This window comes from Nocardia sp. CA-084685 (assembly GCF_050955785.1).
Classification (GTDB): Bacteria; Actinomycetota; Actinomycetes; order Mycobacteriales; family Mycobacteriaceae; genus Nocardia.
In genome coordinates this window covers 1,152,377-1,208,188 of record NZ_CP192094.1, presented here as the reverse complement: position 1 = coordinate 1,208,188, position 55,812 = coordinate 1,152,377, and the positions used below count along the sequence as shown (strand labels likewise).

At 65.5% G+C, this 55,812-nt stretch carries 55 protein-coding genes and 1 riboswitch (1 of these 56 running past the window's edge); of the genes, 23 read left to right on the top strand and 32 right to left on the bottom strand.

Going from position 1 to position 55,812, the window contains the following annotated elements:
- Positions 1 to 42 precede the first annotated feature (42 nt).
- Positions 43 to 894, top strand: a complete 852-nt coding sequence (locus ACQP2U_RS05195; RefSeq protein WP_433713637.1) for an alpha/beta fold hydrolase — start codon at positions 43 to 45, stop codon at positions 892 to 894.
- A gap of 58 nt (positions 895 to 952) precedes the next feature.
- On the opposite strand, the gene ACQP2U_RS05190 is transcribed toward ACQP2U_RS05195, so the two are convergent.
- From ACQP2U_RS05190 to ACQP2U_RS05165, 6 genes are all read right to left on the bottom strand, one after another.
- Positions 953 to 2,215 (bottom strand): acyl-CoA dehydrogenase family protein, encoded by a 1,263-nt coding sequence (locus tag ACQP2U_RS05190; protein WP_433713636.1) that lies wholly within the window; start codon positions 2,213 to 2,215, stop codon positions 953 to 955.
- 27 nt (positions 2,216 to 2,242) lie between these two features.
- Positions 2,243 to 3,121 (bottom strand): SDR family oxidoreductase, encoded by an 879-nt coding sequence (locus ACQP2U_RS05185; RefSeq protein ID WP_433713635.1) that lies wholly within the window; start codon positions 3,119 to 3,121, stop codon positions 2,243 to 2,245.
- A gap of 12 nt (positions 3,122 to 3,133) precedes the next feature.
- Positions 3,134 to 4,018, bottom strand: a complete 885-nt coding sequence (locus tag ACQP2U_RS05180) for a MaoC/PaaZ C-terminal domain-containing protein (protein ID WP_433713634.1) — start codon at positions 4,016 to 4,018, stop codon at positions 3,134 to 3,136.
- A gap of 13 nt (positions 4,019 to 4,031) precedes the next feature.
- Entirely contained in the window at positions 4,032 to 4,469 is a 438-nt protein-coding gene (locus ACQP2U_RS05175) for a type II toxin-antitoxin system Rv0910 family toxin (protein ID WP_397031691.1), read from the bottom strand.
- A 57-nt stretch (positions 4,470 to 4,526) separates the two neighbouring features.
- Positions 4,527 to 5,732: a lipid-transfer protein gene (locus tag ACQP2U_RS05170; protein WP_433713633.1), complete on the bottom strand. Its 1,206-nt coding sequence runs from the start codon at positions 5,730 to 5,732 to the stop codon at positions 4,527 to 4,529.
- Positions 5,733 to 6,273: 541 nt separating this feature from the next.
- Positions 6,274 to 6,927 (bottom strand): TetR/AcrR family transcriptional regulator, encoded by a 654-nt coding sequence (locus ACQP2U_RS05165; RefSeq protein WP_397031687.1) that lies wholly within the window; start codon positions 6,925 to 6,927, stop codon positions 6,274 to 6,276.
- 64 nt (positions 6,928 to 6,991) lie between these two features.
- Here ACQP2U_RS05165 and ACQP2U_RS05160 point away from each other — a divergent pair, with 64 nt between their 5' ends.
- Complete coding sequence (locus ACQP2U_RS05160; protein WP_433713632.1) at positions 6,992 to 7,411, top strand: hypothetical protein; 420 nt, start codon at positions 6,992 to 6,994, stop codon at positions 7,409 to 7,411.
- Between the two features lie 31 nt (positions 7,412 to 7,442).
- Positions 7,443 to 8,339, top strand: a complete 897-nt coding sequence (locus tag ACQP2U_RS05155; protein ID WP_433713631.1) for a LysR family transcriptional regulator — start codon at positions 7,443 to 7,445, stop codon at positions 8,337 to 8,339.
- A gap of 114 nt (positions 8,340 to 8,453) precedes the next feature.
- Here the strand turns inward: ACQP2U_RS05155 and ACQP2U_RS05150 are convergent, their stop codons facing one another.
- On the bottom strand, positions 8,454 to 9,008 hold the full coding sequence (locus ACQP2U_RS05150) for a TIGR03086 family metal-binding protein (RefSeq protein WP_433713630.1): 555 nt from the start codon (positions 9,006 to 9,008) through the stop codon (positions 8,454 to 8,456).
- Positions 9,009 to 9,043: 35 nt separating this feature from the next.
- Positions 9,044 to 9,373 carry a hypothetical protein gene (locus ACQP2U_RS05145; protein ID WP_433713629.1) on the bottom strand — a complete coding sequence of 110 codons (330 nt, stop codon included), beginning with the start codon at positions 9,371 to 9,373 and terminating at the stop codon, positions 9,044 to 9,046.
- A 92-nt stretch (positions 9,374 to 9,465) separates the two neighbouring features.
- Between ACQP2U_RS05145 and ACQP2U_RS05140 the strand changes: the two genes are divergently transcribed.
- From ACQP2U_RS05140 to ACQP2U_RS05130, 3 genes are read left to right on the top strand one after another with little or no spacing between them, the layout of a single operon-like run.
- Positions 9,466 to 10,056 (top strand): TetR/AcrR family transcriptional regulator, encoded by a 591-nt coding sequence (locus ACQP2U_RS05140; protein WP_433713628.1) that lies wholly within the window; start codon positions 9,466 to 9,468, stop codon positions 10,054 to 10,056.
- Between the two features lie 58 nt (positions 10,057 to 10,114).
- Complete coding sequence (locus ACQP2U_RS05135) at positions 10,115 to 11,266, top strand: epoxide hydrolase family protein (RefSeq protein WP_433713627.1); 1,152 nt, start codon at positions 10,115 to 10,117, stop codon at positions 11,264 to 11,266.
- Between the two features lie 58 nt (positions 11,267 to 11,324).
- A complete protein-coding gene (locus tag ACQP2U_RS05130; RefSeq protein WP_433713626.1) occupies positions 11,325 to 11,738 on the top strand; it encodes a nitroreductase family deazaflavin-dependent oxidoreductase in 414 nt (137 codons plus the stop codon).
- Here ACQP2U_RS05130 and ACQP2U_RS05125 read toward each other — a convergent pair.
- From ACQP2U_RS05125 to ACQP2U_RS05115, 3 genes are all read right to left on the bottom strand, one after another.
- A complete protein-coding gene (locus ACQP2U_RS05125; RefSeq protein ID WP_433716371.1) occupies positions 11,735 to 12,874 on the bottom strand; it encodes an MFS transporter in 1,140 nt (379 codons plus the stop codon). The genes ACQP2U_RS05130 and ACQP2U_RS05125 overlap by 4 nt on opposite strands.
- Before the next feature lie 449 nt (positions 12,875 to 13,323).
- A complete protein-coding gene (locus ACQP2U_RS05120; protein WP_387293878.1) occupies positions 13,324 to 14,541 on the bottom strand; it encodes an NADP-dependent isocitrate dehydrogenase in 1,218 nt (405 codons plus the stop codon).
- Between the two features lie 289 nt (positions 14,542 to 14,830).
- Positions 14,831 to 16,324, bottom strand: a complete 1,494-nt coding sequence (locus tag ACQP2U_RS05115) for an MFS transporter (protein WP_433713625.1) — start codon at positions 16,322 to 16,324, stop codon at positions 14,831 to 14,833.
- A gap of 132 nt (positions 16,325 to 16,456) precedes the next feature.
- Here ACQP2U_RS05115 and ACQP2U_RS05110 point away from each other — a divergent pair, with 132 nt between their 5' ends.
- Positions 16,457 to 17,197, top strand: a complete 741-nt coding sequence (locus ACQP2U_RS05110) for a TetR family transcriptional regulator (protein ID WP_433713624.1) — start codon at positions 16,457 to 16,459, stop codon at positions 17,195 to 17,197.
- A 43-nt stretch (positions 17,198 to 17,240) separates the two neighbouring features.
- A riboswitch (SAM riboswitch) is annotated at positions 17,241 to 17,351 on the top strand.
- A gap of 326 nt (positions 17,352 to 17,677) precedes the next feature.
- On the top strand, positions 17,678 to 18,829 hold the full coding sequence (gene metX, locus ACQP2U_RS05105) for a homoserine O-acetyltransferase MetX (protein WP_433713623.1): 1,152 nt from the start codon (positions 17,678 to 17,680) through the stop codon (positions 18,827 to 18,829).
- Positions 18,830 to 18,922: 93 nt separating this feature from the next.
- Here metX and ACQP2U_RS05100 read toward each other — a convergent pair whose 3' ends face one another.
- Both ACQP2U_RS05100 and ACQP2U_RS05095 read right to left on the bottom strand, forming a co-directional pair.
- Positions 18,923 to 19,075: a hypothetical protein gene (locus ACQP2U_RS05100; RefSeq protein WP_433713622.1), complete on the bottom strand. Its 153-nt coding sequence runs from the start codon at positions 19,073 to 19,075 to the stop codon at positions 18,923 to 18,925.
- Positions 19,072 to 19,656, bottom strand: a complete 585-nt coding sequence (locus ACQP2U_RS05095) for a TetR/AcrR family transcriptional regulator (RefSeq protein WP_433713621.1) — start codon at positions 19,654 to 19,656, stop codon at positions 19,072 to 19,074. The genes ACQP2U_RS05100 and ACQP2U_RS05095 overlap by 4 nt, the downstream gene beginning before the upstream one ends.
- Positions 19,657 to 19,767: 111 nt before the next feature.
- Here ACQP2U_RS05095 and ACQP2U_RS05090 point away from each other — a divergent pair, with 111 nt between their 5' ends.
- Positions 19,768 to 20,676: an SDR family oxidoreductase gene (locus ACQP2U_RS05090; RefSeq protein ID WP_433713620.1), complete on the top strand. Its 909-nt coding sequence runs from the start codon at positions 19,768 to 19,770 to the stop codon at positions 20,674 to 20,676.
- Here the strand turns inward: ACQP2U_RS05090 and ACQP2U_RS05085 are convergent.
- On the bottom strand, positions 20,663 to 21,214 hold the full coding sequence (locus ACQP2U_RS05085; protein ID WP_433713619.1) for a carboxymuconolactone decarboxylase family protein: 552 nt from the start codon (positions 21,212 to 21,214) through the stop codon (positions 20,663 to 20,665). The genes ACQP2U_RS05090 and ACQP2U_RS05085 overlap by 14 nt on opposite strands.
- Before the next feature lie 275 nt (positions 21,215 to 21,489).
- Here ACQP2U_RS05085 and ACQP2U_RS05080 point away from each other — a divergent pair, with 275 nt between their 5' ends.
- Positions 21,490 to 21,735, top strand: coding sequence for a DUF3017 domain-containing protein (locus ACQP2U_RS05080; RefSeq protein WP_397031995.1), 246 nt, complete (start codon positions 21,490 to 21,492; stop codon positions 21,733 to 21,735).
- A gap of 18 nt (positions 21,736 to 21,753) precedes the next feature.
- Here ACQP2U_RS05080 and ACQP2U_RS05075 read toward each other — a convergent pair whose 3' ends face one another.
- Positions 21,754 to 22,317 (bottom strand): hypothetical protein, encoded by a 564-nt coding sequence (locus tag ACQP2U_RS05075; RefSeq protein WP_433713618.1) that lies wholly within the window; start codon positions 22,315 to 22,317, stop codon positions 21,754 to 21,756.
- A 238-nt stretch (positions 22,318 to 22,555) separates the two neighbouring features.
- Positions 22,556 to 23,200, bottom strand: a complete 645-nt coding sequence (locus tag ACQP2U_RS05070; RefSeq protein WP_433713617.1) for a nitroreductase family protein — start codon at positions 23,198 to 23,200, stop codon at positions 22,556 to 22,558.
- A 69-nt stretch (positions 23,201 to 23,269) separates the two neighbouring features.
- On the opposite strand from ACQP2U_RS05070, the gene ACQP2U_RS05065 reads away from it, so the two are divergent.
- Positions 23,270 to 23,644, top strand: coding sequence for a winged helix-turn-helix transcriptional regulator (locus ACQP2U_RS05065; protein WP_433713616.1), 375 nt, complete (start codon positions 23,270 to 23,272; stop codon positions 23,642 to 23,644).
- Here ACQP2U_RS05065 and ACQP2U_RS05060 read toward each other — a convergent pair.
- Positions 23,641 to 23,808: a hypothetical protein gene (locus ACQP2U_RS05060; RefSeq protein WP_433713615.1), complete on the bottom strand. Its 168-nt coding sequence runs from the start codon at positions 23,806 to 23,808 to the stop codon at positions 23,641 to 23,643. The two genes, ACQP2U_RS05065 and ACQP2U_RS05060, sit on opposite strands and share 4 nt — an antisense overlap.
- 112 nt (positions 23,809 to 23,920) lie before the next feature.
- On the opposite strand from ACQP2U_RS05060, the gene ACQP2U_RS05055 reads away from it, so the two are divergent.
- Complete coding sequence (locus tag ACQP2U_RS05055) at positions 23,921 to 24,385, top strand: tRNA (cytidine(34)-2'-O)-methyltransferase (protein ID WP_433713614.1); 465 nt, start codon at positions 23,921 to 23,923, stop codon at positions 24,383 to 24,385.
- 65 nt (positions 24,386 to 24,450) lie between these two features.
- Here the strand turns inward: ACQP2U_RS05055 and ACQP2U_RS05050 are convergent, their stop codons facing one another.
- Genes ACQP2U_RS05050 through ACQP2U_RS05040 form a run of 3 tightly spaced genes read right to left on the bottom strand, consistent with a single transcriptional unit; the run spans position 24,451 to position 26,318 of the window.
- A complete protein-coding gene (locus ACQP2U_RS05050; RefSeq protein WP_433713613.1) occupies positions 24,451 to 24,681 on the bottom strand; it encodes a DUF167 domain-containing protein in 231 nt (76 codons plus the stop codon).
- On the bottom strand, positions 24,638 to 25,648 hold the full coding sequence (locus ACQP2U_RS05045; RefSeq protein ID WP_433713612.1) for a DUF4349 domain-containing protein: 1,011 nt from the start codon (positions 25,646 to 25,648) through the stop codon (positions 24,638 to 24,640). The genes ACQP2U_RS05050 and ACQP2U_RS05045 overlap by 44 nt, the downstream gene beginning before the upstream one ends.
- A gap of 31 nt (positions 25,649 to 25,679) precedes the next feature.
- Positions 25,680 to 26,318 carry a TetR/AcrR family transcriptional regulator gene (locus ACQP2U_RS05040; RefSeq protein ID WP_433713611.1) on the bottom strand — a complete coding sequence of 213 codons (639 nt, stop codon included), beginning with the start codon at positions 26,316 to 26,318 and terminating at the stop codon, positions 25,680 to 25,682.
- A gap of 105 nt (positions 26,319 to 26,423) precedes the next feature.
- Here ACQP2U_RS05040 and ACQP2U_RS05035 point away from each other — a divergent pair, with 105 nt between their 5' ends.
- Positions 26,424 to 26,822, top strand: coding sequence for a nuclear transport factor 2 family protein (locus tag ACQP2U_RS05035; protein WP_433713610.1), 399 nt, complete (start codon positions 26,424 to 26,426; stop codon positions 26,820 to 26,822).
- Positions 26,823 to 26,825: 3 nt separating this feature from the next.
- On the opposite strand, the gene ACQP2U_RS05030 is transcribed toward ACQP2U_RS05035, so the two are convergent.
- Positions 26,826 to 30,176, bottom strand: coding sequence for an error-prone DNA polymerase (locus ACQP2U_RS05030; protein WP_433713609.1), 3,351 nt, complete (start codon positions 30,174 to 30,176; stop codon positions 26,826 to 26,828).
- A 66-nt stretch (positions 30,177 to 30,242) separates the two neighbouring features.
- On the bottom strand, positions 30,243 to 30,698 hold the full coding sequence (locus ACQP2U_RS05025) for a hypothetical protein (RefSeq protein ID WP_433713608.1): 456 nt from the start codon (positions 30,696 to 30,698) through the stop codon (positions 30,243 to 30,245).
- A 232-nt stretch (positions 30,699 to 30,930) separates the two neighbouring features.
- Here ACQP2U_RS05025 and ACQP2U_RS05020 point away from each other — a divergent pair, with 232 nt between their 5' ends.
- A complete protein-coding gene (locus ACQP2U_RS05020) occupies positions 30,931 to 31,914 on the top strand; it encodes an SDR family NAD(P)-dependent oxidoreductase (protein WP_433713607.1) in 984 nt (327 codons plus the stop codon).
- Between the two features lie 216 nt (positions 31,915 to 32,130).
- Here ACQP2U_RS05020 and ACQP2U_RS05015 read toward each other — a convergent pair whose 3' ends face one another.
- Genes ACQP2U_RS05015 through ACQP2U_RS05005 form a run of 3 tightly spaced genes read right to left on the bottom strand, consistent with a single transcriptional unit; the run spans position 32,131 to position 34,208 of the window.
- The gene (locus tag ACQP2U_RS05015) at positions 32,131 to 33,039 is read right to left on the bottom strand and encodes a sucrase ferredoxin (RefSeq protein WP_433713606.1); all 909 of its coding nucleotides are present in this window, start codon (positions 33,037 to 33,039) and stop codon (positions 32,131 to 32,133) included.
- Entirely contained in the window at positions 33,039 to 33,431 is a 393-nt protein-coding gene (locus tag ACQP2U_RS05010; protein ID WP_433713605.1) for a YdeI/OmpD-associated family protein, read from the bottom strand. The genes ACQP2U_RS05015 and ACQP2U_RS05010 overlap by 1 nt, the downstream gene beginning before the upstream one ends.
- Positions 33,432 to 33,440: 9 nt before the next feature.
- On the bottom strand, positions 33,441 to 34,208 hold the full coding sequence (locus ACQP2U_RS05005; protein ID WP_433713604.1) for an alpha/beta fold hydrolase: 768 nt from the start codon (positions 34,206 to 34,208) through the stop codon (positions 33,441 to 33,443).
- Between the two features lie 521 nt (positions 34,209 to 34,729).
- On the opposite strand from ACQP2U_RS05005, the gene ACQP2U_RS05000 reads away from it, so the two are divergent.
- A complete protein-coding gene (locus ACQP2U_RS05000; RefSeq protein WP_433713603.1) occupies positions 34,730 to 35,458 on the top strand; it encodes a class I SAM-dependent DNA methyltransferase in 729 nt (242 codons plus the stop codon).
- On the opposite strand, the gene ACQP2U_RS04995 is transcribed toward ACQP2U_RS05000, so the two are convergent.
- Together ACQP2U_RS04995 and ACQP2U_RS04990 are read right to left on the bottom strand one after the other, a co-directional pair.
- Positions 35,459 to 37,054, bottom strand: coding sequence for a DNA polymerase Y family protein (locus tag ACQP2U_RS04995; RefSeq protein ID WP_433713602.1), 1,596 nt, complete (start codon positions 37,052 to 37,054; stop codon positions 35,459 to 35,461).
- Positions 37,055 to 37,550: 496 nt separating this feature from the next.
- A complete protein-coding gene (locus tag ACQP2U_RS04990) occupies positions 37,551 to 38,285 on the bottom strand; it encodes a hypothetical protein (RefSeq protein WP_433713601.1) in 735 nt (244 codons plus the stop codon).
- Between the two features lie 338 nt (positions 38,286 to 38,623).
- Between ACQP2U_RS04990 and ACQP2U_RS04985 the strand changes: the two genes are divergently transcribed.
- Genes ACQP2U_RS04985 through ACQP2U_RS04975 form a run of 3 tightly spaced genes read left to right on the top strand, consistent with a single transcriptional unit; the run spans position 38,624 to position 41,252 of the window.
- On the top strand, positions 38,624 to 39,223 hold the full coding sequence (locus ACQP2U_RS04985) for a TetR/AcrR family transcriptional regulator (protein WP_397031644.1): 600 nt from the start codon (positions 38,624 to 38,626) through the stop codon (positions 39,221 to 39,223).
- Positions 39,220 to 40,071: a phytanoyl-CoA dioxygenase family protein gene (locus ACQP2U_RS04980; protein WP_433713600.1), complete on the top strand. Its 852-nt coding sequence runs from the start codon at positions 39,220 to 39,222 to the stop codon at positions 40,069 to 40,071. Before ACQP2U_RS04985 ends, ACQP2U_RS04980 begins: the two co-directional genes overlap by 4 nt.
- Positions 40,072 to 40,124: 53 nt before the next feature.
- The gene (locus tag ACQP2U_RS04975) at positions 40,125 to 41,252 is read left to right on the top strand and encodes a serine/threonine-protein kinase (RefSeq protein WP_433713599.1); all 1,128 of its coding nucleotides are present in this window, start codon (positions 40,125 to 40,127) and stop codon (positions 41,250 to 41,252) included.
- Between the two features lie 595 nt (positions 41,253 to 41,847).
- On the opposite strand, the gene ACQP2U_RS04970 is transcribed toward ACQP2U_RS04975, so the two are convergent.
- Positions 41,848 to 42,483 carry a response regulator transcription factor gene (locus ACQP2U_RS04970; protein WP_364391084.1) on the bottom strand — a complete coding sequence of 212 codons (636 nt, stop codon included), beginning with the start codon at positions 42,481 to 42,483 and terminating at the stop codon, positions 41,848 to 41,850.
- Between the two features lie 271 nt (positions 42,484 to 42,754).
- Complete coding sequence (locus ACQP2U_RS04965) at positions 42,755 to 44,011, bottom strand: ATP-binding protein (RefSeq protein ID WP_433716370.1); 1,257 nt, start codon at positions 44,009 to 44,011, stop codon at positions 42,755 to 42,757.
- 541 nt (positions 44,012 to 44,552) lie between these two features.
- Here ACQP2U_RS04965 and ACQP2U_RS04960 point away from each other — a divergent pair.
- On the top strand, positions 44,553 to 45,668 hold the full coding sequence (locus ACQP2U_RS04960) for a hypothetical protein (RefSeq protein ID WP_433713598.1): 1,116 nt from the start codon (positions 44,553 to 44,555) through the stop codon (positions 45,666 to 45,668).
- A 228-nt stretch (positions 45,669 to 45,896) separates the two neighbouring features.
- Here the strand turns inward: ACQP2U_RS04960 and ACQP2U_RS04955 are convergent, their stop codons facing one another.
- Positions 45,897 to 47,036 carry an FG-GAP repeat domain-containing protein gene (locus ACQP2U_RS04955; RefSeq protein ID WP_433713597.1) on the bottom strand — a complete coding sequence of 380 codons (1,140 nt, stop codon included), beginning with the start codon at positions 47,034 to 47,036 and terminating at the stop codon, positions 45,897 to 45,899.
- A 377-nt stretch (positions 47,037 to 47,413) separates the two neighbouring features.
- Here ACQP2U_RS04955 and ACQP2U_RS04950 point away from each other — a divergent pair, with 377 nt between their 5' ends.
- From ACQP2U_RS04950 to ACQP2U_RS04935, 4 genes are all read left to right on the top strand, one after another.
- Positions 47,414 to 48,058, top strand: coding sequence for an MspA family porin (locus ACQP2U_RS04950; RefSeq protein ID WP_433713596.1), 645 nt, complete (start codon positions 47,414 to 47,416; stop codon positions 48,056 to 48,058).
- Positions 48,059 to 48,166: 108 nt separating this feature from the next.
- Positions 48,167 to 52,201, top strand: coding sequence for an AAA family ATPase (locus ACQP2U_RS04945; protein WP_433713595.1), 4,035 nt, complete (start codon positions 48,167 to 48,169; stop codon positions 52,199 to 52,201).
- A 94-nt stretch (positions 52,202 to 52,295) separates the two neighbouring features.
- Positions 52,296 to 54,086, top strand: a complete 1,791-nt coding sequence (locus ACQP2U_RS04940) for a PspC domain-containing protein (RefSeq protein WP_433713594.1) — start codon at positions 52,296 to 52,298, stop codon at positions 54,084 to 54,086.
- Positions 54,079 to 54,291, top strand: a complete 213-nt coding sequence (locus ACQP2U_RS04935; RefSeq protein ID WP_433713593.1) for a hypothetical protein — start codon at positions 54,079 to 54,081, stop codon at positions 54,289 to 54,291. The genes ACQP2U_RS04940 and ACQP2U_RS04935 overlap by 8 nt, the downstream gene beginning before the upstream one ends.
- 205 nt (positions 54,292 to 54,496) lie before the next feature.
- Here ACQP2U_RS04935 and ACQP2U_RS04930 read toward each other — a convergent pair whose 3' ends face one another.
- Positions 54,497 to 54,952, bottom strand: a complete 456-nt coding sequence (locus ACQP2U_RS04930) for a hypothetical protein (RefSeq protein WP_433713592.1) — start codon at positions 54,950 to 54,952, stop codon at positions 54,497 to 54,499.
- Between the two features lie 74 nt (positions 54,953 to 55,026).
- Positions 55,027 to 55,812, bottom strand: the 3' portion of a protein-coding gene (gene guaA / locus ACQP2U_RS04925; RefSeq protein WP_433713591.1) for a glutamine-hydrolyzing GMP synthase. The gene runs 783 nt beyond the window's last position; only the last 786 of its 1,569 coding nucleotides appear in the window; the start codon falls outside the window, past its right edge; it ends in the stop codon at positions 55,027 to 55,029.

Here is a 55,812-nt window from a genome sequence, read left to right as displayed (position 1 = left end):
CAGACGAACTCCCCCGGGACATCGCAGTCCAGGAAGGGGTGAATGACGATGAAGTCAGGCACCACCAACTCTCCCGCCCCCATCAAAGCGCTGCATATCGGATCCGGTGATCCGGTTCTGCTGCTGCACGGGTTCATGCTTTCGCCGCACTGTTGGGAACAGGTTGCGCTGCGGCTTTCCGCGCATTGCGAGGTATTCGCCCCCGCCTTTGCCGGCCACTGGGGTGGTGAACCTATCGACGGCTGGTCGACCGATGTCCATACCCTCGCCGACCGGATCGAGGATCAACTCGATGAACTCGGTTGGCGTACCTGCCATATCGCGGGCAATTCGCTCGGCGCCTGGGTCGGCTTCGAACTGGCCCGACGCGGCCGGGCCCGCACCCTGACCGCGATCGCACCGGCGGGCGGTTGGCAGTCGCCCTCGCTCATCCAGTTCCGCGTCGGCGCGAAATTCCTCTCGCTGGTGCCGATCGTCCAGGTCGGTAAGCGGCTCGGCGGATTCGCGATCAACAATCCGGTCGCGCAACGCTTCGCCCTCATGCTGCTGAGCAAGAACGCGGCGGCCGTCTCGCGCCGCGATATCGCCGCCGTGATCAACGCGGCACTGCACTGCCAGGTCATGCTCCCGTTGATCCTGGGCACCGTGCGCGCTCCCGCGCTGGAAGACCTGTCGAACCTTCCGACCCCGGTGCGCCTGCTGATGGCCGAATACGACCGGATCATCCCCAACCGCGTATACGCCCGCCGCTTCCTGCGGGAACTGCCCGACTCCGCCGACCGCATCCTGGTCAACGGCGTCGGGCACGTCCCCATGCTCGAAGCTCCGGACCGCATCGCGACTCTGATAGCCGAACATATCTACGCCAGCCGCACTCACTTGCGCGCGGTGTGAAAACCCGGCACATGCCGTGCGCCGTCACCTTTGTGCTGTGCCGACGGCGAAGTTCGCGCTAGTGGGCGAGCAGGCCCTTGGCTATGTGGGTCACCTGGATTTCATTGCTGCCCGCATAGATCATCAAGGACTTGGCGTCACGGGCGAGTTGCTCGACTCGGTACTCGGTCATGTAACCGTTGCCGCCGAACAGTTGGACCGCGTCCATGGCCACCTCGGTGGCAGCCTCGGAGGCGTAGAGTTTCATGGCCGATGCCTCGGCGAGCGTCGGCGGCTTACCCGCCTTACCGCGCTCGAGGGTGTTGAAGACCATGTTCTGCACATTGATCCGGGCAATCTCCATCTTGGCCAGCTTGAGCTGCACCAACTGGAAGCGGCCGATCTCCTGACCCCACAGCTTGCGGCTCTTGGCATAGTCCAGGCAGAGCCGGTGACATTCGTTGATGATGCCCAACGCCATGAAACCGACACCGATGCGTTCGGCGGTGAAGCTGGAGCGGGCGCTTTCCCGGCCGTCGCCGCCCTTGTGCTCCTCGGTCTCACCGAGCAACCGGTCGCGGCCCAGGCGCACATTGTCGAAGAACAATTCACCGGTCGGCGAGGCGTGCAGGCCCATCTTCTTGAACGGCTTGCCCTGGGTGAGGCCATCCATCCCCTTGTCGAGCACGAAGGTGAGCACCTTGCGCTCGCGCTTATCGCCGCCGTCACCCTCGTCGAGCTTCGCGTAGACGATCATCACGTCGGCGAACGGACCATTCGTGATGAAGGTCTTCTGACCGTTGAGGATGTAGTCCTCGCCGTCGCGCTTGACATAGGTCTTCATGCCGCCGAACGCGTCCGAACCGGAGTCGGGCTCGGTAATCGCCCATGCCGCAACCTTTTTCATGGTGACGATATCGGTAAGCCAGCGCTGCTTCTGCGCGAGCGTGCCGCGCGAGGCGATGGTGGTGGCGCCGAGACCGATGCTGACACCCATCGCGGTGACCAGCCCCATGCAGACGCCGGACAACTCCCCGATCAGCACCGCCATCAGCGACTCCTGACCGGCGAATGGGCTACCGCCGGATGGCTTTTCGGACTTCTCCGGCAGCGGCTCGCCTGCGGCCAGCGCCTCCGCCTTCTTGCGCTCCTTGGCGAGCAGCCGCCGCACCGCCTCCCCACCCATCGCATCTATTCCGAAGTCGCTGAACAACTTCCGAATGACCGGGTAGGGGGTGAGCTCACCGCTCTCCAGTGCGTCGAGGTGCGGGCGGACCTCCTTATCGATGAAGTTGCGCACCGCTTCGCGGATCATCTCGTCGGTCTCGGACCATTCGAACATCGTCGTTTTCCTAACGTTCCCGCGAGATCAAGGCAGCCGAGCGGCGATATCGTCGATGAGCCACGGACCGTCGGTCTCGATCGTCTTCACGTCATGCCAGCCTGCCAGCTCGGAGATGGCCCCGCCCTGGACCGCGAAAACCTTGCCGGTGATCGGGCACTTTTCCGATGCCAGGTAGGCGACCAGCGGAGAAATATTGGCCGGGCTGAAGGCGTCGAAACCGCCGTCCTCGATCGCCTCTGCCTCGGCGGCCAGCATCTCACCCATGCCCGGTGTGGCCAGGGTGAGCCGGGTGCGCGCGATCGGCGCGATGGCATTGACACGGACGCCGTAGCGCGCGAGCTCGTCGGCCGCGACGAGGGTCAGCGCGGCGATTGCCGCCTTGGCCGCACCATAGTTGGCCTGGCCCGCATTCGGGATGGTCGTTCCGGAGGCCGAAGCGGTATTGATCACCGCGGCATTCGGCTGATTGCCCGCCTTGCTCTGCGTCTTCCAGTACGCGGCCGCGTGATGCAGGACCGCGGCGTGGCCCTTGAGATGTACGGCGATCACCGCATCCCACTGCGCCTCATCCATGCCCGCGATGAAGGCGTCGCGCAGAATTCCGGCGTTGTTCACCACGATGTCGAGGCCACCCAGCTCCGAAACCGCGTGGGCGACAACGCTACCCGCGCCCGCCCAGCTCGCGATGTTGTCGGTGTTGGCGACCGCCTTACCGCCCGCGGCGATGATCTCGTTCACGACCTCCTGGGCCGGACCGACATCGGAACCCTCACCGGCATTGCTGCCGCCGAGGTCGTTCACGACGACAGCGGCGCCTTCGCGGGCGAACAGCAGCGCGTGCTCACGCCCGATGCCGCGACCCGCGCCGGTGATGACGGCGACCCGTCCTTCCAATGCACCCATCTACATGGCTCCTCAGTGTGGTAGTTGGTCGGCGACTTCGGCGAGACCGTCGCTCAGGACGACGTCCTCGCCGCGAACGGTCTCGAAGGCGTATGTGGTGACACCATTTTCGGAGCCCACCCGCCAGATTCGGGTCTCCAGGTCGTCACCAGGGAGGACCATCTTGGCGAAGCGCACCGCGAATCGCTTCAGCCGGTGGACATCCGAGCCCGCGACCTCGGTGAGCACGGCCCACGATGCGAAGGCCATGGTGCACAGACCATGCGCGATGATCCCAGGCAGACCGGCATCCTTGGCGACCTGCTCGTCCAGATGCAGCGGCACTGGATCACCGGACGCGGGCGAATAGCGGTAGGTCTGATCGAGATCGACATGCTGCGGCACAACCGCGATCGGATCCTGTGACCGAAGGTTCTCGTCGAACTTGTGCGCCGGAGCGGCGACACCGACCGTCTTACCCGCTTCGATATTGCGGAAGAAGGCCGTCAGATACTGCTCGTTCACCAATTCCCCTGCCTTGGTGCGGCATTCGACGAGAATGGTGATGGTGCTGCCGTTGGAACGGCTGGCGTAGCCGATCGCCTTGGCCCGCGAGACCAGTTCGTCCCCCGGCAGGATCGCGCGGTGGAAGTGGAAATCCTGCTCCCCGTGCACGACTCGGCCGAATATATCCATCGGCGCGACATCGATCACCGGCATCATCATGGCCTCGAAGACCGGGACGATGCCGAAGATCGGTGCGGCCACCTCGCCCGACAGATGCGCCTCGATCGGATCATTGGTCGCGGCGGCGTATTCGGCGATCCGCTCCCTGGTCACTTCGAAACGCTCATTGTCACACCAGGTTTCGAGTCCACTGTCGTCGAACTCCACCGGCCGCGCCGCAGCAGCTGTCATTACCGACCCCTTTTCAGGCCGAGGCCAGCGCGTCGAGCTGTTCGAGCGATCGGTCCAACTGCTTCAGACCGTCCTTCTCGACCGCCTTGCCGAGTGCGCCCTTGATCAGCGCGCCCTCGAAGTCACCCGAGACCAGGATGGTGCTGCCACCATCGCCCTTGGGCTGGATATCGAAGGTGAACTCGGTCTTCACCCCGGCCATTCCGGTGCCGCCGAGGGTGAGCTTGTTCGGCTGCTCGACCGCGACGACGGTCCATTCCAACTTGTTCGCCATGCCGAGCATGACGATCTTCGCGACTAGTTTGGCCCCCTCGGCCAAGGTAGCGGGCGGCTCCTCCATGAAGCGCTCGTGGATGGTGAACCACTTGTCCCAGGTCTGCGGATCGGAGACGACCGCCCAGAGCGCGTCCGGGGTAGCGTTGACGTCCTTAGTGGCTTCGATATGGCCCATGAGTACTCCTCGTCGAGTGAATATTGTTGCTGCATCGCAGCTTTCGCCGAGCAGAGATCAGCGGTCGGCTCGCTGGTAGGCCGTGACGACCGCGGCGCCGCCGAGGCCGATATTGTGCTGCAGCGCGGCGGTGACGTTGTCGACCTGGCGCTTGTCGGCCGTTCCGCGCAGCTGCCAGGTGAGTTCGGCGCACTGCGCCAAACCCGTTGCGCCCAAAGGATGTCCCTTGGAAATCAACCCGCCGGACGGATTCACCACCCACTTACCGCCGTAGGTGGTCTGGTTGTCGTCGATGAGCTTTCCTGCCTCGCCCTCGCCGCAGAGCCCGAGGGCCTCGTAGAGCAGCAGTTCGTTGGCGGAGAAGCAATCGTGCAGTTCGATGACCTGGAAGTCCTCCGGACCGAGGCCCGCCTGCTGGTAAACGTTCTGTGCGGCATGAACATTCATGTCGTAGCCGATGAGATTCTTGGCGGTGTTGTCGAAGGTGGAGGCGAAGTCGGTGGTCATCGCCTGGCCGACGATCTCCACCGCCTGTGCGGCGAGGTCGTGCGAGTTCACGAATTCCTCGCTGGCCAGCACGACCGCACCCGAACCGTCCGAGGTCGGCGAACACTGCAGCTTGGTGAGCGGGTCGTAGATCATCCGCGAGCCCAGGATGTCATCGAGCGAATACGCGTCCTGGAACTGCGAATACGGGTTGTTCACCGAATGCTTGTGATTCTTGTAGCCGATCTTCGCGAAATGCTGCGCGGTGGTGCCGTATTGCTTCATATGCTCGCGCCCGGCCGCACCGAACATCCACGGCGCCACCGGAAAAAGCACCTCGGAGATCTCCGCGAGCGCCATGACGTGTTTGGCCATCGGCTGTTCGCGATCGTCCCAGGTGGAACCGAGCGAGCCCGGCTGCATCTTCTCGAAACCCAACGCCAGCGTGCAATCGGCCAGGCCGCCCCGAATGACCTGCGCCGCAAGGAAAAGCGCCGTGGAGCCGGTCGAGCAGTTGTTATTGACATTGACCACCGGAATGCCGGTCATCCCCAGTTCGTAGACCGCGCGCTGTCCGGAGGTGGATTCGCCGTAAACATAACCGACATAGGCCTGTTCGACTTCGCGATAGTCGATCCCGGCATCAGCCAAGGCCTTGGTGCCCGATTCCCGCGCCATATCCGGGTAGTCCCAAGCGCTGCCGTCCTCGTTCTTGCGGCGGCCCGGCTTTTCGAACTTCGTCATGCCGACGCCAACGACGTAGACCTTGTTCGCCATCGAACTCCTCACGTAGTACCTGACCCGGTGTGACCATGCGCCGGGCCGAAGACGCGGCCCGCGTGGGCGATCCTTTCCGGATCGAACAGAAACAAACATACAGAGCTGTATGTAAGCCTGCAAGAGCTCGAGGCGATTCGGCTCATAAAACGTGAGAACTCCCTGCTCAGGGCGAGCATCAGCACCATTCGGCGCGCGGTGAATATTGTGCCAAGGGTCAACGGCGAGTTGTCCAGGCGCGCAGAGGCATGGGCCGCTCACCAGCCCCGGCCGATGCTCGGCCCGAAGAGCACCGCGCGGCCGTCGCCAGCGACGATCCCGCGGTGCGCGCCCACATCGGCTGCTGGGCGCTCTTCGGCGCGATCACGCAGGTCCTCAGCCTTGTCTCTGCCCAGCGCGCGCGGCATTACCGACCAACATCGTCGGCTTCTACGCCGCTTGCGCAATCGCGTGGATCGTCACCGTCGCAATAGATATCGCGGTCGACAAGTATCTGCCGACGATCTCGCCAACGCGTCCGCCGTTCCGGCGCGCCAACGCTCTATTCGGCGGGCCGCGACAATGGATGCGCGGCCAATGCGGCCGTGGCGATCTCTCGCAGATGCACCGAAGCTCGCCGCCAACGTCGGTGCGCCCGTTCGGAATCCGGATCTATGAAGTTGGAAACCAGGATTCCGCGCAATGCGTCCATCGCGGTGTAGACGAAATCGCGAGCTTCCTTGCGCCGCATCTCATCCGGGACGAATCGAGCGACCGCCATCAGCACGGCATTATTGACGAACGGCTCGACCTTCTCCATCGCCGAGGCGAGAACCGGATCAGTTCGACCCGCCACCCACAGCTCAGCGGTGGCGATGAACAGTGGCCCCTGATGTAGCTCCCACAGGAAGTCCAAGGCCGCCCCGACCGGATCGCCGCCGCCCTGCACCCTGGACATCTCCCGCATCGCGGTCTCCGCGCGCAACTGCGCCAGATGGCTGATCGCCGCGACCACCAGATCGGTCTTGGACCCGAAGTGATGCACTTGGGCACCGCGGGTGACCCCGGCCCGCTCGGCGACCCGCGGCGTCGTGGTCCCGGCGTATCCGTATTCGACCAGGCAGTCGATGGTGGCATCGAGCAGACGCGTGCGCATCTCACTACTGCGCTGCTCCTGCGTGCGGCGCTGCTGCTTGGGCGCTTCGGACCTGGTCATTCCGGCGATTCTACACTTACATACAGATCTGTATGTTCATCGCCGCGTGGACCGATAAGCAAAAGTGATCACGGGCCGCCGGATTCGGCTCATCGCCCGGACCGACGCCGATACGCTGGTCGATCCGGACTGGGGCGAGGTCATCAGAGGTCACATCATCGCGCATCCCGATACGGCCGCGCTCACCGGCATCACCACCTACCACGACTCACCCGTCGGCTTCCTCCTGAAACTCGGTATCTACCTGCAGGATCGGCGCGGCAAGTTCGGCGGCCGGGTCGGCAATCTGCAGGGTGCGAATATGGCCATCCGGCGCACGGCCTGGCGGGTCCGCCATCGCGCCTTCATCGTCGGCGCGTGGCTCACGCACACGGTGCAGTGGCCGATCTACCGCTGTTGGGACTTCGAGCGGCGACGCTTCACGGTGCCGCGCGGCCGTGGGCGACTGAGCAAAATGAGCGCGTTCCGTCGAAAAATGGTCTGATTGGCTGGCGTAACCGATCAGGAGCACCACGATGGAACTGAGAGATATCGAGATCTTTCTGGCGCTGGCCGAGGAGTTGCACTTCGGGCGGACCGCGGAACGGATGTATCTTTCCCAGGCTCGGATCAGCCAGTCGATCAAGAATCAGGAACGTCGTATCGGGGGGCGTCTCATCGACCGCGGCAACCCGCGCAATATCCAACTGACCGCGCTCGGCAAGCAGCTGCTCACCGACCTGCGCCCCGCCTACCACGGTCTGACCCAGGCGATCGAGAACGCGCGCGCGACCGCGCAGGGCGCGGCTCGGGTGCTTCGCATCGCGATGATCGGCTTCAATTCATATGACTACCGGCCATTTTGGGAACTCTTCCGAACCCGGCACCCACAGTGGGAACTACAGATCCGCAATATCGAATTCGTCGAACAGTTCGACCCGTTGCGACGCGGCGAGGCCGACATCGTCATCGCGTGGTTACCGGTCGAGGAACCCGATTTGACCGTCGGGCCGATCATCTCGACCGAACCCATGGTGGCCATGATGGGCGACGACCACGAGCTCGCGGACGAAAAGCACCTATCTTTGGAAGTTTTCGGCGATCGCGGCGTGCTGGCGCCGAGCAAACCGATGCCCGACTACTGGGAAGATGCCATCAGCCCCTTCTACACACCCGGGGGCCGCTCTATCGAACGCGTTTCCACCGTCTCGACGGTGGAAGACATCCTGACGGTCGCCAGCACCCGCAGCGCCTTCACCATGGGCATGAGCCACGTCGCCCGCTACTACAACCGCCCCGGTATTCGCTACGTGCCGATCAGCGATTCACACCTGGTCCGGTGGGCGCTGGTCTGGCGCAGCGGCGGTGAAACCGAGCAGATTCGCGCGCTGGCGAGCGTTGTTCGTGAGCTGGGGCCACTGGAGCAGAACTGACGCCGCGGTTCGGACGCGTCCGAGCTGATGGCGGCGCGGTCGAAGACAGGCTGACGCGACGAAGGCAGACGGCACGGCAAAGGCCCGCCGCAACGATGCGACGGGCCACGGGGCTCAGGCTCGGCCAACGTAGGCGAGCAGCCGCCGGTGCGCGGGAGCATCGCGGGGCGCCGCAACCTCCGGACCGAACATCCCTGGTACGCGGAAGTTTTCGATGCCCATTTCACCCATGATCGCCAGCAGCTCCGCGCACAGCTGCTCGTCGACCGAGTGCACCTGTCCGGTGGCGACCGCCAGATCGACACCGTGCACGACTAGTTCGGTCAGGTGGATCACCGCCGCCATCGGGCCGGGCACCTCGCCGAAGCCGAGACGCACCTTCTGCTCGAGTGCGTCGGGGCGATGCCAGGCCGTGCGGTCGAGCTCGGCCGCCTCGGCGTAGGCGCCCTGCGGATCGGCGCCGAGCCAGTCGTCGTGGTGGTCGCGGACCGGGGTCAGGCCCTGCAGTTGCGCGGCAAAGATATTCATGCCGCCCACCAGGTGATTGAGCAGCTCGCGCAGGTCCCATTCCCGGCACGGCGTCGGCGCCTTCAGCTGTTCTGCGGCGATGCCTTCGACGATGCCGCCGGTCATATCGATGGCTCGGTCGATGCGGTCGATCGTGTCCATGTCAGGTCTCCTGGAAAGTATCGAGCAGCAAAGGGTTAGGCCCGGTCGAAGGTGTCGTCGAGCCAGTCGTAGATGCGAGCGAATGCGAAACGTTGTGCGCCGGACTGGCAATGGGCATCGGCGCCCTGCTCGACGGTGAACTCGAGCAGCGTCTTCGGGCAGGTCAGATGCGCGAAAAGGCGTTCGGGCTGACCTTTGAAGAACCCGTCGTCGGCACCAGCGCACACCAACGTGGGGCAGGCGATCTTCTCCGCGATGCCCTCGCGGACGTGGTAGTCGAGGTAGCTGGCGGAAGAGATGTGACCGAAGGTGCGCAGCGTCTCGTACCAGAACGAGTGGTTGTCGGGAAAGAAGATCGGTTCCATGTCGGCTCCTAAACGCAGTTTGTAGCGGCGTTAAGACCAAGATAGCGAGCGGCAACCACAAACGCAAGTCGCTACTGCGTTAAGATGGGAGCATGGACGAACAAGCCCGCGCCCGCCGTCCCGGAGGTCGCAGCGCTCGCGTGCGCGCGGCGGTACACCAGGCGGTCACCGAACTGGTCGCCGAACGCGGCTACGGCAACTTCACCGTCGCCGATGTCGCGGCGCGCGCCGGCGTCGCCGATACCAGCATCTACCGGCGCTGGGGCAATCTCGAGGCGCTGGCCATGGAGGTGACCGTCGATCGGCTCGGCACCGAGTCGGCGATGCCGAATACCGGTTCGCTCGAGGGCGATCTACGCGCCTATGCCGCCAAGGCGGCCCGCGATGTCAGCGGGACGGACGGATTGGCGCTGCTGCGCACGATTCTCGCGCTGCTCGACACCGGCACGGCGGGCGAACAGACGCGCGATCGATTCCTCACCGAACGGGCGGACCAGGTGCAGGCCATGCTGGATCGGGCCACCGCGCGCGGTGAAGCGGCCCCCGAGGTGCTGGAGGTGGTCGACATCATCCTGGCCCCTCTCTACACCCGCACCCTTTTCGGCACCGGCCCGCTCACCGACGATTACGTCGATACGCTGGTAGACCGGCTGCTGCACATGGCAGCCGATAAGCGAAAGTGATCGAAAGACAGTCGGATTCGGCGTTGTTCCGGCCCCGCGACTCTCGCAGGCTGAGTCGGTGTCCGAGATCAAGCCCTTCCACATCGCGATCCCGCAGGCCGACCTGGATGACCTGGCATACCGTCTGACGCACACCAGGTACGTCGCGGAACTGCCCGCCCGGGAGATCGCGGGCCGGGTATACCCGGGCGTGCCGGTGCGGCCCGGCTGGGAGTACGGCGTTCCGCTGTCGTTCGTCCGCCCGCTGCACGAATATTGGCGCGACAGTTTCGACTGGCGCGCACAAGAGCGGCGGCTCAATGCATTTCCGCAATACACGACCGAAATCGACGGGCAAACCATACATTTCGTGCACGTCACTTCGCCGGAGCTCGACGCGATGCCACTGCTACTCGCGCACGGTTGGCCGAGTTCGTTCACCGAATTCCTCGGCCTGGTAGGCGAATTGACCGATCCACGCGCACACGGCGGCGATCCGAGCGACGCCTTTCACGTGGTGATCCCGTCCTATCCCGGCTTCGCCTTCTCGGGACCGACCCACACCGCCGGTTGGCGCCCGACACGCATGGCGGCGGCATTCGACGAGCTGATGAACCGCCTCGGCTACGACCGCTACGGTGTGCACGGCAACGACTGCGGCGCCATCGTCGCACCCGAGCTGGGCCGATTCGCCCCGGACCGAGTCGTCGGCGTGCACGTGACCCAGCTCTATTCCTTTCCCAGGCGCGAGCCGGGCGAGCTGGACGGACTCAGCGAATACGAGCTCATCCTGGTGTACTTCGGGCAGAAATTCCGCGCGCACGCCATCCACAATGCCGCCCAGCAAGTGCAGCCGCAGACCCTCGGCCACGCACTGTCGGATTCCCCGGTCGGCCAACTCGCCTGGAGCGGCCAGGCGCTGGTGAACGCGATGAGCACCGACGAATTGCTCACCAATGTGGCGATCTACTGGTTCACCAATACCTCGGCGCCCGCGGCCCGGTTCTACTTCGAGCACGATCGCGCACCCCAGGCGAAGCAGCCGACCACCGTGCCGATCGGGCTGGCCTCCTTCGGTTTCGACTTCAAACCGCCGCGCAAATTCGCCGAACGCGACCATCGCAACCTCGTGCAATGGCACGAATACGACCGGGGCGGGCACTGGGCGGCCCACGAAGCCCCCGATTTGTTACTCGCCGACCTGCGCGGATTCTTCAAAAAGGTGATCTGATCGGACCATATATCGGCGACGATTACCTCGACCCGATCTCTCGATCCGAGGAGTCCAGATGGCCAACGATTGGAACCAGAACATCATCGCGGAGTTCCGTGCGAATGCGGGCAAGGTCGGCGGACCGTTCGAAGGCAAGGATCTGCTGCTGCTCACCACGACCGGCGCCAAGACCGGACTGCCGCGCACGAATCCAGCGGCCTATATCCGCGACGGCGACCGTTTCGTGATCATCGCGTCCAAGGCCGGTGCACCCGATAACCCGGACTGGTATCACAATCTCCTGGCGAACCCGAAGGTCACACTCGAGATCGGCACCGACACCATCGAGGCCACAGCCACCCCGATCACCGCAGGCCCGGAACGCGATCGGCTCTACGCGGCCATGGTCGAGGTCATGCCGGGATTCGCCGAATACGAGACCAAGACCGATCGGGTGATTCCGGTCGTCGCGCTCGAACCCAGCACCTAAGCCACCGAGCGGCGACCGGCCCAGACAGTCACGGTGAACAACAGAACGCCTAACACGGCCAGACCCGCACCGACGGCCGCGGGCGCGGTGTAACCCAGACCCGCCGCGATCACCAATCCCCCCAACCACGCGCCCGCCGCATTGGCGAGATTGAGGGCCGCATGATTCAGCGCCGCGGCGAGGGTCTGGGCGTCGGCGGCCACATCCATCAGGCGGGTCTGCAGACCGGGCGCGAGCGCCGCACCCGACGCGCCGATCAGGAACACGCCGATAGCCGCCGTGTATGGATTGTGCACAGCGGCAACGAATCCCGCGAGGATGACGACCATGGCGATCATCGAGCCATAGATAGCCCGATCGACACCGCGATCGGCCAGAATGCCGCCGACGATATTGCCTGCGACCATCCCGAGCCCGAAGAGCATGAGCACGAACGGCACCAGGCCGAGCCGCAGACCGGCCACATCGGTCAGCGTGGTGGTGACGTAGGTGTACACGGCGAACATGCCGCCGAAGCCGATCGCGCCGACCAGCAGGGTCAGCAGCACCTGTGAGCGACGCAGTGCGCCGAGTTCGGTCATCGGGTTGGTGATCCGGATGCCGTGCAGCTCCGGCACGAATCGGATCAGTGCCGCGACGGTGGCGATACCGATCACCGCCACCACCACGAAGGCATCGCGCCAGCCGAGATGCTGGCCCAGCCAGGTCGCACTGGGAACGCCGACAACATTGGCGGCGCTCAATCCCAGCATAACCGCGGCAACCGCCTTGGCGCGCTGTCCTATTGGTGCCAGCGTCGCGGCGGCCAATGAGGCGACGCCGAAATACGCGCCGTGCGGCAGGCCAGAAACGAACCGCGCGACGACCAGGAGTTCGAAGGTGGGCGCGATAACGGTCGCCGCATTTCCGATGGTGAATGCCACCATCAAGGCGACGAGCAGACGTTTGCGCGGCGCCCGCGCGGCCAGTGCGGCGATCAGCGGAGCGCCGATGACAACGCCGAGCGCATAGGCCGACACGGCATGACCTGCCGTCGGCTCGGACACGTGCATGGCGCTCGCGATATCGGGCAGCAAACCCATGGTGACGAATTCGGTTGTGCCGATTCCGAATCCACCGAGGGCGAGTGCGAGCATCGCCGGAATATGCCAGTCCGTCCGCTCGGCCTCGGCACGTGCGGAACTCGGCGTTGTTACGGGACCGGTCACAACATCATGTAACCGTCCGGCGACCGCCCGCGCTTCCCAGGCAAGCGTGAGTTCCCCCACGTCAGCATCGAGAAATCGAAAGCCTCACCCGCATACCGCCCATTCCGGGCACCGCATGGCAACCGCTCCTCGCTTCCCGCACCGATGCTTCACATCGCAACGCGGACGTCAGTGCCCCTGGGGCGCGACACAGTGCGGGCACCCGTACCACCGAGTGGTACGGGTGCCCGTATGTCGCTCACCGAGCGACAACTGATCTCGTGAGCACATGGGTAACTCACCGGGTACGCAAACCCGACCCCGCGCTCTTCCACCGGCCCGCGTCGGCACCTCAGCGGCACCCACGACCGGCAAAAGGCGCGCCGAGGCGAGGGAGCTCAGCGCAGGGCGCGAGCCAGGTTGGCATCGAGCGCACCGAGGAACTCCTCGGTGGTCAGGTAGCCCTGATCGCCGCCGACGAGCAGCGCCAGGTCCTTGGTCATCTGGCCGCCCTCGACGGTCTTGATGACGACATCCTCGAGCGTCTGCGCGAAGCCGATCACCTCGGGGGTGTTGTCCAACTTGCCGCGGTGCTCGAGGCCGCGGGTCCAGGCGAAGATCGACGCGATCGGGTTGGTCGAGGTCGGCTTGCCCTGCTGGTGCTGGCGGTAGTGCCGGGTGACGGTGCCGTGCGCGGCCTCGGCCTCACAGGTGCGGCCGTCCGGGGTGAGCAGCACCGAGGTCATCAGGCCGAGCGAGCCGAAGCCCTGGGCCACGGTGTCGGACTGCACGTCGCCGTCGTAGTTCTTGCACGCCCAGACGTAGCCGCCCTCCCACTTCATGGAGGAGGCGACCATATCGTCGATCAGACGGTGCTCATAGGTGAGGCCCGCCGCGTCGAACTGGGTCTTGAACTCGGCCTCGAACACTTCCTGGAAGGTGTCCTTGAACATGCCGTCGTAGGCCTTGAGGATGGTGTTCTTGGTCGACATGTAGACCGGGTAGTTCTGCTGCAGGCCGTAGTTGAACGAGGCCCGCGCGAAGTCTTCGATGGACTTCTTGAAGTTGTACATACCCATGACGACGCCGCCGTCCTCGGGCATCTTCACGACCTCGTGCACGATCGGCTCGCTGCCGTCGTCGGGTGTGAAGGTGAGGGTGACGGTGCCGCCCTGGAATACCTTGAAGTCGGTGGCACGGTATTGATCACCGAACGCGTGACGGCCGATGATGATGGGCTTGGTCCAGCCGGGGACCAGACGCGGCACATTCGAGATGATGATCGGTGCGCGGAAGATGGTTCCGCCGAGGATGTTGCGGATAGTGCCGTTGGGCGAGCGCCACATCTTCTTCAGGCCGAATTCCTCGACCCTGGCCTCATCCGGGGTGATCGTGGCGCACTTGACGCCGACACCGTGTTCTTTGATGGCGTTCGCGGCGTCGATCGTGACCTGGTCGTCGGTCTTGTCCCGATATTCGATGCCGAGGTCGTAGTACTCGAGGTTCACATCGAGATACGGGTGGATCAGCTTGTCCTTGATGAACTGCCAGATGATCCGGGTCATCTCGTCGCCGTCGAGTTCGACGACGGTGCCTTCAACCTTGATCTTGGACATGGATCTTCGTGTCCTCCTAGGATGGTGCCCTCATTGCACGGCCAGGCAAACACGCTTGTGAGCGGACCCCAGCTGTTCCAACAGACAACGTATACGTCCCGCGTTGTCGGCGAGACGTGTGGTGCAAACAAGACAAGCGTACTGCTGCCATTGACCTCACCGCGCGGGCAGCCCCCCATGTGAAGCCGCCCGAAATAGTTACCGACAAGTAGGTCCGCGGTGCCGACACCCTGCCGAAATAGCGATGTCCGGGCATCCCATCGGACACCCGGACACCGCTATTTCAGGATCAGACCGCGACTGGAATCCGCGCGTCTTCCTCGGATCCCTCGATCAGATTTTCCGGCTTGTCCCGAATCATCAACGCGATCACCGGAATTGCCGCGAGGAAGAATCCGGCGCCGACATAGAACGCCACGTCGTAGCTGTGGATCGAAGCCCGGGCGATCAGATTGTCGACCGCGGGATTGTCCTGCGCGAAGGTCTTGGCCGTCTGCACCGAGATGGTGGTGAGCAGTGCGGTGCCGACCGCACCGCCGACCTGCTGTGCCGCATTCAACAACGCACTTGCCACACCCGAGTCCGCCTCCTCGACCTGATGCAGCGCGACGGTCTGCATCCCGACGAACAGCGGGCCCATACCGAGCGCGATCAGCAACTGCGCCGGCAGCACGCTGAGCGCGTAGCCATCGCCGTAGCTCAACTGCGCCAGCCACACCAGACCGAGCAGACCGAGCACGGCGCCGGCCACCATCAGCGGCCGCGGGCCAAGCTTCGGCAGCAGCGCACTGGTGACACCGGCAGAGATCGCGATGCCCGCCGGGAACGGCAGGAAGGCGAAACCGGCCTTCAGTGACGAGTAACCGAGGGTGATCTGGAAGTAGTAGCTCAGGAACAGGAACATCGCGAACATCGCGATCGGGATCAGCAGCGCGGCCAGGAAGGCGCCGCCGCGGTTGATCTCACCCGGAATATGCAGCGGCAGCAGCGGATTCGACGAACGACGCTCGATGGCGACGAAGGCGATCAGCAGGGCGACGCCGATGACAAGCAGCCCGAGGGTGCTACCTGCCAGCCAGCCGTCGTCGGCGGCGCGGCTGAATCCGTACACGATGGCGATCAGACCGAGCGTCACGGTGACCGCGCCCGGCACGTCATAGCCGCCGGTGCGTGGAGTCGGCACATCTTTCACCACGAATGCCAGCGCGCCGAGCAGCGCGATCAGGGCGATCGGAGTGTTCACCAGCAGGCACCAGCGCCAGGAGGCGTATTCGGTCAGCGCGCCACCGGCGATCAGGCCGAGTGCAGCACCACCGGCGGAAATACCGGCGAAGACGCCGAATGCGGTGGCGCGCTCCTTGGCCTCGGTGAAGGTCACCGAGAGCAGCGACAGCGCCGCGGGCGCGAGCAGTGCCGCGAACGCACCCTGCAGTGCCCGTCCGGCGAACAGCTCCGCGCCGTTCTGCGCCAGACCCGCCACCGCCGACGCCCCGGCGAAGCCGACCAGGCCGACGATGAAGATCCGACGCCGCCCCAGGTAGTCGGCCAGCCGACCACCGAGCAGGAGCAGACCGCCGAAGATCAATGTGTACGCGGTCAGCATCCACTGCCGATTGCCGTCGCTGATCTCGAGATCCTGCTGGGCGAAGGGCAGCGAGATGGTCACGATGGTGGCGTCGAGAACCACCATGAGCTGGGCCAGTGCGATCACCCCCAGGGCCCACCAGCGCGCCGAACTCGTTGATTTGTCCAGAACTTCCACCGCTGTCGCAGTTTCGCTCACCTTGGTCTCCTAGTCCGAAGTTCGTGCAGCCATCCTGTCATCGACAGACATTTGTCGTCAAGAGAAAAATGTCGCATTCCGACATTTGACTGTTAAGGACACAAACCGTCCCGGTTGCGCTAATATGAGGCCATGCTCGAGTCATCGACGCCGATCGGCGCGAGCGCCGCAGCCGAGGACGCTGTGCGCGCCCCAGCGAATTCAGGGCCCAGTGCGCCTGCCGGTCTGGGGTTGCGTGAACGCAAGAAGCAGCAGACCCGGTTGCGCATCATCGAGGTGGCGCTCGACCTATGCGACGCACAGGGATTCGACGCGACGACGGTCGAACAGATCGCGGACCGCGCGGATGTGTCCCCGCGCACGATCAACCGGTATTTCGACAGCAAAGAGGCCATCATTCTCGGGCCGGTCAAGGATTTCGGACTCGCGATCGCCGAATTCCTGCGCGGACTCCCGGTCACCGGCAATGAGCTGCGATCGCTGCGCGAGGCCTTCCTGCAGGTCGTCGACCAGGCGGTGGACAGTGTCGACGGACCACTGTCATTCCGGCGCTTCCAGCAGATGCAGCGGATCCTGCGCAGCAGTCCGACGGTCAGCGCGCAGAGCATGGAACTGGCCGACGATAAGAACGCCGCGATCGCCGATGTGATCGCCGAGCGACTCGGCACCGAGCCCGACGCGCTACCCGTGCGGTTGGTCGTCGGCGCGTGGCAGCTGATCGGCCACCTCAGCATGGAATGTCAGAACTCGATCTTCGACGAGGAGGACACCGCCGCGGCCGCCGCGGCGGCCCGCAACGGCTTCACCACGTCGTTCGACGAGTTCATGCGCGTGTGTACCGGACAGACGACCGACGCGGTGGAAAACCGGTAACGGATTTCAGTCGCCGACCGCCCGCCGGTTACCATGTCCGTCAGGTCATGAGTGCCAGCGCGAAGCCCCGGCTTGCTGGACGGCAACCCTCCAGCAGCGGTGGGGTGCTCCGGGTGATGACCGGGCTCTCGATGGTCGAGGGCAAGCGCGCACTTCAGGAGGTTTTTCCGATGAGTTGTTGTCCGTCACCCGCACTCCGATAAGACCTGCCGGCGAACAACCCTTTGGAGCACGACATGAGTGACCCCATCGCGTCCGCGGCCGATCGGTTCGTCGCGAGGGCGCAGAGCACCGGCGCACGCACCGAGCCGATCTACCGGACCGCGGCCCGGTTGAGCCGGGTAGTTAACATCGGGGACGTGCGTTCTCTCGTGATTGACCCAGCGTCGGCGACGCACAGTTGCACGGGGACGACGTTATGAACGAACGGATCAGCGATACCGCGATCGCGACGGAGCCGAGCGCTGGCGAGGCGGAGTCGTGACCGTGACAGATCCCAGTACCACGCGTTCGTCCGTGGTGGCCCTGCCACCGCCGGATGGGAGCCTCGGCATCATTGCTATCGGGGATGTGCGTCTCGAAAGCGGCGCGGTCATCCCGGACGTCCATCTGGCCGTGCAGCGCTGGGGTGAGCTCTCCCCCGCATTGGACAATGTGGTGCTCGTCGAGCACGCGCTGACCGGCGATTCGCATGTGGTCGGGGTGCCCGACGATATCCATCCGCTGCCCGGCTGGTGGGACGGCATGGTCGGAGCGGGCGCACCGGTGGATACCGACGAATGGTGCGTCATCGCGACGAATGTGCTCGGCGGCTGCATGGGCAGCACCGGCCCCTCGACGCTGGCGCCGGACGGAAAGCCTTGGGGCTCGAGATTTCCGGAGATCTCCATCCGTGATCAGGTGACCGCGGAAGCGGCACTGCTCGATCTGCTCGGCATCGAACGCCTGTCCGCCGTCGTCGGCGGTTCGATGGGCGGTATGCGGGTGCTGGAGTGGATGGTCGGCGCGCCGCAACGGGTCGCGGCCGCACTGGTACTCGCCGTCGGCGCACGCGCCACCGCCGACCAGATCGGTACGCAGACAACCCAAATCGCCGCCATCAAGGCCGATCCCGACTGGCAGGGCGGCGACTACCACGACACCGATCGCGCACCGATGACCGGCATGGGCATAGCCCGACGCATCGCACATCTGACCTACCGCACCGAGGGCGAACTCGATCACCGCTTCGAGAACAACGCACAGGACGACGAGGATCCGCGCGAGGGCGGCCGCTACGCGGTACAGAGCTATCTGGACCACCAGGCCGAAAAGCTTTGCAGCCGTTTCGATCCCGCCACCTATGTGCTGCTGACAGAGGCTATGAACCGACACGATATCGGCCGCGGCCGCGGCGGTATCGCGGCCGCCCTCGCCGCCACCCCGGTACCCTGCGTGGTCGGCGGCGTCGACTCGGATCGCCTGTACCCGTTGCGGACTCAACAGGAACTAGCCGACGGCTTGCCGGGCTGCGAGGGCCTGGAGATCGTGCACTCCCGCGACGGCCACGACGGCTTTCTCACCGAAGCCGCGGCGGTATCGAAATTGCTGACCGAAACAATGCGATTGGCACGAGTGGGTCGCACCAGCTGAAAGTCCGCTGCCTACCAGGTCACTCGGCTTGTTCAGCAAGCTCCTCGCGGAGCAACTCTCCCGTCCTCGCCGCGAGATCGGGCTCGGCGTACATCATGCCCGCAAACGAGAGATGCCGACCTCGCTCGCCCTTGGGCTCGGTGATCGGGTTTCGCCGGGGGTATCGGTGACAACCAATTCGCTTGGTACGGCGTAAGACCGATCGACCAGGCGATGCAGGTCTTCGTAGTCGTGCGCTGCGGTCATGGCGTCGACGGCAGTGGTCCTCGGGTCACGAGTTTCAACTCATCGACGGCCGCTCGAATAAGTTGCGACAGAATGCGCTTGCCGCCGCCCTCGACCCAGCTCTCGAAGGCGATCTTGAATACGGCGATCCCGGCTTCGGCGGCCAGACTCGCGGCCGGATCGGTTACGCCGCGCCCGCGTAGCGCCTCGGCCAGCGCGGCGGCCAGTGTTGCCAGCTTGATCAGCTCGCGTTCCTGAAGTTCGACATTGGCCGCGATAACGGCTTGCCGTTGCCAGGCGAACTCGCGGCGCTGCTCGAAAATCGTATCGGCGACCTCGGTGAGCGCCGTGGCGATCGCCTCGATCGGCGGCATGGCAGCGGGCGCGTCGCGCACCCCGCGCACGAGGGCCTCTTGCAGCGCGCCCGATCCCGCGAACAAAACCTCGCGCTTATCGGCGAAATGCCGGAAGAACGTTCGCTCGGTGAGCCCCGCACGCTTGGTGATCTCGGCGACGGTCGTGCTCTCGAACCCGTTCTCGCGATACAGCTCCAGAGCCGATTTCTCGAGGCGACCGCGCGCATCAGGCTCCCATCGACTCATACGCAGATCTTATCTGATGACAGTTACTGTCATCACGTGTATGTTTGATGTCAGTCACTGACATCACTGCCTTCCCGCTGGAGAGGGCATCGAAAGACTTGGAGTACTTCCGTGCGAATCTTCATTACCGGAGCATCGGGACATATCGGCTCCGCGGTCATCCCCGAACTTCTCGACGCCGGACATGAGGTCGTCGGCCTAGCGCGGTCGAATGAAGCCGCCGCCGCGGTGGCAGCGGCCGGTGCCGACGTGCACCGAGGAGATCTCGACGATCTCGACAATCTGCGCGCCGCCGCAGCAGCAGCCGACGGTGTCATCCACCTGGCCTTCAAACACGAAGCCATGCAGACCGGTGACTTCGCCGGAGCGATCGCGGCCGATCTGCGTGCCATCGAGACGCTCGGCGATGCGCTCGCGGGCAGTGGCAAACCCTTCGTGAGCACATCGGGCACGCTCATGCTCGCGTTCGCCGGGCTGGGCAGGGTGGGAACCGAAGCCGACGCGCTCGATGCGGGACCGCGGGTCGACGCCGAGAAAACGGTAGTCGCGCTCGCGGACCGTGGTGTCCGATCGTCGGTCGTCCGGCTCCCACCGACCGTGCACAGCTCACTCGACCATCACGGCTTCGTGCCGACCTTGATAGCCACCGCCCGCGAAAAGCGCCTCGCCGCCTACGTCGGCGACGGAAACAACCGCTGGCCCGCCGGACACACCCTCGATGCCGCGCACCTGTACCGATTGGCGCTGGAAACGGCCCCTGCTGGGGCGCGGTTACATGCGGTCGATGACGAAGGCGTGCCCTTCCGTGAGATCGCCGAAGCAATCGGTCGCCATCTGGATCTGCCGGTGATGAGCATCCCGCAGGAGCGTGCGGATGCGCACTTCGGTTACCTCGGTCCCCTTGTCACGCTGGACAATCCGACCTCGAGCACGCGAACCCGGGAACTTCTCACCTGGAAGCCGACACATCCCGGCCTCCTCGAGGATCTCGGCCAAGGCCACTACTTCAGCGCTCTTTAGCGACCAGCTCCGGGAGGGCGCACGCCATGCCCTCCGCCATCCCGGTGGGGCGCACGCCGAGCCCCTGGTTATGCCGGGCGCGCTGGTTCTCCCAGGCGATGGTGGCAGTCAGCTCGGCGAACTGCCCTTTGGACAAGTGGTTCAGCAATTCGTTGCGCAGATCCGCGAGTTCGACAGCCGGTGTGGCGGTCATGGCCTCAGCGAAGGAGATGACGAGTTTTTCCAGGTCGCTGTAGGCGTCGCTGGTGCGATAGCGCGGCAGGTCGCGCAGTTGTTGTTCGGTGAGTCCGCTCGAGTGCGCCAGCGCCGAGCCGATATCCAGGCAGAACTCGCAGTTCACGAGTCCGGCTGTCTTCAGTCCGGCCAGCTCCTCGAGCTTGGGATCCAGTCTGTTGCTGAACAGCAGCGCTGTCTCGTACCCCAGCGTGCCGAAAAGGATCTGCGGTCGGCGGGCGAGCCAGCCGAACAGGTCGGATCGGTTCCGCTTCGCCTGCCGCATCGCTTGCACGTAGTGCCGAATCCGGGAAAGCGCTCGCATTGTCCGTACCCCTTGTACCGGATGGATCTCTCCTTGCTGAAACTACGCCTGGTAGTAGTCGGAGGCAATGCCTGATCGAGTGTCGCGAAACATGTTGCGGCACAATAGCCCCGCCTCGAAGCTCGGCATGCGGGTGCGCGGCCGCGGCGCACTGGTGTGAGCGGCGGTATGCCGTCTGCAAGAATCGGAGCGTGACCGACGTTGACTCGTCTGCCGCCGAACGGCAGTCCGACCGGACCAGCCTGGGTGCGCAGTTCCTGCGCTGCCACCTGCCCATGCTGGTCGTGACGGCGGTCATCCTGCTCGCGGTCGTCTTCGTGGCCTGGGACCGATGGCGACGCGGCGCACTGTTCTTCGGCGGTGCGGCGCTGCTCGCGGCGACCTTCCGGCTCTGCCTGCCGACGGCCCGGGTCGGGCTGCTCGCGGTGCGCAGCAAGCCGTTCGATGTCGCCGCACTGGGCCTGCTGGGCACCGCCATCGTCTTCATCGCCGCCACGATCAATACGCTCGGCGTCGGCTGAAATCGCCACGACAGCCCATTAGTTGTGGCAGGTGTCCCGGTCGTTGTAGAGCATCAACTGGGCGACCTTGGCATCGGCGGGCATATTCCGGTAGATGCCGAGGAAGCCGTAGCGCGCGGGTTGATCGGGGACCGCGGCCGAACTCCAGTTGTAACCGATCTCGAGCGTGGGATAGGCAGCGCGTACTTCGTCGACCGTGGAGCCGACGGCTATGCCCTCGGCCGTACGGACGGGAAGTTTGCCGGGCATGATCGCGACTATTTCGCCCTTGTTGGTGAAACCCTGCCAACCGGCTCGTGCGGTATAGCGGCCGCAGCCGGGCGGATCGTTGGTGTCGTCGAAGGCCGCGATTTCTCCGGTGGCCTCGGCCTCGCTTCGGCTCATACCGATCCGCAGCTTGCCGAAGCCGAGCGGGCCGAGCACGGTCGGTGCCGATGGCACCGTGGTCGTGGACGCCACCTCCCGAGTGGTCTCGGTCGGCTCGTCCGAGCACGCCGTTGCGCCGGTGAACACTGCGCTGAGCAGCACGAAGGCCAATACGGCACGATGAATACGCATGGTCTTACCCCCGATGTCGTCCATGAACCGGAATGCCCGCCGAACCGAGACGGGTGCGATGTCGGCCCAGTCTGCACAGCGGCGACTGCCCGAGTCAAGGCGGCATCCATCGGCCGAGGTATACCTTATGCGTCACCACTTCGGGCGCGATGCCCGCTGAGGCGCAACAACTTTCGGCGCGGCGACTTCCGATCGAGTGCGGCGGAATGGCGACTCCCGTGATCTTGCGGATCCGCCGTTTCGCCGGCGCCGTAGCGCGATGTCAGCTCGACGGGTATCGCTCGGTGAAGACTGCGCGCTCGCGGGGACGGCGCCCCGGATGCGGCGGGGCGCCGTCGCCGTAGCCGATCGCGACCATGACCGCGATGGCGAGGTCGGGGCGGTCATCGATGCCGATGACCTTCTTGACCAGATCCGGGTCCCAGCCATTCATCGGAGCCGAGGACAGACCGAAGCTGGTGGCGGCGAGCATGACATAGGTCGCGGCGATCATCGCATTCTTCACGGCGTTCTCGCGAGTGAGTCCGCGCTGCCGCAACGAGTGGAATTCGTTGCGCGAGGTGAACATTGCGGTGAACTCCGCATTCCACGCGCCGTTGCGTCCGGCCAGTTCGACGATATCGGCATTTTCGGTCTGCCATGCCGCGGTTTCGGCGACGAAGACCAGCACGACCGGGGCCTCCAGCGGTTGTGGCTGACCGAAGGCGGCGATCGACAGGTCGCGACGCCCGGCCGCACTGGTCACTACCACGATCGACCGGTCCTGCATATTCCATGCGCTGGGCGCCTCGACGGCCAGATCCAGCAGTTCGTCGAGCAGTTCGCGCGGTACTGGATCCGGACGGTAGTGGCGAGTGGTGCGTCGGGTGCGGATCGCGTCGGGAACCGAAAGTGTCTGTGTGTTCATGACTCTTACTATCGGAGAGTGACAAACTAATGGGAAGACAGCACTTAATGGTGCGCTACACTCCAAAAGGTGCGTACGGTGATCGAGGCCAGCGGACTGCCTGCCGATGTCTATTCGGCGAAATGCCCCACCCGACAGGTGCTCGACCACGTCGCGGGCAAATGGACCGTGCTGATCGTGGACGCACTCGCCGAGGGCACGATGCGCTATACCGATCTGCACCGCCGCATCGAGGGCATCTCACAGAAAATGCTCACGCAAACCCTGCGGCAGCTGGAAACCGACGGATTCATCACGCGCACAGTGCATCCCACCGTGCCGCCGCGCGTGGACTACGATCTCACCGACCTCGGCCACAGCTTGCGCGGCCCGATCGCGGCACTGCGCGACTGGATCGAGGTCAATATCAACCGCATCGAAGCCGCACGTCGCGCCGCCCGCTAGCCGACCTCGGCTGCGGTGCGCCGCCCGGGCCGGCCGTACAACTGCCGCGCCCGACTCGGCGTAATCGTCTCCAGTCGCATCGGCGGCTCACCCTTCAGATGCTGCTCCAGAATCCGACCCGCCATCGGGGCGATGAACGGCGCGGCGACGATTCCATCGTCCAACTGCTGCTCGGCGCCCCCGCCGCACCGTCAGTCGAATGATGTCCGCGCGCCGTGCCGCCGTGGATCAGGCGGGATGCGAGTCTGCACACGAAACATGACAAGCTGATGCGTTGTGTTCCGATTGATGTTTCACGAGCCCGCGATTCCCGGAAATACCGGCAATGCGATTCGACTTGTCGCGGGGACCGGGTGTGAGTTGCATCTGGTCGAGCCATTGGGGTTCGACCTTTCGGAGGCGAAGTTGCGGCGGGCCGGATTGGACTACCACGATCTGGCCTCGGTGACGGTCCACGAAAATCTCGCGGCGGCATGGGAGGCGGTGCGGCCCGAGCGGGTGTTCGCGTTCACGACCCAGGCGAGCACGCGGTATACCGATGTGGCGTACCGCGAGGGCGATGTGCTGCTGTTCGGCACCGAACCGACGGGGTTGCCGGCAGAGGTGCTCGACGATCCGCACATCACCGATCGACTGCGCATTCCGATGTTGCCCGGCCGCCGCTCGATGAACCTCTCCAATGCCGCCGCCGTCACCGTCTACGAGGCTTGGCGCCAGTTCGGATTTCCCGGCGCTGTGTGACCCTGTGGCTCAACTATTCGGCGATGGGATCTAGTGGTCGGTGATGGCACCTCCCGTTCGGGAGCTCAGAGGTCCAGTTCGAAGCATTTGAAGCGGGAGGTTGCGCCCGCAGCGAGGCGGACGGCGGATTTGGGGACGCCATAGTGGTCGGCGAGGAGTTCGATGGCGGCCTTGTTCGCCTTGCCTTCGACGGCGGGAGCGCGGACGTACAGCCGCAGGGTACCGTCGTCGAGGGTTTCCACGAGTGGGCCCTTACGGCTGTTCGGTTTGATCGTCGCCCTTACGACCGTCGGCACCTGTATCTCCTGTCGTCCCAGTGCCTTTCGCCGCTGTCATGTCCGCACCGGTCGAGGCACCGACCGCAACCGGAACAGCCTTGCCCTCCTCTGATTCTCCCGTCCCCGACGAACTCCGCTTCCGACTCCGCACCATCCGCACCACACCCCACACCACTGCGGCGATCACCACGACGAACCCGAGCCACGGAATCGCCTTGCCGGTGAAAATCACCGCATCCTTCAGCCAATCCACCAGCGAATGCCAACCGGAGACGATGCCGTCCCAGAAATTGGTCGGCCCCTCATCGGAATCCTTGTCCTCGGTGGTGATGTCGATGGTGAGTGTGGACAGCGCGACCTGATCGTCGAGGTGCCGCTTCTGCGCGGTGAGGCTGTCGAGTTCGCCCTGCCGGCTCGACAGCGCCTGTTCGGCGGCAATGAGATCCGCGGTGTTGGTCGCCCCGGCGATGAGCGTGCGCAACCGATCGACCGAGGCCTGCAGCGCCTTGATCCTGGCGTCGAGGTCCTGCCACTGCATGGTGACGTCGTCGCGGTTGGTGCTCATCCGGGTGACCTTGCCGACGCCGCCGAGGCCGTCTATGAACTTATCGGTCTTATCCGCCGGCACCCGCACGGTGAGCGTGGCCTGCGGGTCGTTGTCATCGGTCCCCGGCTGCTCGGTGCGGCTATCGACCCGGCCGCCGACCTCGCGCACCCGATCGGTGACCTGGGCACCCGCCTTGATCGGATCGTCCGCGGTGATGTCGACGCTGCCGGTGATGACCTCCTTGCGCGCCTCGACCATGGTCCCGCCGGTATCCCCTTTCGCCGGGGCGCCCTCGCGCAGACTCGGCGGCGGCGCCATCGGCGCGACGGTCGCCATGCTCGACCGGCCAGGATCGGCATCGTCGTCGTTGTCATCACCGCAGCCGACCAGCAACGTCAAACCAAGCAGGCCGATCACCAGCACAGCAAGCTTCCGCATGGACGCAGGTTAGCCGCTGCGGCGAATTCGGTCACGAAGTCCGATGCGAACCATTCCCGAATACCGAAGCGACGCCAACCAGTTTCACCAGAAAACGCTCGATCTGCTCGGCGAGCGGCGGCCAGGTCTGGCCGGGTTCGTTGAGCCGCATCGATACCGCGCCGTGCACCGCCGCGCGCAGGTCCAGCATGACCGAGACCGGGTCGTCGACGGGCACGAGACCGGCATCCATACAGCGTCGGATCGCGGCGGCGGTACGTTCGGTCAGCTCCCGCTTGAACGGCATGTCCACGCGCTGATGGATGGTGCTCTCGTGCAGCACCTTGTACATGCCCGGGTGTCGATAGGCCCAGTCGCCGAGGACGCGGATGCGAGCGCGCAGTTTGTCGACAGGATCGTCGATGGCGGCCTCCGCGTCATCGATCGCGCGCACCAGATCGCCGTGGTAGCACTCCAGTGCGGCCAACACCAGCGCGTCCCGGTCGGCGAAATGCAGGTAGACCGACGTTGCGGCACTGCCGATTTCGCGTGCGACCGCACGCATGGACAGGGCCTGATCATCACCGAGTTCATCCAGCAGCCGGATCGCGGCGTCGACGATCTCCGCACGCAGTCGGCCACCGTGGCCGCGCGGATTTCGACCGCGTCGGGTCGTCGGATCGGAGGTCATGTGGGGATTGTAGCCGGACATATGTAGCGCTACAGTTGTAGCGCTACAGCTGTTCAGTTGCCGCTGGCGACTGCTCGCAGCTCGCCCGAAAAGGAGAAGACGCTGATGACCAGCATTTCCGTCGACCCGAAGCTCGAATCGAATAAGCAGACCGTCCTCGCGTTCTACGAAGCCGCGTTCAATGCCAAGGATTTGGAGGCCACCGCCGAATTCTTCGGCGCGCGCTATATCCAGCACAATCCGGAAATCGCCGATGGTTTCGACGGACTACTCGCCCGACTCACCGGCCTGAAGGAAGGCGCGCCGAAACTCCGCGTCGAAGTGAAACGCATTGTGGCAGAGGGCGATTACGTGGTCGCCCACGTGCACGGTGTGCGCGAGCCCGGCGATCGCGGGCTGGCGATCATGGATATCTTCCACCTCGACGAGGGAAAGCTGGTCGAACATTGGGATGTCATCCAGCCGGTTCCGGAGCGGGCCGCCAATGTGAACGGAATGTTCTGAGTCTCAACGGAAGTCGCGGGATCTCGAGTCGACGCGCAGGTCCATGCGCTGTAGGTACTCGGCGACGACCGTGACCGCGCCCGCGGCATTCTGGACGCGGCCGCGAACGAGTAGGGCGGGGGCGCTCTGAGCCAAACGGCGATAGCGAGTCCACAGGCCCACCGAGCAGACGATATTCACCATGCCGGTTTCGTCTTCCAGATTGAGGAAGGTGACACCGGCGGCGGTGGCGGGGCGTTGGCGATGTGTGACGGCGCCGCCGACCAGAACGCGGGAGCCGTCGGGCACGTCGAGCAAACCCGCGGCGGGGATGACACCGAGCGCATCCAATTGCGGGCGTAGGAATTCGGTGGGATAGCTGCCCGGGGAAATACCGGTGGCCCAGACGTCGGCGGCCGCGAGTTCGAGTTCACTCATGCCGGGCAGGGCGGGTGCGGCGGTGGCGGCACCGGTACCGGGAAGCCGGTCGGGGCGTTCACCCGCTGCGGCGCCCGCCGCCCACAATGCTTCGCGTCGGGTGATGCCGAGACAACCCAAAGCGCCTGCGGTGGCAAGGGATTCGGCTTGAGCGACGGAGAGTTCCACCCGGCCGGTCAGGTCGAGGAAGGAGGTGTACGGACCGGCAGAGCGGGCGGCGACAATGCGTTCGGCGAGATCGGTGCCGATGTGGCGGATGGTCGCAAGCCCGAGTCGCACCTCGTCACCATGGTTTTCGAGGGTGGGTTCGGCGCGGCTGGCATTGATATCGGGTCCGTGCACCGCAACGCCGTGCCTGCGAGCGTCGGCGACCAGCGACTGCGGTGAGTAGAAACCCATCGGCTGGGCGCGCAGCAATCCGGCGCAGAAGGCCGCCGGATAGTGCAGTTTGAACCATGCAGAGTAGTACACGATCGACGCGAAACTCTGCGAATGGCTTTCCGGGAAGCCGAAATTCGCGAAGGCATACAGTTTCTCGTAAATGCGGTCGGCGACTTCGCCGGTAATGCCGTGCAGATCACGCATGCCCTGATACAGCCTGTCCTTGAGGCGTTCCATGCGTTCGGGTGAGCGTTTGGAACCCATCGCGCGGCGCAGCTGATCGGCCTCGGCAGCGGTGAAACCGGCGACGTCGATGGCCATCTGCATGAGCTGTTCCTGGAACAGCGGTACGCCGAGGGTGCGCTTCAGCGAATTCTTCAGCGCGTCATGGTCATAGGTCACTTCCTCGTCCTCGTTGCGGCGACGGATGTAGGGATGCACCGAACCACCCTGGATCGGGCCGGGCCGAATCAGCGCCACCTCCACCACCAGGTCATAGAATTGCCGCGGCTTCAGCCGGGGCAGCGTGGCCATCTGCGCCCGCGACTCCACCTGGAAAACCCCCACCGAATCGGCGCGCGAAAGCATCTCGTAGACAGCGGTTTCCTTCAGGTCCAACGTGTGCAATTCAACCGTTTCCCCCTTGTGCTCGCGCACCATATCGATCATGTAGTGCAGTGCGGAGAGCATGCCGAGACCGAGCATGTCGAACTTGACCAGATTTATCGCGGCGCAATCGTCTTTATCCCACTGCAGTACGCTGCGGCCGGGCATGCGCGCCCATTCGACCGGGCAGACATCGGCGATCGGCCGGTCGCAGATCACCATTCCACCGGAATGAATACCGAGATGCCTTGGCAGACCCTCGATTTCGGCAGCCAACTCCAGTACTTCCGCGGGAATATCCGTACCGATTTCGGCGCCTACTCCGGTCCAGCGGCTCACCTGCTTACTCCAGGCATCCTGCTGTCCAGGTGAAAAGCCAAGTGCGCGTGCGGCGTCGCGGACCGCGGACTTACCGCGGTAGGTGATCACATTCGCCACCTGAGCGGCGTATTCGCGACCGTATTTAGCGTAGACGTGCTGGATCGCCTCCTCCCGGCGATCGGATTCGATATCGATGTCGATATCGGGTGGACCATCGCGCTCCGGGGTGAGGAAGCGTTCGAACAGCAATTCGGCGGCGACCGGGTCGACATTGGTGATGCCGATCGCGTAGCAAACGGCCGAATTCGCCGCCGAGCCCCGGCCCTGGCAGAGGATGTCGTTTTTCTTGCAGAAGCTGACGATATCGTGCACCACCAGGAAGTAGCCGGGAAACTTCAACTCGTCGATGATCGCGAGTTCGTGCTCGATCTGCCGATACGCCTCGGGATTTCCCGACGGCGGACCGTAACGCCGAGCCGCACCTTCGAGGGTGAGTTCACGCAGCCAGGAAGTCTCGTCATGGCCGTCGGGCACGTCGAACGGCGGTAGGCTCGGCGCGATCAATTTCAGATCGAAGGCGCATTCACGGGCGAGTGTCACCGCATTCGCCACCGCCTGCGGACAAGCGGTGAACAACTGCGCCATTTCCGCACCCGAACGCAGATGCGCGCCACCGGTCGGCGCCAACCAACCCGCGATATCGTCCAGGCTCCGGCGCGCCCGGATCGCCGCGAGCGCCATGGCGCGGCGACGCTGGGCTGGTGCGGCGAAATGCGCTCCGGTGGTGGCCACCACGGGCAGGCCGAGCCGATCGGCCAGGGCAATGAGGTGGGCGTTGCGTTCGTCGTCCTCCGGAATGCCGTGATGGGTGAGTTCCACACTCACCCGGTCGACGCCGAAACGCTCCATCAGGTCGCGCAGGGCGGCCTCGGCTCGCCCGAGACGGGTGTCTCCCGCCCGCAGATCGCGCTCGAGGGCTTGGCGCACATGGCCTTTACGGCATCCGGTCAGAATGTGCCAGTGTCCGTCCGCCGCCGCGGTGAGCGCGTCCAGGTCGTAGCGGAGGATGCCCTTCTCCCCCGCGGCCATCTGCGCTGCCGCGATCTGGCTGGAGAGTCGGCGATAGCCCTCTTGACCGCGGGCGAGCACCAGCAGATGCGGACCGGCCGGATCCGGCGAACCGGTGCGCGGTGCCGAATCGGGTGCGCCGAGGTGTCCGAGCCGCGGTACGTCTTCCGCGGTGCCGAGTGACAATTCGGCACCGTAGACCGTCGGCATACCCCATTCCCTGGCCGCCTCGAAGAAGCGAACAGTTCCGTAGAAGCCGTCGTGATCGGTGAGCGCGATCGCCTCCAGCCCGAGCCGCACCGCCTCCTCCACCAGTTCCTCCGGCTGACTCGCACCGTCGAGGAAGCTGTAGGCCGAATGCGCGTGCAACTCCGCATACGGCACGACCGGACTACCGGCCGGTTCGACCGGTTCGGGTCGATAGTCCCCGCGCTTGCGCGACCACGCCGGACTGTCGCCGCCGTCGCCCGGATACATCGCGTCCGGATTCGTCGGTCCGGGCCGCCCGGACAGCACCCGCTCCAGCTCCGCCCAGGTAGGCGGGCCGTTGCTCCAACCCATGACACATCACCTCCTCTACAGTCGAACATACATTCGAACCGCAAGGAAGTGTAGAGACCCGCCGAATCAGGCGACCGGGAGCGGTTCCGTCGACTTCTCGCCCAGCGCTGCCTCGACCTTGTCCAGACTGGAGCGAATCACGGCGCCATAGGCGTCGTTGGCGAGGACATCGAGATGGCCGCGCGCGATGGTCAGCTGCATGTAAGCCACATCGAAGTCGCCGACGCGGCGGTGACTGTCGGCGAGGTTGAGGTAGAGCGAGGGTAGGAATCCGCGTAACCCCTCATCGAGGGGAACGCCAGGGCCGAAGACCGCGGCCAGCGCGCGTTGATCCCAGCGCAGCGCATCTTCGGCCGTGCCCTGAAGATCGGCGAGGTGATGCGCAATCACACAGCGCTGCAACGGATCTCCGCCGTCGCCGAGCTCGCCCCACAGTTCCGCCAGCATCCGCCGCGCCCCCTCCGGATCACTGCCGGAGAGCCGCACCGCGGCAAAGATTTCCGCCATCCGATCGTCCGCCATGCGCAGAGTATCGCACATATGTTCGATAGATTCGAGGTCGGTTCGAACACCTCGGCGTGGCCCGATTCGAAACGCTCGACGTGACACGGCGGCGTGAGCGAAGGGGCCCCGGAGGCAGTAGCTCGCGCAACCACGAAGGGCCCGCGAATGTCGCCAATCGAACAGAGCGCACTTGGCAAGTAAACTTACTTGAGAGTAAGTTCATGCCAACTCGACCTGCAAAGGAGCAGCGATGACCCGAGCTTCCGCTGACGAGACCGACCTGCGCGGGCAGATCCGGCGCAATCGCCGCAACCGCGACCTGACGGGGCGGCATGTGCTCATCACCGGCGCGTCCTCTGGCATCGGCCGGGCCGCCGCGCTGGCCGTGGCGGATAAGGGCGCCATCGTCTTGCTGCTCGCCCGGCGCGCCGACGAACTCACGGCCGTGGTCGAGGAGATCCGAGCCGAGGGCGGCAGCGCCTACGGATATCAGTGCGACGTAACCGATTCCGACTCCGTCGACCACGCCGTCAAAACCATCCTGGACGAGCACGGCCACGTCGACATGCTGGTGAACAACGCGGGCCGCTCGATCCGTCGCGCCATCCACCGCTCCACCGACCGGCTGCACGATTTCGAACGCACCATGGCGGTCAACTATTTCGGCGCCGTGCGATTGACCCTGGCGCTGCTGCCGCAGATGCGCGAGCGCAAGTTCGGCCACATCGTCAATATCAGCAGTGCGGGCGTGCAGGTGGCCACGCCGCGCTTCGCCGCCTACCTCGCGAGCAAAGCGGCGCTGGATAAGTTCGCCGAGGTCGCGGCGGTCGAAACCATGGCCGACGGCGTCACCTTCACCACCATCCACATGCCGCTGGTGCGCACCCCGATGATCACCCCGAGCGGCGATCAGGGCCCGTCGGAGTCCCCCGAATGGGCGGCCGCCACCATCGTGCGCGCGCTGAGCGAGCGCCCCAAGCGCATCGATGTCCCGCTCGGCACCTTCGCCGAATACGGCGCACTACTCACCCCGAAGCTGCGTGACCGCATTCTGCACCGCTACTACCGGGCCATACCCGACTCTCCCGCCGCCAAGGGCGAGCAGGTCGATACCGAAGAACCAACGGAATTCGCTGTACCGCAACCTGATCCGCGTCATCAGTCGACGGCTCGCCGAGTCACGGGCACCGCCCTGCGCCGCGCCGCCCGCTGGGTGCCCGGCACCCACTGGTAAGCCCGCGACCTTCATCCCGCAGGGGGCGATAAAGGTCGCCGCGAACGGGACATGGTTGCGGTGGATTCCGCCGCAACCACGTCCCGTCCGTCGTTCTCGGCCGAGGCAGCGCACCACCCTCCACATTGAACGCGCACACCGTCGACCACGATCCGGGCCGGCACATCCGGCAGACAGTCCAGGTGGCCGCAGCGCGATCCAGCCGTTGGACCACGATCAGCCCGTAGTCAAAGGCCGTATCCGGTCGGCCACGACCGCGGTGACCGGTTTCGATGCGGCACCGCAACTGGCCTGGCGCGGTGGAAGTTCCACCGTGCGAGTCGTCACCCGCCAGCGGCGGCCGTCACGATGGGTAACCAGGGCCAGAGCGGAACCGGTTGCGGTGGAATCGGTTTCGAGACTGATGGTGAGATCATCGAGCCTTGCCGAAACCTGGTCGCGCACCGCGAATTCCGCGACCTGCTCGACCGGATGGTGACCACTGCGACCTCGCAATCCAGCCAAGGAAACCGCACCACGTTTCACCGCTTCGACCGCCGCGATGGCGGCCGCGGTATCGACGCGGCCGTAGGTCAGGCCGGAGGGCAACAACACCATGGCAGGCGCGAAGCGATGGCCGCCAGTGTGCGAGCACTCCCAGACCCGGTCCGGATAGTCGGCGGCCAGATTCGCCGCGATCGGACGGCCGAACAACGCACAGCACTGATCGCGTTTTCCGTGCGCGCACACCAGGACCAGCGAATCACGCACGGGCGCGCCGATTCCCGGCGGCGGGCCGTTCAGCAGATCGAGGTCCAGGTCGAGCAGCTGCCTCAGGTCGGTGATCTCGAAGCGTTCGCACCAGAAACCCTGCGGGCGCGAGCTGGCGATCAAAACCGTTCGAACACCGGTGAATTCATTGCGGCCCGGTCGCCGGATCAGCGTCGGGCGAATCTTGGCGGCAACGGTGCGGGCGGCGAGTTCGGCAGTGATCTCTCGGCCGAGCACTTCGTCACCGATCACATCCCGGCCCCACGCGCCCGGCTGCTCGACGCACAACCACCCCGACACCCGAGTCGCCGTGCCGGGCAAGGGCACATCGACCGCGGCCGCCGCCGAGCACAGCATCCCTTCGAATCCGGTCATCAACCCGACGTCTGCCCGTCGGCGAACGCCGCGTCCCAGCGGCCGTCGGCCTTGGCCCGATCGATCTCGGCCTGTCCGGCCGGATGCATCAACCCCTGCTCGATCAGCTCGGCGACCAGGCCGATATTGCGCAGCGACCATGGGCTGCGCTTGCGCTGCGGCGTGAAGCCGACCTGCCAGAACTCGGCATCCTCACCGCGCGCCTGCCCATCGATCCAGCCGAAGCACAGTGCCTGCCGCAGCGCGCCGGCATGGTTCAGCGAAACGCGTCCGGAGCCCTTTTTGGCGAAGCGCAGCCAGACCCCGTCCACCGACGCATGGTTGGTCAGGAGCCAGTCGCGGAACGACTGCTCGTCGGGGAAGAACAGAACCGGACGGTCTTGCGCGGGCACCGCTTCACTCTAGATAGCGGCGGGTGGGAGCGTCGCGAGGAACGGCAGCACGGTTGCCTCGAATTCCCGGTAGCGGTCGCGGTGGATGCTGTGACCGCAGGTGAAGGCGGTCACAGCGCAGTCCGGGATGGTGTCGCGCAAAATGGCCAGCTTCTCCGGATCGACCATGCCGCCGGGACCGCCGCGCAACACCAGGGTGGGGGCGGTGATGTCAGCGAGCCGGTCCCACCACTCCGGATGCGGCTTGCGGAACTGTTCGAGCGCGGTCCGCGTCATCGAGCGATCGAAGGCGAGCACCGCACGCGGATGCCGAATCAGGCTGGTGGTGGCATGCCAGAGTTCCGGAAGGGTCGGGAAGCGACGAGTCAACTTCACTTCTTCATCGCCGGAACGCAACGGCATCGGGCACTCCTCGATGACCAGCCGCCGCACCAGTTCGGGCCGTTCCTGCGCAACACAGGAAACCGCGAAACCGCCCAGCGAATGCCCGACCAGATCCACCGAATCCAGCTCGAGCCGGTCACACAGGTTCAGCACGTCTTCGCCGAATTCGGCGAACAAATAGGACTCGGTGTGCGCGCTACGCCCATGCCCGCGCAGATCGGGAATAATGACCCGCCGCCCAGCCCGCACCAAGGTATGCGCGAACCGATCCCAGGTATGCCCGTCCCCGCCCATACCGTGCACCAGCACCACCGGCGCACCATCGCCGACCACGGAATCCCGATAGGCGATCCGCACGCCGTCGAGCACAGCCCTGGTCACCGCGAGATCCACGATTTCCGAGGATACTGTGTTTGATTTGCCGCGCCTTCGGCGCGGCGGGTTCGCGGCCCCCTGGTGTCTCGCGTCCGAGCCGTCGAGACTGGCGACTTCGTCGCATGCGCTTCGACGGCTCGGACGCGAGACGGGCCGCGAACGGGTCGCTCGTAAGACTCGCTCCGTGGTGGTTGGGGGTGGCGGGGGTGTTCGGCACTTGGTGCGCGCATGCTGGAAGGGTGAATCCCGCGCCTTGCGGGCGCATGCGCTACGACGGCTCCGACGCCAGACGGGCCGCGAACGGGTTGCCCGTAAGACAGCTCCGTTGTGGTTGGGGATGGCGGGGGCGTTCGGCACCCGTGCACACATGCGGCAACGGCGAGACCCGCGCGTGTGTCACACACGCTTCGACGACCCGGACACGAGACGGGCCGCGAACTCGCCGCTCGGGGTAGTCACCACGGCCGCATGGTCCTGGCATCTCGATTGCTCGACATTCGAAGCCGCCGCAGGATGTGGTGCCGGAAAAGGTCTGGCGGATGTCGACGGATCGCGGCAATACTTCGGCCATGCCCTCCTTCGCCGACTTCGATCGCCGCAACTATCGCACCGTTGATGTCGCCGCCGGGTACGACGGGTGGGCGCCGACATATGAGCAGACGGTCATGGACGAGATGGATCTCGCGCTGCTGAATCGGCTGCGGCAACCGGACTGGGGTGGGATACAACGCGCCGTGGATCTCGGCTGCGGGACGGGGCGGACTGGAGCTTGGTTGCGGGAGAAGGGAATTCGCCATATCGATGGCGTCGACGTGAGCGCTGGGATGCTGGCGCGAGCACGTGCGCGCGGAGCACACACCACACTCGCCGAGGCGGACGTGCGTGACACCGGGTTGCCAAGTGGTGCTTATGATTTGGTGATCTCCTCGCTGATCGACGAGCACTTGGACGATCTGACGCCCTTCTACGCCGAAGCCTGGCGGCTGGCCGCGCCCGGCGGCACTTGTGTCACGGTCAGCTATCACCCGCAGTTCATGATGGTGACCGGCATGCCGACGCACTACACCCCCGCGTCCGGCGAGCCGGTCGCGATCAGCACGCATCTGCATTTGATCAGCGAACAGGTCTCGGCGGCATCGGCGGCGGGCTGGATGCTCACCGAGATGGTCGAGGCGCTGGTGGATGACGACTGGATCGCGGCCAAGCCGAAATGGGCACAGTTGCGCGGACATCCATTCACGCTGGCGCTGGTGTGGTCGCGCACATAGTCAGTCGTAAAGCCCCTCGACGCGCCAGGTCTGATCGTTGTAGATGAGCAGCAGAACACGGACATCGGCCGGTTCACCGGCAAGTTGCACCTGGATACGGGCGGCGATTCCGGCGCAGAGGGTGGCGGATTCCGGGGTCCACCAGTGTTCGTCAACCGGCCACGGACCAGCCCAGCCCGCCAGCGGCCACTGCTTGCTGCCCCACCGCAGCAGGGCCGGGTCGGCGGTGAAAAGGCCACGGTCGGTGACCTGCACCGGCGTTCCGTCGGCGGCCTCCAGATGCACAACCGAACGGTTCACCAGGATCACCGCTGGTGCGGGATGGGGCAGTCGGCCGGGCCATGGCAGCGCAGGGTCGGCGGCCGGAATCGGCTCGTCACCGAGGGCGACCATGGTGATGCGTTCGGCGGGTCCTCGGCCACCGCTGAGCACGCCGATCCGGACCGCCTCGCCACCGAGCAGCCCCTGCACCCGGATCAGGGCGCGGCGGGCCCGCTCGTCCTGCTCGCCGACTCCACCCCACAGACCGAGCTGAAGTGCGCTCGCCGCAACGACTTCGACGGGTTCCAGGCGCAACAGCGTGATCGGTGCGGTGGGCCGGTCGCGGCGGGTGAGCCAGCCGTCCAGCTGCCAGCGCACCCGATCCGCGGTGCCCTCCGGGGTCAGCGGTTCGGCGCACCGCCAGATTCGCGAAAGCTGTTCGCCTGCCTCGGTTTCAGCGAATACCGACAATCGGGTGCAGGCCATCGAAGCTTTGGACAGCGCCTCGTGCAACTGGGTGGCGAGCATGCGTCCCGCGAAGGCCGCGGCATCGACGCGATCGATCGGCGGATCGCAACGATACTGCACCGTCAGATCTTTCGGCGGACGACGCGCGGACGGCGGACGCTCCGGCACGGCCCTGGCACAGCGATGCGCCAGTACGGCATCGGCGCCGAAGCGCGAGGTGACCTCGATCGGAGTCAGCGCGGCGAAATCACCGATCCGCCGTAATCCCAAGCGGTGCAACAGATCCACCAGATCACTGCGTTCCGGTGCGGACAGACTCGGTTCCAGCGCGAGTTCACGCACCGGCAGCGGCGCCAGAAATCGCGCACCGCCGCCGGGCGGCACGATCGCGGTGAAACGCGCCGCGATCACCGCTGTGGACAACTCGTCGGCAATACCGATCTGCGCCTCCACCCCCACCGCGGCGGCCGCGTCGACGAGCCGTTCGGCCGCCGCCTCCTCGGACCCGAAAAACCGTGCCGCACCCCGCGCACCGAGCACCAACAGTCCCGGACGCAGCACCTCGACTCCCGGCACCGTCGCATCGATGGCCGCCACCACCGGCTCGAACAAGCGCGCATCCCGATCCGGATCTACCTGCGCGACATACACATTCGGACACCGCGCCTGCGCCTCCCGCTTGGTCAGCCCACGCCGCACCCCCTCGGCCCTGGCAATGGCCGAACATTCCACCACCTTATTGGCGAACAGCACCGCCACCGGCCGCGTCGCAGGCACCCGCGCCACCGCCGCCGCCGTCACCGCCGACCAGTCCGGACACCACAGCGCCAGCACCCGCACCCCACCTACCCGACTCGGCCGGATCACCACCCCACCCCTCCGGGCACCCCGTGTAGCGACTGGGTATCCGCTGTCCGGGATGCCCCGTCGCAAGACAGGGTGCCCAAACGGACCTCGCTGCCGAGCGGCATGTCCTGGTCGGCCACATGGGTTTTCGCGCGACGCGCTGATGCCGTCGCGCGAGCCCGCACATCGGGTGAGGGGCGGCCGATCCCGGTGTGCTCACCTGGGCACCGATGTGCACAGAGCCCGCCCACCCGCGCATTGCGAAGGACGCCGCACAGTCCAGATCTGGGGCCAATGTGACGGTCGGCCGTTATCTCCTGGCCGCCATCAAGGCGATAGTCGGCCATTGCCCTCTGACCGCCGTTGCTTACGGCAGCGAGGGTCACTGGGCCCGAATCATACTGGTGCACCGCACGTCACCTCGCTTGCCTCGGCTTTGCCGAGTCGGGACCCCGAATCGTTGGAAAGGCCGTTTCGCGCAGGAGAACTCATGGCGCGACGGTTACCGAGGTTCGAATCATGACGCCGCACCGTGGGCCTCGACGGTCGCTTCATCTGCCGCGGCGACTGTTTCCACCCCCACCCATTCCAGTCGGCTCGCACTGGGACGCAGTTCGATTCGGCCGTGGCAGGGTGGGCCCGCTTTGCCGCGGACCGCGACCTCCAAGCGGAGTGAGCGCAGGCGACCCCGGCCCGCACCGAGGCCGCCGTATCCGGCGATGCGGGTATCCACCCGCAGGGACGGATTGGGCCAGCGTCCGTCGGTAACCACCAGGGTGGCCCCTTTGCTGCGTGCGCGTGCGGCGATGACTCGGGTGCGGGACGGGGCTACGGTAGCGCCGGCGAGGCCGAGCACGACCAGATCGAGGCCGTCGAGCAATACCGCGGCCACCTCCACCGGATCCGGCCCGGGATCGGCGACGACGGCGAGGCGCTGCAACTGCGCGCCCATCTCGACCGCGGCGAGCAGCCCGAGCCGCGGCATCCCGACCACCGCGGCATGCCCGCCGCCCTCGGTCACCGTGGCGAGCAGACCGGCCAGCAGCGAACTCGCACCCGAATAGGCCACTACCGACCCCTTGACCAGGCCGCCATCAGGCAACAGTTCGGCAAGGGCGGGCGGCACCGCGAGCGCTTCCCTGCGCAATTCGGCGGCGCGCGGAATCCGCTCGGCCGCCGCTTCCCCGCGCCCGGGTATCGCCGCCATCCGTCGACGCAGCTCATCCAGTGTCGGTTTATCCCTCGGCGGCATCCTGTCCCGCCGTCTCCCCGCCCCTGAATCCTCATCCGAACCCATCACAACCACCTACTTCCAACGATGGACCCGAGGCGAAGGCGCGGCCCGAACCCCCACTAACAAGAGTTCAGCACCGATCCAGCTATCGATCACTATCGAATATACGTTCGATACCCGCTCAGTAGAAACCCACCCCCGACTTCCGTCAAGTACGCGCCCTGACCGCGATCACTTCGCAACATGCCACTGTTTTTTGAGTTGAACTCAACTTAATATCGGAGCCATGAGCAAGCGAACACCAGCACAGCCGACATGTCGGTCATGACAGAGGCAAGCGTCAGCGAGGCGGAGTCATGACCGACCAGGAATGGACCGGGCGCGGCGCGACAGCACGCAGACGACTACTGGAGGCGGCGCACGCGGAGCTGAGCGAAACCGGCGAACTCGAGGTAGCCGCCGTCGCCCGCCGCGCCGGTGTCAGCGTCGGGCTGCCCTACCGGTACTTCGGCTCGCGCAGCGGACTGCTTACCGCCGTAATCACCGACTTTTACGACCGACTCGGCGAAACGGTCACCTATGCGGAATTCGCCGGAAAGGATTGGCGCGAACGCGAACACGCGCGCGTGGTGGCCTGGGTGAACTTCCTCTACGACGACCCACTCGCCCCCGTCGCGCTCGGACGATTCGGCGACGCCGAGGCGGCGGGCGTGGAACGGCAACGGTTACAGCAGGCGATCGAGGTCGGCATCCGGAATATGGCGCAGGGCCAGCGCCAGGGCATGGTGCCCGCGGACCGCGATCCCGAATTGCTCGTCGCGGCCGTCCTCGGTGGTGTGCACATGGCCGTTGCGGTGGCGTTGACTCGCAGTCCGCGTCCGGACCGGGCCGTCGTCGCCGACCAGGTATGGGAATTCGTGGCCGGGGCAACCGGCGCGGGAAAGGAAGAACAATGAGCAATGCACAACCGGAGGTCGAACGGCTCGAGGACCTCGCGGGCGATCTGTCCCGAACCCATCGAACAGTCCATGAGGTACGCGATGTCACCGCCGCCCAGGTGGACGCCGACCTCGCCGCTCTCGATCGGGACGGCTACGTGATTCTCGAGGGCCTGCTCGACTCGGCACAGTGCGCGGCACTTCGCAAAGAACTCCTGCCCCTGCTCGGCCCGAACGGGCGAAATGCGTTCGAGGGCCACCGGACTCAGCGGCTCTACAGCGTGCTCGGCAAGACGCGTATGGTCGACCGGCTGGTCGAGCATCCCCGCGTCCTCGCCCTCTTGGATCGACTTCTGCTACCCGGATATCTGCTGTCGCAGTTGCAGATAATCAATATCGCCCCCGGCGAGAATGCCCAGCTCCTGCATCCCGACGACGGTTTCTATCCGGTGCCGCGACCACGAAAGGCATTGTCGGCAGCCACCATCTGGGCGATCGACGAATTCACCGCCGAGAACGGCGCGACAATGCTCATCCCGGGAAGTCATCGCTGGCCGGACGGTCGAACGCCACAGCAGGACGATATGCGGGTGCCCGGCGTCATGCCCGCCGGATCGTGCGTCTTCTTCCTCGGCACGCTCTGGCATGGCGGCGGCGCGAACCGCTCCGCGAACTCGCGATTGGCCGCCACCGCGCAGTACTGCGAGCCGTGGCTGCGCACCCAGGAGGCGTTCACTCTCTCGACCGACCGCGATACGGTGCGCACGGTCTCGCCCGAAATCCGGCGCATGCTCGGCTACAGCATCCATCCGCCATTCATCGGCATGGTGGACGGTATGCACCCGGATCGCCTGCTGACGCAATAACCGGCGCGGTGCGAATCAGGCCAGCTGGCCTCGTTTTCCGCTACCCTCGCACCGTGACCGAACGCGCTCGTCCCATTGTCGGCCCCGATTATCTGGTTGCCGGCCGCTACCGTCTGCAGTCGAAACTGGGCGGCGGCGGTATGGGCGCGGTATGGCTCGCACACGATCGCCTGCTCAACCGGGACGTCGCGATCAAACAGGTGCTCTCCACCGCCGGACTTCCGGAGGCGCAGGCCAATGAGATCCGCAACCAGATCATGCACGAGGGCAGGGTCGCGGCCAAGCTCTCGCATGAGCACGCCATCGCCGTCTACGACGTGGTGCTCGAGGCCGGTGAGCCGTGGCTGGTGATGGAACATCTGCCATCACGCAGTGTCGCAAGGGCATTGGCGCTGGTGAATGCGCTGCCGCCGATCGAGGTGGCGCAGATCGGGGCGCAGGTCGCCGATGCGTTGGCGGCCGCGCACGCCGCGGGCATCGTGCACCGCGATATCAAACCCGGCAATATTCTCGTCGCCGACCGCGGACCCGTCGTCGGCATGGCCAAGCTCAGCGACTTCGGTATCTCGCGCGGTGCGACCGACAGCTCCGACGAACCGGACGGCGTGATCACCGGCACCCCCGCCTATCTGCCCCCTGAGGTGGCGCGCGGCGCGCAGCCGACCACGGCAAGCGATGTGTTCTCCCTCGGCGCCACGCTCTACACCGCGATCGAGGGGCAACCGCCGTTCGGTATGGACGACGACACCGATGCCGTGGTCTATCGCGCGGCGATGGCTCAGATCATCCCGCCCAGCCGCAGCGGCATGCTCACCAACGCGTTGCTGCACATGATGGAACCGGCCCCGCAGCGCAGGCCGACCATGGCCGAGGCCCGCGACGAAATCCTCACCGCCGCATTCGGTCCAGGCACCGGACCGTATATCCTCGGCGCCCCGGTGCGCACCGAGGACGGCACCATTCCGGCATGGGCCGCCCGCAATTCGGCATCGGGCCTGCGCAGCCCGCACTCCACACCGCTGCCGCGCCCGCACCGCAGCAACACCTCGAGCCCAGCGGCCGCGGCACCCCAGCGCCCGAAGGCGAAGTCGAAGGAAACGAGCAATGCCCCACTCGCCATCGCCATCGGCCTGCTGATCGGCCTGGTCCTTATCATCGCCATCATCATCGCGATGATGTAATCCGCTGCGCCGCAGCTTTTCAGCTGCCGCATGACTGCAAAGCACGCACGCTCCGAGTACGCGACCTCGCAGTACGCACGAAATGGCATTGCGCGCACAAATTGCACCGCGCAGCCGACGAAATGGCGTGGCGCGCACCAACTCTGGCACCGAGCTGACGGAGCTGGGGCTCGCCGCGCACAAACCAGCCCGCCGCAAAATTGCCCGCCGCGCACGGAACTTCCCCGCGGCACACGAACTTGCCCACCGCACACGAACTGACACCACCGCAGACGTACCGGCCCACCGCAAACTTGCCCGCCGCACACTAACTTCCCCGCAGCACACGAACTGACCAACCGCAGACGTACCAGCGCGGCACGCACAAACCGACCCCGACGTGCACGAACTCGCCCACAAACCGGCCCGCCGCAGACGTACCGGCCCGGCACGCACAAACCGACCCCGACGTGCACGAACTCGCCCACCGCCCACAAACCGGCCGCCGCACACGAACTTTCCTTGCCGCGCACGAACTTTCGCGCCGCGCATCAAATTGCGGGTCAAACCGTGCGCGGCAAGCGAATACGTACGCAGCGCGCCAGAATGCGGGAAGTCAGTCGATGCGGCGCCGGTGGGCCCAGCGGGTGAGTGCGTTGCGGTTGGACTGCTGGGTCTTGCGAAGCACATTGGAGGCGTGGGTTTCGACGGTTTTCACCGAGATATAGAGCTTCTCCGCGATTTCCCGATAGGTGTAGCCGCGGGCGAGCAGCCGCAGCACCTCCAGTTCGCGCGGGGTGAGCGAATCCAGTTCGGGATCCAGTGGCGGCTCCGGCACCGGCGATTTGCCGGTGAACGAGTCGAGTACGAAACCGGCCAGCCGCGGACTGAACACCGCATCGCCACCGGCGACCCGTCGGATACCATCGGCCAGTTCGGATCCCGAGATCGTCTTGGTCACATAGCCGCGCGCACCCGCACGGATCACCGCGATCACATCCTCGGCTGCGTCGGAGACACTCAATGCCAGGCATACCGGACCGTCATCGATGCCGGACAGCACCGCGACCCCGCCGCCGTCGGGCATATGCACATCGAGCAGCACAACATCCGGACGCGCGGCATTGATTCCGGCGACCGCCTCGGCCACGCCCCCGGCCTCCCCGACAACCTCCATATCGGTCTCCCGGCTCAATTCGGCCCGCACACCCGAACGGAATACGGCGTGATCATCGACGAGAAAGACCCGCACGGCCACCTACTTCTCCTCACCCTCGGTGGATCGATCCACCCTGACGCACGGGCGGCCCACAGGCCGTCCGCACTTCATCGGTACCACAACCGCGGCCGGATCCGTCGTCATCGGTACCACTACGTCTCGAATGCGCTGCCCGGACCGGGCTCATTCCGGCGGTGCCGCGATGTTCGAACGAAAGTCACGAGTTCCAGCTACGCGACACCATCGGCTCACGGCCGAGCCGCAACACGGCGGCCGCACGGAACACCCCTGCTCGACGGCACGATCATCGGCGGTTGCGAACCGTTTGTCGCACCTCGTCCTGTTCGTCGCCGACCGGCGCGTCCTCGGCTCGATCCTGATCACCGGCATCGGTGCGCGGCATGATGATCCGCACCTCGGTGCCCCGACCAGGAGTGGACAGGATCTCCACCTGACCGCCGCGCCGCTCGATTCTGGCGCGAATGGATTTCGCGACACCCCGCCGATCCTGCGGCACTGCCGCGATATCGAATCCGGTGCCGCGATCGCGCACGAAAATACTCACCTGATGCGGTTCTGCCTCGGCGAACAGATCGATCTCCGGAACCCCCGCATGTTTGGCGGCATTCACCAGCGCCTCGCGGCTCGCGCCGAGCAATGCGGTGAAATGCTCCTTCGGCAGACCGGATCCGCTGTCGGCGCCGTCCATCGTCACATCGCCAACGGTGACCGGAGTCACTTTCACCCCGTGCTGATCCTCGACCTCGCCCGCGATCGTGCGCAGCGCCACCGCCAGGCTCGACTGTGCTGGCCCGGAATCCTCGAAGAGCCAGCGGCGCAGTTCCCGCTCCTGGCTGCGCGCCAGCCGGACCACTTCCTGCGGGTCGTCGGCCTGACGCTGAATGAGCGCCAAGGTCTGCAGCACCGAATCATGCAGGTGGGACGCGATTTCCTCACGTTCCTCATTGCGAATACGGGCCGCGCGCTCGGCATTCAGCGCGCGCATCATGCGCAGCCACAGCGGCACCGTCAGCAGACCGGCGCCGATCAAGGTGACCGCCACCGCGATCAGCGCGGAGCCGAGCGAGCTCAGATCGATCCTCGCCAGCACCACCACGCCGAGTCCGAGCACGATCATGGTGATCCCGGCGACGATGCGCGACCAGGTCACCACCGAGGGACGCGCGGGCAGGCCGAGCAGCGACCGCGGGCCGTCGGTGTCGTATTCACGCCACACCAGGGCCGCACCCACCGCCACCACGACGATCGGCACGATCACCTTCGCCGCGGTACCGCTGAACAACCACGAAACCCCGACCGCGAGCCCGATCCCGAGCAGGGCCAACCCGATCGCCTGCCGGCGCTCCTTACCGGTCGGCTTCAGCGCATCGTGGCCGCCGGGAGTGAAGATCCACAGCATGCCGTAGGCGACGATCCCCGCCCCCGCCAGCGCGGACAGCAATACGAATGCCATCCGCACCTTGAACACGTCGAGCCCGAGATGATCGGCGACACCGCCGGCCACACCGCCCACGATCCGGCCACCCGAACGCCGCACCATCCGCGGGTACGGCGGCGTGGGCGCAAGCGCCGGCGCGGCACCGAAGCGGCCGGAGCCGGGCGCGAACCCGGGCGCGGCGCCGAACCCCCGGGGATCGGCCCCCCGAGCAGCATCGAACGCGGGCACGGACGGGTACATGCCTTCGATACTGGCACGGCCCACCGACACCCGACCATCGGGAATCACCCTGATCTTCACCGTTGTGTGCCGATAGATCTCATCTGTCACATACAGGCGATATCTGTCACTAGAGCAGGACTTGCCCGAGTCCCAGTTTCCGCGCTGGGGGCTCGACGCCGATCAAGGGCTGGACGATGCGGTCCTTACCTCGAAGTCTGTGTGGTTCCAGCACTGTCTGGTTCATCTCGGTTGAACCGGCGCTTCGGACCGCGCAATCTGCACGCTTCGGCTTCCCGTCAGCGGTGAGTCGACCGCACGCGGGCCGGATATATGATGCGCATCCTTCATGCAGTGCGCCAACGGGTTTCGTCGTCGGAGAATTGCCCGTCAGCTGCCTGCGGTCGATCGAAACGGAGCCGCCATGACCAGATACGCGCATTTCGTCGGTAGCCTGCCCGAGGCCCTGATGACCAGCGATCGCGACGTCATGAAATGGTTCGCCGACCAGAGTGACGGCTGGCCACTTACTGCGGTGCCGCGCGATCTCGATTCGGGCTGGGTCGTCGCCTACCTGCGTGCTCTCGAAGCGCGTAACGCCTTCGACGTCATCCGCGCGGGCGACTACGCCGACTACAGCGATATGCGCAGCTACGGTGTGCAGGCCGGTCACGTCCTTGAACCACGCGACGTGGCGATGGGGCGCGTCGAGCGGATCACTGCGATCGTCTCGGAGTTCGAGTCGCTACAGCGCAGCCGTCCGGAGCTGGCGGACAAGCGGGTACAGATCAGCCAGCCCAACCCATTGGATCTGGCCCTCTTCGTTTTCGCCGGCGCGGCGGTCTCGCCCGGTCTGCCCATGGGGCCCGCAGTCCGCAACCTCGGTGTGCTCGTCACGGCGCTGCGGCATCTGCCCGTATTCACCGACGCCGTGCTCCAGGAGATGTCCGAGGTGACCGCTCGCTACGGCGATCGCGTTGTGTGGCAGGTGGAATCACCGATCGCGACCCTCGGCATGGTCAAGGCCGAGCGACTACGAGCGCAGTGGGCACTGGGACCGCTGCTGGCACGCCAGCTCGGCGGATTCCTCGTCCGCACCCACGAGATCGGCGCGGCGACAACCCTGCATTTGTGCTACGGCGATCACAAGCACAAGAACCTGCTGACCCCCCGCGGCCTGGCGCCAGCGGTACACCTGCTCGGCCACCTCTCCCGGCTGCTGCGCAAACGCGCAGTGCCCCTGCCGGTCGTGCATGTCCCCTGTGCGTACGGTGCGGATCCGGCACCGTTGGATCCAGCCTTCTACCGCCCGCTACAGCGACTGGATCCCGGCTGGCAATTGATCGCTGGTGTCGTTTCTCCCGACGATGTCGACGACAGCATCCGCGCGCTGACACTGTTCGAACAGGCTTCGGGCCGCACCGCGCATGGGGTAGCAACCGCGTGCGGCCTCGGCCGTCGAACCATCGAGGACGCTAGAGCGGCGGCCGCGGCTACGGTCACCACCGCACGCGCCGACGTCGGTGTATTCGCGGACTGAGCGGTCTGGGGAGCGCAACGGCAGTCCGATTCGACGATGTCGCGGTCACCGCGATGCTGGCGCCTGGGCCCGCACGTGCTCGATCGGACTGGCCTGCGGGCACACCAGCAGAAGCCCTCGACTGCGCCTGCGGCCTGAACGACCCCACCGCCTGGCAACCCCCGACGAACTAACGGTCGCACGACAGGGCCCAGCCCCGGCCCGCCCGGCGCAGCCCCTAGCGGTCGATCAGGCGGAGTAATCGATAGCGGGCCCGAAGGTGCCGTCGCCGTTGCCGTAGCGCAGGGTGATGTTCCCCGAGCCGGTGTTGCCGATGACCGTGTCGATCTTTCCGTCCTGGTTGAAGTCGGCGAGAATCGGGGTGGACAGGGGGACGAGCCCGCCGGAGGGGTAGGTGTGCGGCGGACCGAAGGTGCCATTGCCGGTGCCGAGCAGCACGCTGATGCTGGAGGTGCCGCCATTGGCGACCACCATGTCGAGCATGCCGTCGCTGTTGAGGTCGGCAAGGTCGAAGCACTGCGGGAGCAGACCGCCGGTTTGATATACCGCGAGCGCGCCGAAGGTGCCGTCACCATTGTTGAACAGCGTGGTTACGGTGCCTGTGACAAGGTTGGAGAAGAGGATGTCGGGCTTGCCGTCGGCGTTGATATCGCGCGCCATGCCGTACCAAGCGGTCAGGGCACCGTCGCCGAACGTAGTCGGGGCGGTGAAAGTGCCGTCACCGCGGCCGCGGTAGATCTGGATTGTGCTGTTGACGTAGTTGCCGCGTAGCAGGTCGAGGTTGCCATCCCCATCGAAGTCCGCGACGTCGGCGGACCCGGAGCCGACGCCTAGGTTGCTGGAGACGATGGATGCCGGAAAGAAAGTGCCGTCGCCATTGCCCCGGAGCACCGACCATGACGGGGCCTGATTGGAGGTGGCCAAGTCAGGGTTGCCGTCCTGGTCGAAGTCGCCGACGACCACCGCCCCGGGGGCCAGGTCCGTCGCGTAGTTGACGGCGTTGGCGAAGGTGCCGTCGCCGTTGCCCATCAGTATCGAGACGTCGCTCGTGGTGAAGTTGGTGACGGCCATATCGAGTTTGCCGTCGTGGTTGAAGTCCGCGATGGCGACATAGTCCGCCTGCCCACCGGTGGCGTAGCGGACGGCGGGCTGGAACCCTCCACCGGGCGTGCCCAGGAAGACCGACACTCCGAATCCGAGCACGAAATCGCTGAACACAACGTCGGTGTAGCCGTCACCGTTGAGGTCGGCGATCGCGGGAACCGCTGGGCCCGTCAGGTTGGGGAACGCATCCGCGGATGCTGGAGTGCTGGTGAAGGCGGTCCCCGCCAATGCCGCAGCGGCGCAAGCGCTGACGACGAACCTCATGCATGACACTTGTTTCTCCCGGTAGGGCCGATATCGGTAGAACGCTACGGCGTTCTCAAACGTGGCGATCTTGCGCAGGCCGGCGATTCCTGTCCGGTCCGGACAAGAAAGCCACGCTGAACTGCCGTTCTTATATCGATCTCAGCCATCTTGCGACGGAAAGAGCGGGCAACCGACGGATCCGCTGCCGACCCGGGCACCGCCGGACCGGATAACTGCCGCAAGGCATGTCTACCAGTGCTTTTCAGATCGAATACCGATCAATGGCTTAGGCAGCTCACCGCCCCGCGCCATACGTTTCTTTCGGGGTCGGAAACGTCCCACTCAACACCGGGACTCGCGCCGCAGGGGGCCGAGCACAGGTTCGGGGAGGAATCATGAACATCAAGTCGATACTGCTCATCGCCGCCACCTTGGTCGGAATCGCCGTGGCGGGCGCGCCGTCCGCCGCCGCGCAGGGGATGGCGCCGCACGAGAAGAACTACTCGGGCCCAAGTGGATTCGAGCTCACCGTCGGCCATATGGACGAACAGTTCCGCCCGGTACCCCCGCTCAATGGAATGCCGACCAACCGAGAGGTCTTTCTGGACAACACCTTCTACGGCATCATCCCCGTGAATGCGACGGGCACCATGAGGGCGGGCTACCTGATCGCCTGTGCGGTCGATCTCGATCTCACGGTCGATATCCAGGCCGGCATCGGCTTCGACGCCGGATTCAGCATCGGGGTCAGCGGCAGTGGCGATTCGACGTCACCGAATTTCGATGCCAGCATCGGCCCGAAGATCTACGCGGGAATCAGTCTCGACATGTCGATCAGCCCCGGCGAGATCAAGCCGATCGAACTGGGCACCAAGGACTTGTCTCTCGGCGGCACCGGCTATCTGGTCAGCCACGACTATCACCTGCTGGTCAAGAACTGCGGCGGACCGCTCACCATCCAGTCCTATGTGACCCTCACCGCCGACACGCCCGAGGTCACCGCCGCCGACGCGGTGACAGGAGACCGGATCTTCCTGTAATCCGCTACCAGGACGACCGCGCGATCAACGATCGCACGGCCGTCCCTGCATTCGAACCGGCTAAGTTATTCCTATGTCTTTGTCGCCCAAAAAGATCGGGCGCACGTGGTGACCGAGGACACCACCGCCGAGGCTCGGGGGGAAATCCGATCACCGCGTGCGATTTTCGCGCAACGATTCGCCGATCTCTATGCGGCCGCAGGCAATCCGACGCTGCGACGGGTCGCCATGGCAGCCGAAACGCGCATGCGCGCCGCGCAAGGTAAACGGGCTGCTCCGAGTGCCTCGGTGCAGCGGATCAGCGATTGGAAGGCGGGGCGCAATGTTCCGGCTCGCTTCGAATCGCTGCTCCCGGTGGTGCTCACCATGATCGACCTGGCCAAGAAGGCCGAGTCGCAGACCAGTCGGCAGTTGCTGGAAGTGCGTGAGTGGCAACGGCTCTGGCAGGCCGCCATCACCTGGACACCGAATGACGAGGACGACGCGGCCTGTCCCTACCTGGGGCTCACCTCATATCGCGAGCAGCACCGCGACATCTTCTTCGGGAGAACAAGGTCCACTGCCGAACTCGTCGATTTGGTCCAAGGGGCCGCCGCTGACACGGATGGCATCGTCGTGCTCATCGGCGCATCGGGTGCGGGCAAGTCCTCGCTGGTGGCCGCGGGGCTCATACCCGCCGTCGCCGACAACTGGTCGACCGCCGCGATGACACCCGGCGCAAGGCCACTGCGCGCGCTGGCCAAGGCTTTTCAGGCGGACAACGCGATAGCGCAACCGTCTGCCGACGAAGTCTGCACGGCACTCGACCAATGGAGCGCCGACCGATGCCGGCTGCTCATCGTGGACCAGTTCGAGGAACTGTTCACCGCCTGCCCGGATGAACGCGAGCGCGAAGCTTTCCTGAAAGTTTTGCATCGCTGCGCGACTCGGGCCGATGATGCCCTCGCCGTCGTCATCGCACTGCGGGCCGATTTCTACGCCCAGTGCCTCGACTACCCGATCCTGCAGCACGCTCTCGAACACCGCAGCTATCTGCTCGGCCCCATGCGACTGGACGAACTGGCCCAGGCACTCATCGGGCCGGCCAATCACGCCGGGCTCGAACTGGAGTCCGGCTTAGCCGAACTGGTGATCACCGAACTCTGCGGAGTCGGTGATCATGAGAACCGCCAGAGCTACGATCCAGGCGCACTCCCGCTGCTCTCGCACGTCATGGCCGCCACCTGGCAACACCGCGAAGGCCGCAAACTCACCGTCACCGGATATCGCAAGGCGGGCGGTGTCATCGGTTCCATCGCCGCGACCGCCGAACAGGCGTGGAGCGAACTATCCGACACCCAGCAGTCCTGCGCGAAAGATGTGCTGCTCGGACTCGTTGCCGTCGCCAGTGATTCGCGCGATACCCGGCGCATCGCCGTCCGTCCGACCCTGCTGCAACGCACCACCGACCCGGTGTCCGCCACGGCCGCACTGGAATTGCTGGCCCGCACCCGCCTGATCACCCTCGACTCCGACTCGGTGTATCTGACCCACGAGATCGTGCTGAAGGCGTGGCCGCGATTGCACACCTGGATCGATGAGGACCGGGTCGGCTACCTGGTCCGGCAGCGGTTGGAAGCCGATGCCGCGGAATGGCATTCGACCGGACAGGATCGGTCACTGCTCTATCGGGGCACCCGGCTCGAGACCGCTCTCTGTCATGTCGATCCCCCCTTGGTCGGCGGCCAGGTCCGCACCTTCCTGGAGCGGTCCCGAGCAGCGCGCGCGCATACCCGCAGACAGTCGTCGGTGACCCGGGCAGTCCTCGCTATGCTCGGCGTCGGGCTACTCGTACTGGGCGCATTCGCCTACGCGCAGGTCGAGCTCGCCGAGCAGCAACGCAACGATAAGAACTTCGGATTCGTACTGGCAGAGGCGGATCGACTACAGCAAATCGATCCCTCACTGTCCGCGCAGCTATATCTCGTTGCCGGACAACTCAGACCGGGCGATCGAGAAGTGCGGGCACGGTTGCTCGCGACCCAGAACCTCGCCCTCGCGACACCATTCGTCGCCCACAACGAGGGGATCAGGACCATCGCGTACCGCCCCGACGGCCGGGTGCTGGCTTCCGCGAGCAACGACAACACCATCCGCCTCTGGGATGTCGCCGATCCGCGAAATCCCCACCCGCTGGGCGAGCCTTTACGCGAATCCCGCTCCGGGGCGACGTCCATGGCATTCAACCCCGCCGGCACAGTACTCGCGACCACCGGCACTTCGGCGCGCCCGCAACTGTGGGATGTCCGTGATCCGGCGCATCCCCGGCTTTTCGGATCGCCGCCGACGACCACGAGCGATACCGGTTATCTGGTGTCCTTCAGTCCGAACGGACGGACGCTGGCAGTCGGGTCCACACGCGACAAAGGCATCACCCTGTGGGATGTCGGCGACCCGACCCAACCGATCCAAGGTCGGTTCGTCCCCGCACCGCACAATAGCGACCTGTCCGCCTTCGCGTTCAGCAACAATGGACGACTACTGGCGGTCGCGACCAGCGACTGGGACCGCAGTATCGCGACGGTCGAATTGTGGTCCGTACCCATCACCGGGGAGATCGCCCACGCTGGCACAGCATTCGAGGTGACCCACGGTGTCGAAGCAATCCGGTTCAGCCCTGACAACAGCACCTTCGCCATGGCAGGTCCGCGCCTGACCGTACGACACACCTACGTCAGCGTGACCCAGTTATGGGCCGTCGATGATCCCGCCCACCCGCGCCCGCTTGGAAATCCGTTGGTGGATACAGTGGTTCAGCAGCCGGTCCCCCTGCTCGCCTTCAGCCCGGACGGCCACACCCTGGCGGCCGGTGATGCCACCGGCGCGAAACTGTGGAATATCGCCGATCCCGCGCAACCGACCCCGCTGGGCGCCCAACTGTCGGCGATTCCGACCCGCTGCCTCAACGACGCGAGAATTCCCACTCGGTGCACTGGTGAACCGACAGGACTTGCATTCAGCCCGGATGGAAAGATCTTGGCCGTCGGCGGCACCGAGGGGGTCGTGCGGTTGTGGTCCCTGGCTCCGGCGGTTCTCACTGGACATACCGATTGGGGCAGAAGTCCGATATTCGATGCCACCGGCACCCGAATGGTGAGCGATTCCAGCGACGGCACCTTCGTCATATGGGATACCAGTAATCCACGGGAACCGGTACGGGTAGGGGAATTCAGGGCGAAACCGGGATCATCGATACGGGCCCTGAGCCCTGACGGGAAATCCCTGATAGAGCGGGACGGTCCGACGGGCCCGCTGGTCCTTGTCGACATCTCCGACCTGAAGCGCATTCGGATATCGGGTGACTGGCAGGCATCGGCGCAGTGGTCGCGCCTGAGCTTCGACCGCGACTGGACCCTGGCGGCGCAGACTCCGGCTCCCGAGGTGGATACCTTCCAACTCGCGAATATCGCGGACCGCTCCCGCCCAGTGCTCCTGGGAACACCGACATCCGTGGCTCCCGCCCAGGTCCAAGCCATCGGCGTCAATCCGATCGGCCCCACCCTCGCTATCATCGAATCGACGCTGTCCGAACCCAGTTCGCCGGAGATGGCCCTGCGAACCAGGCTGGCACTGTGGGATATCTCGAACCCGGCTCACCCGGTCCGGGTGGGTACATCCCCGCCGGAGCACTCGCCGCTGATGCTCGACGTGATCATGCACCCTGACGGCCGCACCGCCGTCACCGTGGCGAACGAGACCTTCCAGGTCTGGGACATCAGCAACCCGGTGTCGCCCGTACCGATCGGCGATCGGGTCACCGCACATAACCTGGCGATCATCTCGACCTCGTTCAGTCCCGACGGCAAGACCATGGCCACCAGCGGAAACGACGGTTCGGTGCGGTTGTGGGACTTCACCGATCGCCGTCATCCCCGCCTGATTTCCAGTTCCATCGCACCGCCCGGCCCTAACGTTTGGTTCATCCAGTTCCATCCACAAGGCGACTATCTGTCCGCCTCGAGTAGCGGCGGCGAGCGTCGACTGTGGGATATGGACGATCGGCACGCGATCGAACGTATCTGTCATGCCACCGCCACCCTCATGACTCCCGAACTGTGGCGGCGCTACCTGCCGCAACTCCCCTACCATCCGCCCTGCGACTAAATAACCAAGAGACCGATTGGTCCAAAAGGATCAGCAATAGTTTCAGGGTTCCCCCCGATGTGCCGAAGCGCTGGTCACGCCCAGTATGGAAACCATGACGAAAACGAGCTTCGGCGATCAGATTCACCAGATGTGGCAGTCGCGGCCCGTCCGGTTGCCGCGGCAAGGTCCGATCGCGGGTGTCGCGGCCGGGTTCGGGCAGCGCTACGGGATCGATCCAGTGCTCGTGCGGGTCGCACTCGTGGTGTCGACGATCTTCGGCGGAGCGGGCATTGTGCTGTACCTGCTCGCCTGGCTGCTGTTCAGCGAGGCGGGAGATCAGTTCTCGGCGGCGGAGTCGCTGTTCGGCAAGGGGCACAGCTCGCAGTCGCAGACCAAGACCATCGTGCTGATCGTGGCATTGGCGATCGCGGTCAGCACCATCGGACCGGTCGGCGTCGGACTGGCTGGCTCGGGCATGATCAGCATGGCGCTGATGCTGGCCGGTTGGTGGATGCTGCATATGCGAACGCCACAGCCGCCGCCCGGCACGAGCTCACTCGGCGGCTTCGATGGCGGTCTCACCGCGACCGGCTACCCCGGGGCGGTATTCCCACAGCGCCCGATGCCCGGTGATTTCTACACGCCGGAGACCAGCGTGTACACGCCGTACACGAAGTTGCCGGACGCATATGTTCCAGAGGCCCCCGCCCCGGCGGCATCGAACGCTGCGGCGGATCAGGCAGATCCGATTGTCTTGCCGGACGCCAAAAATAGCGACGCCGAAACCGATCTGATGGAAAAGCACGGCACGACGATCGCGGGCGCTGCGCCAGCCGATCCCGACACCGTCCTGCTTCGTAAGGATGATGCCGACACCGTACTGCTCGACAAGAGCGAGGCAGGAACCACGACGCCTCGGACCGGGACCACAGCCCCCACCGATGAAACAACGCCGGGAACCGCTTGCTCCGAATCGCCGCACACGACCGGCGCACTGTCGGGCGTGAGCGCATCGACCGGTATCAGCACCACGGCGAGCACGACGCCCGGCGCGAGCGCCACCTCCGGCGCAAAAGGTGGCGACACCGCACAACCTGTTGCTACATCCGGCGCGAGCGGCACCGATGCTGCCTCGGAAAGCGGCCACAGCTCATCGCGAGCGGAATCCACTTCGCGCACAAGCACTCCCCCATCCCGAACAACGTCCGCGACACCCGCGCACGCTACCGGCCTCACCCCACCCTCCTGGGACCCCCTCGGCGTCGCCCCTCTCGCCTGGGACCTCCCCGACCCCACCCCAACCCGCACCATCGTCGCTCCCCAGCCGAAGCCCCCTCGCTCCCGGCTCACACCCGTGGTGCTCGGCCTGGCCATCCTGGCCGCCGCCGGTGCGGGTGCGCTGGCCGCCTCCGGCGTCGAGTGGATGACTCCCGGACGCATCGCCGCGGTGGCGCTGGCGGTGATCGGGTCGGGGCTGGTGATCGGCGCATTCCTGCGCCGCGGCTTCGGACTGCTCGTACTCACCGCACCGCTCGCCGGATTCGTGGTGCTGGCTTCGATGCTCGGACCGATCGAATTCGACAGCGCCACCGTCGGCGATCGCACCTGGGCACCGACCTCGATAGTCGACCTCGCCCCGAAGTACGAGTTGACCATGGGAACAGGCACATTGGATCTGCGGTCGCTGAAGCTGACCGAGAACCGGGCCGTCGAGGTCACGGTCGGGCTCGGCGATGCCGAGATCCTGCTGCCCGAGGGTATGGCGGTGCGCACCGATTGCACCGTCAACCTGGGAGATGTCAACTGCCCCACCGGCATTACCGGCCCGCATGCCGACGGCGCACCCGTGCTCGATCTGAAAGTCCATGTCCGGACCGGCAATGCGGAGGTGCACCGTGGCTGAACCCACCGAAGACAACATCACCAAGCGGGGGCCCTCGGTCTCTCTGCTGATCGTCGGACTGCTCGCCCTCGGCGTGAGCATCTGGGCCTTCATCGGCCCGTCCACCATGACCTCCACCGGTGTGGCATCCCTCGGCTGGGTCGTCGTGATCGCCGCCATCGTGGTCGGCGTCCTGCTGGTCATTTCCCCGCGCGGACCACGCTGATCACGCGAATGGCCCGTCCAGGCGGACGGGCCATTTTCTTTCCGGAGGAGCAGAACCAATGCCCATGGAACAGTTCGACATCGACGACGACCCGACCGACCATACGGGAATCCCGATCGGCCGCTTCATGCCGCTGACACCGAGCCGCAGTTACCTCGGCGGCGGCTTATTACTCGGACAACTCATCCTCGGCCGCACACCACCGCTACTCCAAATAAGCCGGGCAGCTCAAATGCTCACTGATCCGGTCGAGTAGCCGCTGCATACTCACCCGCTGCTTACCCTCCACACCGCGCGCGATCATCGGCACCATCCACCGCGCACTGGTGGCGACATTGAACATCTGCTGGATCACCCGAGCGCCCTTCGGATGCGGCAACACTCGGCATTCGGCGCGAAACCACCGCTGCCCTTCGACCGCGAGCATCGCCTGCGCCCGATCCACCTCGACCCGAATCCTATTGGGGTCCCCGGCGATCGCGGCCCGAAATTCATTCGGGCCGCCGCGCAATTGCATCCCGGGGTTCGGGCCGTCGGCGAGGAAGAAGGCGTTGTCCGGACCGACCGGACCGGCACTCACCGTAGTGAGCAGCGCGGCCACCACCCCACACGGTGCCTCGACGACCGCGTGGACGGTGCAGAGCGGCTTCTTCGCTGCCATCCGGACCCCCTGGGGAACTGGTCTACCCGGCTGACGGTACTCCCGGAATCCGGCAAATCAGGCCCGATTGTGGGTCACTCCCATTCGATGGTGCCCGGCGGCTTGCTCGTCACATCGAGGACAACCCGATTGACCTCGGCCACCTCATTGGTGATGCGGGTGGAAATGCGCTCGAGTACGTCATAGGGCAGCCGGGTCCAGTCCGCGGTCATCGCATCCTCGCTGGAGACCGGGCGCAGCACGATCGGATGACCGTAGGTGCGCCCGTCGCCCTGCACACCGACACTGCGCACATCCGCGAGCAACACCACCGGGCACTGCCAGATCTGGCGGTCCAGCCCGGCGGCGGTCAACTCCTCGCGTGCGATGGCATCGGCCTGCCGCAGCGTCTCCAGGCGGTCCGCGGTGACCTCGCCGACAATACGGATGGCCAGGCCGGGCCCCGGGAACGGCTGGCGGGCAACGATTTCCTCGGGCAGCCCGAGTTCGCGGCCGACCGCGCGGACCTCGTCCTTGAACAGCAACCGCAGCGGCTCGACGAGGTCGAATTCCAGATCGTCGGGCAGACCGCCGACATTGTGGTGGCTCTTGATATTCGCGGTGCCGCTGCCGCCACCGGACTCGACGACGTCCGGGTAGAGCGTGCCCTGCACCAGGAACTCGACCTCGGGCTCGGCCCCGCCGCTCTGTTCGACGACCACCTCGGAGACCGCGTCCTCGAACGACCGGATGAACTCCCGCCCGATGATCTTGCGCTTCTCCTCCGGATCGGTAACGCCTTTCAGCTCCCCGAGGAACTTGTCCACCGCGTCGACGGTCACCAGCTTGGCGCCGGTCGCGGCGACAAAGTCCTGCTGCAC

What these genes read in the sequence shown, in the direction of transcription:
- ACQP2U_RS05030 (WP_433713609.1), bottom strand. Translation starts at nt 30,176, where the DNA reads ATGGGTTGGAGCAACGGCCCGCCTACCTGGGCGGAGCTGGAGCGGGTG.
- ACQP2U_RS05155 (WP_433713631.1), top strand. Translation starts at nt 7,443, where the DNA reads ATGGAACTGAGAGATATCGAGATCTTTCTGGCGCTGGCCGAGGAGTTG.
- ACQP2U_RS05080 (WP_397031995.1), top strand. Translation starts at nt 21,490, where the DNA reads ATGCTGGTCGTGACGGCGGTCATCCTGCTCGCGGTCGTCTTCGTGGCC.
- ACQP2U_RS05190 (WP_433713636.1), bottom strand. Translation starts at nt 2,215, where the DNA reads ATGTTCGAATGGTCCGAGACCGACGAGATGATCCGCGAAGCGGTGCGC.
- ACQP2U_RS05130 (WP_433713626.1), top strand. Translation starts at nt 11,325, where the DNA reads ATGGCCAACGATTGGAACCAGAACATCATCGCGGAGTTCCGTGCGAAT.
- ACQP2U_RS04990 (WP_433713601.1), bottom strand. Translation starts at nt 38,285, where the DNA reads ATGCCGCCGAGGGATAAACCGACACTGGATGAGCTGCGTCGACGGATG.
- ACQP2U_RS05075 (WP_433713618.1), bottom strand. Translation starts at nt 22,317, where the DNA reads ATGGACGACATCGGGGGTAAGACCATGCGTATTCATCGTGCCGTATTG.
- ACQP2U_RS04930 (WP_433713592.1), bottom strand. Translation starts at nt 54,952, where the DNA reads ATGGCAGCGAAGAAGCCGCTCTGCACCGTCCACGCGGTCGTCGAGGCA.
- ACQP2U_RS05180 (WP_433713634.1), bottom strand. Translation starts at nt 4,018, where the DNA reads ATGACAGCTGCTGCGGCGCGGCCGGTGGAGTTCGACGACAGTGGACTC.
- ACQP2U_RS05015 (WP_433713606.1), bottom strand. Translation starts at nt 33,039, where the DNA reads ATGACCGGATTCGAAGGGATGCTGTGCTCGGCGGCGGCCGCGGTCGAT.
- ACQP2U_RS05145 (WP_433713629.1), bottom strand. Translation starts at nt 9,373, where the DNA reads ATGGAACCGATCTTCTTTCCCGACAACCACTCGTTCTGGTACGAGACG.
- ACQP2U_RS05150 (WP_433713630.1), bottom strand. Translation starts at nt 9,008, where the DNA reads ATGGACACGATCGACCGCATCGACCGAGCCATCGATATGACCGGCGGC.
- ACQP2U_RS04940 (WP_433713594.1), top strand. Translation starts at nt 52,296, where the DNA reads ATGACGAAAACGAGCTTCGGCGATCAGATTCACCAGATGTGGCAGTCG.
- ACQP2U_RS05140 (WP_433713628.1), top strand. Translation starts at nt 9,466, where the DNA reads ATGGACGAACAAGCCCGCGCCCGCCGTCCCGGAGGTCGCAGCGCTCGC.
- ACQP2U_RS05100 (WP_433713622.1), bottom strand. Translation starts at nt 19,075, where the DNA reads ATGACCGCAGCGCACGACTACGAAGACCTGCATCGCCTGGTCGATCGG.
- ACQP2U_RS05045 (WP_433713612.1), bottom strand. Translation starts at nt 25,648, where the DNA reads ATGCGGAAGCTTGCTGTGCTGGTGATCGGCCTGCTTGGTTTGACGTTG.
- ACQP2U_RS05185 (WP_433713635.1), bottom strand. Translation starts at nt 3,121, where the DNA reads ATGGGTGCATTGGAAGGACGGGTCGCCGTCATCACCGGCGCGGGTCGC.
- ACQP2U_RS04965 (WP_433716370.1), bottom strand. Translation starts at nt 44,011, where the DNA reads ATGGTGCGGCGTTCGGGTGGCCGGATCGTGGGCGGTGTGGCCGGCGGT.
- ACQP2U_RS05110 (WP_433713624.1), top strand. Translation starts at nt 16,457, where the DNA reads ATGCTCGAGTCATCGACGCCGATCGGCGCGAGCGCCGCAGCCGAGGAC.
- ACQP2U_RS04960 (WP_433713598.1), top strand. Translation starts at nt 44,553, where the DNA reads ATGACCAGATACGCGCATTTCGTCGGTAGCCTGCCCGAGGCCCTGATG.
- ACQP2U_RS05035 (WP_433713610.1), top strand. Translation starts at nt 26,424, where the DNA reads ATGACCAGCATTTCCGTCGACCCGAAGCTCGAATCGAATAAGCAGACC.
- ACQP2U_RS05170 (WP_433713633.1), bottom strand. Translation starts at nt 5,732, where the DNA reads ATGGCGAACAAGGTCTACGTCGTTGGCGTCGGCATGACGAAGTTCGAA.
- ACQP2U_RS05095 (WP_433713621.1), bottom strand. Translation starts at nt 19,656, where the DNA reads ATGAGTCGATGGGAGCCTGATGCGCGCGGTCGCCTCGAGAAATCGGCT.
- ACQP2U_RS05175 (WP_397031691.1), bottom strand. Translation starts at nt 4,469, where the DNA reads ATGGGCCATATCGAAGCCACTAAGGACGTCAACGCTACCCCGGACGCG.
- ACQP2U_RS04980 (WP_433713600.1), top strand. Translation starts at nt 39,220, where the DNA reads ATGAGCAATGCACAACCGGAGGTCGAACGGCTCGAGGACCTCGCGGGC.
- ACQP2U_RS05070 (WP_433713617.1), bottom strand. Translation starts at nt 23,200, where the DNA reads ATGAACACACAGACACTTTCGGTTCCCGACGCGATCCGCACCCGACGC.
- ACQP2U_RS05025 (WP_433713608.1), bottom strand. Translation starts at nt 30,698, where the DNA reads ATGGCGGACGATCGGATGGCGGAAATCTTTGCCGCGGTGCGGCTCTCC.
- ACQP2U_RS04985 (WP_397031644.1), top strand. Translation starts at nt 38,624, where the DNA reads ATGACCGACCAGGAATGGACCGGGCGCGGCGCGACAGCACGCAGACGA.
- ACQP2U_RS05125 (WP_433716371.1), bottom strand. Translation starts at nt 12,874, where the DNA reads ATGCTCGCACTCGCCCTCGGTGGATTCGGAATCGGCACAACCGAATTC.
- ACQP2U_RS04950 (WP_433713596.1), top strand. Translation starts at nt 47,414, where the DNA reads ATGAACATCAAGTCGATACTGCTCATCGCCGCCACCTTGGTCGGAATC.
- ACQP2U_RS05165 (WP_397031687.1), bottom strand. Translation starts at nt 6,927, where the DNA reads ATGACCAGGTCCGAAGCGCCCAAGCAGCAGCGCCGCACGCAGGAGCAG.
- ACQP2U_RS05000 (WP_433713603.1), top strand. Translation starts at nt 34,730, where the DNA reads ATGTCGACGGATCGCGGCAATACTTCGGCCATGCCCTCCTTCGCCGAC.
- ACQP2U_RS05195 (WP_433713637.1), top strand. Translation starts at nt 43, where the DNA reads ATGACGATGAAGTCAGGCACCACCAACTCTCCCGCCCCCATCAAAGCG.
- ACQP2U_RS04955 (WP_433713597.1), bottom strand. Translation starts at nt 47,036, where the DNA reads ATGAGGTTCGTCGTCAGCGCTTGCGCCGCTGCGGCATTGGCGGGGACC.
- ACQP2U_RS05040 (WP_433713611.1), bottom strand. Translation starts at nt 26,318, where the DNA reads ATGACCTCCGATCCGACGACCCGACGCGGTCGAAATCCGCGCGGCCAC.
- ACQP2U_RS05085 (WP_433713619.1), bottom strand. Translation starts at nt 21,214, where the DNA reads ATGCGAGCGCTTTCCCGGATTCGGCACTACGTGCAAGCGATGCGGCAG.
- ACQP2U_RS05120 (WP_387293878.1), bottom strand. Translation starts at nt 14,541, where the DNA reads ATGTCCAAGATCAAGGTTGAAGGCACCGTCGTCGAACTCGACGGCGAC.
- ACQP2U_RS05020 (WP_433713607.1), top strand. Translation starts at nt 30,931, where the DNA reads ATGACCCGAGCTTCCGCTGACGAGACCGACCTGCGCGGGCAGATCCGG.